At 67.6% G+C, this 54,601-nt stretch carries 60 protein-coding genes and 1 tRNA gene (1 of these 61 cut by a window edge); 30 read left to right on the top strand and 31 right to left on the bottom strand.

Annotated features, from left to right (window positions below):
- The first annotated feature begins 13 nt into the window (after positions 1–13).
- The 3 genes from GLS40_RS07045 to arsC are packed head-to-tail and all read left to right on the top strand — an operon-like array spanning position 14 to position 1,748.
- On the top strand, positions 14–352 hold the full coding sequence (locus GLS40_RS07045; protein WP_160382037.1) for a DUF952 domain-containing protein: 339 nt from the start codon (positions 14–16) through the stop codon (positions 350–352).
- Positions 352–1,410, top strand: coding sequence for a quinone-dependent dihydroorotate dehydrogenase (locus tag GLS40_RS07040; RefSeq protein WP_160382255.1), 1,059 nt, complete (start codon positions 352–354; stop codon positions 1,408–1,410). The genes GLS40_RS07045 and GLS40_RS07040 overlap by 1 nt, the downstream gene beginning before the upstream one ends.
- Positions 1,401–1,748, top strand: a complete 348-nt coding sequence (arsC, locus tag GLS40_RS07035; protein ID WP_160382036.1) for an arsenate reductase (glutaredoxin) — start codon at positions 1,401–1,403, stop codon at positions 1,746–1,748. Before GLS40_RS07040 ends, arsC begins: the two co-directional genes overlap by 10 nt.
- Positions 1,749–1,826: 78 nt before the next feature.
- On the opposite strand, the gene GLS40_RS07030 is transcribed toward arsC, so the two are convergent.
- The 5 genes from GLS40_RS07030 to GLS40_RS07010 form a co-directional block, all read right to left on the bottom strand.
- Complete coding sequence (locus tag GLS40_RS07030) at positions 1,827–2,336, bottom strand: CarD family transcriptional regulator (RefSeq protein WP_160382035.1); 510 nt, start codon at positions 2,334–2,336, stop codon at positions 1,827–1,829.
- Positions 2,337–2,643: 307 nt separating this feature from the next.
- Entirely contained in the window at positions 2,644–2,982 is a 339-nt protein-coding gene (gene fdxA, locus GLS40_RS07025) for a ferredoxin FdxA (protein ID WP_160382034.1), read from the bottom strand.
- Between the two features lie 52 nt (positions 2,983–3,034).
- On the bottom strand, positions 3,035–3,427 hold the full coding sequence (locus GLS40_RS07020) for an RNA-binding S4 domain-containing protein (protein WP_328598884.1): 393 nt from the start codon (positions 3,425–3,427) through the stop codon (positions 3,035–3,037).
- Between the two features lie 16 nt (positions 3,428–3,443).
- Positions 3,444–6,404 carry a helicase-related protein gene (locus tag GLS40_RS07015; RefSeq protein WP_160382033.1) on the bottom strand — a complete coding sequence of 987 codons (2,961 nt, stop codon included), beginning with the start codon at positions 6,402–6,404 and terminating at the stop codon, positions 3,444–3,446.
- Between the two features lie 7 nt (positions 6,405–6,411).
- Positions 6,412–6,966 (bottom strand): tetratricopeptide repeat protein, encoded by a 555-nt coding sequence (locus GLS40_RS07010; protein ID WP_235905808.1) that lies wholly within the window; start codon positions 6,964–6,966, stop codon positions 6,412–6,414.
- A gap of 85 nt (positions 6,967–7,051) precedes the next feature.
- Here GLS40_RS07010 and GLS40_RS07005 point away from each other — a divergent pair, with 85 nt between their 5' ends.
- Positions 7,052–7,336 (top strand): SCP2 sterol-binding domain-containing protein, encoded by a 285-nt coding sequence (locus GLS40_RS07005; protein ID WP_160382031.1) that lies wholly within the window; start codon positions 7,052–7,054, stop codon positions 7,334–7,336.
- A gap of 3 nt (positions 7,337–7,339) precedes the next feature.
- Complete coding sequence (locus GLS40_RS07000; protein ID WP_160382030.1) at positions 7,340–8,305, top strand: alpha/beta hydrolase; 966 nt, start codon at positions 7,340–7,342, stop codon at positions 8,303–8,305.
- Positions 8,306–8,342: 37 nt separating this feature from the next.
- Here GLS40_RS07000 and GLS40_RS06995 read toward each other — a convergent pair whose 3' ends face one another.
- Complete coding sequence (locus tag GLS40_RS06995; protein WP_160382029.1) at positions 8,343–9,170, bottom strand: fumarylacetoacetate hydrolase family protein; 828 nt, start codon at positions 9,168–9,170, stop codon at positions 8,343–8,345.
- A gap of 372 nt (positions 9,171–9,542) precedes the next feature.
- Here GLS40_RS06995 and GLS40_RS06990 point away from each other — a divergent pair, with 372 nt between their 5' ends.
- From GLS40_RS06990 to GLS40_RS06980, 3 genes are all read left to right on the top strand, one after another.
- A complete protein-coding gene (locus GLS40_RS06990; protein ID WP_160382028.1) occupies positions 9,543–11,363 on the top strand; it encodes a M3 family oligoendopeptidase in 1,821 nt (606 codons plus the stop codon).
- Position 11,364: 1 nt separating this feature from the next.
- On the top strand, positions 11,365–11,610 hold the full coding sequence (locus GLS40_RS06985) for a hypothetical protein (RefSeq protein ID WP_160382027.1): 246 nt from the start codon (positions 11,365–11,367) through the stop codon (positions 11,608–11,610).
- Positions 11,611–11,707: 97 nt separating this feature from the next.
- Entirely contained in the window at positions 11,708–12,565 is an 858-nt protein-coding gene (locus GLS40_RS06980; RefSeq protein WP_160382026.1) for an SHOCT domain-containing protein, read from the top strand.
- Between the two features lie 57 nt (positions 12,566–12,622).
- Here GLS40_RS06980 and GLS40_RS06975 read toward each other — a convergent pair whose 3' ends face one another.
- The 3 genes from GLS40_RS06975 to GLS40_RS06965 form a co-directional block, all read right to left on the bottom strand.
- On the bottom strand, positions 12,623–12,889 hold the full coding sequence (locus tag GLS40_RS06975; protein WP_160382025.1) for a DksA/TraR family C4-type zinc finger protein: 267 nt from the start codon (positions 12,887–12,889) through the stop codon (positions 12,623–12,625).
- A 235-nt stretch (positions 12,890–13,124) separates the two neighbouring features.
- Positions 13,125–14,021 (bottom strand): RNA polymerase sigma factor RpoH, encoded by an 897-nt coding sequence (gene rpoH, locus GLS40_RS06970; RefSeq protein ID WP_160382024.1) that lies wholly within the window; start codon positions 14,019–14,021, stop codon positions 13,125–13,127.
- Between the two features lie 184 nt (positions 14,022–14,205).
- Positions 14,206–15,222, bottom strand: coding sequence for an RluA family pseudouridine synthase (locus GLS40_RS06965; RefSeq protein ID WP_160382023.1), 1,017 nt, complete (start codon positions 15,220–15,222; stop codon positions 14,206–14,208).
- On the opposite strand from GLS40_RS06965, the gene GLS40_RS06960 reads away from it, so the two are divergent.
- A complete protein-coding gene (locus GLS40_RS06960; protein WP_160382022.1) occupies positions 15,221–15,517 on the top strand; it encodes a DUF6476 family protein in 297 nt (98 codons plus the stop codon). The genes GLS40_RS06965 and GLS40_RS06960 overlap by 2 nt on opposite strands.
- Positions 15,518–15,588: 71 nt before the next feature.
- On the opposite strand, the gene GLS40_RS06955 is transcribed toward GLS40_RS06960, so the two are convergent.
- From GLS40_RS06955 to GLS40_RS06925, 7 genes are all read right to left on the bottom strand, one after another.
- A tRNA-His gene (locus tag GLS40_RS06955) sits at positions 15,589–15,665 on the bottom strand.
- A 74-nt stretch (positions 15,666–15,739) separates the two neighbouring features.
- The gene (locus GLS40_RS06950) at positions 15,740–16,786 is read right to left on the bottom strand and encodes a sulfotransferase (RefSeq protein ID WP_160382021.1); all 1,047 of its coding nucleotides are present in this window, start codon (positions 16,784–16,786) and stop codon (positions 15,740–15,742) included.
- Entirely contained in the window at positions 16,779–17,165 is a 387-nt protein-coding gene (locus tag GLS40_RS06945; RefSeq protein ID WP_160382020.1) for a hypothetical protein, read from the bottom strand. Before GLS40_RS06945 ends, GLS40_RS06950 begins: the two co-directional genes overlap by 8 nt.
- Positions 17,162–17,386, bottom strand: coding sequence for a hypothetical protein (locus GLS40_RS06940; protein ID WP_160382019.1), 225 nt, complete (start codon positions 17,384–17,386; stop codon positions 17,162–17,164). Before GLS40_RS06940 ends, GLS40_RS06945 begins: the two co-directional genes overlap by 4 nt.
- A 379-nt stretch (positions 17,387–17,765) precedes the next feature.
- Positions 17,766–19,169, bottom strand: a complete 1,404-nt coding sequence (locus GLS40_RS06935; RefSeq protein ID WP_160382018.1) for a Tad domain-containing protein — start codon at positions 19,167–19,169, stop codon at positions 17,766–17,768.
- 4 nt (positions 19,170–19,173) lie between these two features.
- A complete protein-coding gene (locus GLS40_RS06930) occupies positions 19,174–19,587 on the bottom strand; it encodes a TadE/TadG family type IV pilus assembly protein (protein WP_160382017.1) in 414 nt (137 codons plus the stop codon).
- A 144-nt stretch (positions 19,588–19,731) separates the two neighbouring features.
- A complete protein-coding gene (locus GLS40_RS06925; protein WP_160382016.1) occupies positions 19,732–20,211 on the bottom strand; it encodes a GNAT family N-acetyltransferase in 480 nt (159 codons plus the stop codon).
- A 99-nt stretch (positions 20,212–20,310) separates the two neighbouring features.
- Between GLS40_RS06925 and GLS40_RS06920 the strand changes: the two genes are divergently transcribed.
- Positions 20,311–20,514 (top strand): DUF6324 family protein, encoded by a 204-nt coding sequence (locus GLS40_RS06920; RefSeq protein ID WP_160382015.1) that lies wholly within the window; start codon positions 20,311–20,313, stop codon positions 20,512–20,514.
- A 6-nt stretch (positions 20,515–20,520) separates the two neighbouring features.
- Here GLS40_RS06920 and GLS40_RS06915 read toward each other — a convergent pair whose 3' ends face one another.
- Entirely contained in the window at positions 20,521–20,976 is a 456-nt protein-coding gene (locus GLS40_RS06915; RefSeq protein ID WP_160382014.1) for an MmcB family DNA repair protein, read from the bottom strand.
- 110 nt (positions 20,977–21,086) lie between these two features.
- Between GLS40_RS06915 and GLS40_RS06910 the strand changes: the two genes are divergently transcribed.
- The 3 genes from GLS40_RS06910 (at position 21,087) to GLS40_RS06900 (ending at position 24,362) form a co-directional block, all read left to right on the top strand.
- Positions 21,087–22,394, top strand: coding sequence for an AAA family ATPase (locus GLS40_RS06910; RefSeq protein ID WP_235905807.1), 1,308 nt, complete (start codon positions 21,087–21,089; stop codon positions 22,392–22,394).
- Positions 22,395–22,402: 8 nt separating this feature from the next.
- Complete coding sequence (locus GLS40_RS06905) at positions 22,403–23,209, top strand: COG3904 family protein (protein WP_408003724.1); 807 nt, start codon at positions 22,403–22,405, stop codon at positions 23,207–23,209.
- A 334-nt stretch (positions 23,210–23,543) separates the two neighbouring features.
- Positions 23,544–24,362, top strand: a complete 819-nt coding sequence (locus GLS40_RS06900; protein WP_160382013.1) for a delta-class carbonic anhydrase — start codon at positions 23,544–23,546, stop codon at positions 24,360–24,362.
- A gap of 349 nt (positions 24,363–24,711) precedes the next feature.
- Here GLS40_RS06900 and nusB read toward each other — a convergent pair whose 3' ends face one another.
- The 6 genes from nusB to GLS40_RS06870 all read right to left on the bottom strand — a co-directional run bounded on the left by nusB (position 24,712) and on the right by GLS40_RS06870 (position 29,341).
- On the bottom strand, positions 24,712–25,194 hold the full coding sequence (gene nusB / locus GLS40_RS06895; RefSeq protein ID WP_160382012.1) for a transcription antitermination factor NusB: 483 nt from the start codon (positions 25,192–25,194) through the stop codon (positions 24,712–24,714).
- Entirely contained in the window at positions 25,194–25,751 is a 558-nt protein-coding gene (locus GLS40_RS06890) for a 6,7-dimethyl-8-ribityllumazine synthase (RefSeq protein ID WP_160382011.1), read from the bottom strand. The genes nusB and GLS40_RS06890 overlap by 1 nt, the downstream gene beginning before the upstream one ends.
- On the bottom strand, positions 25,751–26,887 hold the full coding sequence (ribB, locus tag GLS40_RS06885) for a 3,4-dihydroxy-2-butanone-4-phosphate synthase (protein ID WP_160382010.1): 1,137 nt from the start codon (positions 26,885–26,887) through the stop codon (positions 25,751–25,753). Before ribB ends, GLS40_RS06890 begins: the two co-directional genes overlap by 1 nt.
- Before the next feature lie 196 nt (positions 26,888–27,083).
- Positions 27,084–28,067 (bottom strand): MBL fold metallo-hydrolase, encoded by a 984-nt coding sequence (locus tag GLS40_RS06880; protein WP_160382009.1) that lies wholly within the window; start codon positions 28,065–28,067, stop codon positions 27,084–27,086.
- 68 nt (positions 28,068–28,135) lie between these two features.
- Positions 28,136–28,747, bottom strand: a complete 612-nt coding sequence (locus GLS40_RS06875) for a hypothetical protein (protein ID WP_235905806.1) — start codon at positions 28,745–28,747, stop codon at positions 28,136–28,138.
- A 3-nt stretch (positions 28,748–28,750) separates the two neighbouring features.
- The gene (locus GLS40_RS06870; RefSeq protein WP_160382008.1) at positions 28,751–29,341 is read right to left on the bottom strand and encodes a riboflavin synthase; all 591 of its coding nucleotides are present in this window, start codon (positions 29,339–29,341) and stop codon (positions 28,751–28,753) included.
- Between the two features lie 157 nt (positions 29,342–29,498).
- On the opposite strand from GLS40_RS06870, the gene GLS40_RS06865 reads away from it, so the two are divergent.
- From GLS40_RS06865 to GLS40_RS06855, 3 genes are all read left to right on the top strand, one after another.
- Entirely contained in the window at positions 29,499–30,791 is a 1,293-nt protein-coding gene (locus GLS40_RS06865; protein ID WP_160382007.1) for a capsule biosynthesis protein, read from the top strand.
- A gap of 97 nt (positions 30,792–30,888) precedes the next feature.
- Positions 30,889–32,022, top strand: a complete 1,134-nt coding sequence (locus GLS40_RS06860; protein ID WP_328598883.1) for a polysaccharide biosynthesis/export family protein — start codon at positions 30,889–30,891, stop codon at positions 32,020–32,022.
- Between the two features lies 1 nt (position 32,023).
- Entirely contained in the window at positions 32,024–34,060 is a 2,037-nt protein-coding gene (locus GLS40_RS06855) for a capsular polysaccharide biosynthesis protein (RefSeq protein ID WP_328598882.1), read from the top strand.
- A 127-nt stretch (positions 34,061–34,187) separates the two neighbouring features.
- Here the strand turns inward: GLS40_RS06855 and GLS40_RS06850 are convergent, their stop codons facing one another.
- The 3 genes from GLS40_RS06850 to GLS40_RS06840 form a co-directional block, all read right to left on the bottom strand.
- Positions 34,188–34,385, bottom strand: coding sequence for a CsbD family protein (locus GLS40_RS06850; protein ID WP_160382006.1), 198 nt, complete (start codon positions 34,383–34,385; stop codon positions 34,188–34,190).
- 83 nt (positions 34,386–34,468) lie between these two features.
- Positions 34,469–35,404 carry a bifunctional helix-turn-helix transcriptional regulator/GNAT family N-acetyltransferase gene (locus GLS40_RS06845; protein WP_160382005.1) on the bottom strand — a complete coding sequence of 312 codons (936 nt, stop codon included), beginning with the start codon at positions 35,402–35,404 and terminating at the stop codon, positions 34,469–34,471.
- Positions 35,405–35,463: 59 nt separating this feature from the next.
- Complete coding sequence (locus tag GLS40_RS06840) at positions 35,464–36,225, bottom strand: NAD kinase (RefSeq protein ID WP_160382004.1); 762 nt, start codon at positions 36,223–36,225, stop codon at positions 35,464–35,466.
- 215 nt (positions 36,226–36,440) lie between these two features.
- Between GLS40_RS06840 and glyA the strand changes: the two genes are divergently transcribed.
- Positions 36,441–37,736, top strand: coding sequence for a serine hydroxymethyltransferase (gene glyA / locus GLS40_RS06835; RefSeq protein WP_160382003.1), 1,296 nt, complete (start codon positions 36,441–36,443; stop codon positions 37,734–37,736).
- A gap of 109 nt (positions 37,737–37,845) precedes the next feature.
- Here the strand turns inward: glyA and GLS40_RS06830 are convergent, their stop codons facing one another.
- Positions 37,846–38,220, bottom strand: a complete 375-nt coding sequence (locus tag GLS40_RS06830; RefSeq protein WP_160382002.1) for a hypothetical protein — start codon at positions 38,218–38,220, stop codon at positions 37,846–37,848.
- 141 nt (positions 38,221–38,361) lie between these two features.
- Here GLS40_RS06830 and GLS40_RS06825 point away from each other — a divergent pair, with 141 nt between their 5' ends.
- Complete coding sequence (locus tag GLS40_RS06825; RefSeq protein WP_160382001.1) at positions 38,362–39,117, top strand: alpha/beta fold hydrolase; 756 nt, start codon at positions 38,362–38,364, stop codon at positions 39,115–39,117.
- 27 nt (positions 39,118–39,144) lie between these two features.
- Here the strand turns inward: GLS40_RS06825 and GLS40_RS06820 are convergent, their stop codons facing one another.
- Positions 39,145–40,269 (bottom strand): DUF1353 domain-containing protein, encoded by a 1,125-nt coding sequence (locus GLS40_RS06820; protein WP_160382000.1) that lies wholly within the window; start codon positions 40,267–40,269, stop codon positions 39,145–39,147.
- Positions 40,270–40,498: 229 nt separating this feature from the next.
- Here GLS40_RS06820 and GLS40_RS06815 point away from each other — a divergent pair, with 229 nt between their 5' ends.
- Complete coding sequence (locus tag GLS40_RS06815) at positions 40,499–40,636, top strand: entericidin A/B family lipoprotein (RefSeq protein WP_160381999.1); 138 nt, start codon at positions 40,499–40,501, stop codon at positions 40,634–40,636.
- Here the strand turns inward: GLS40_RS06815 and GLS40_RS06810 are convergent, their stop codons facing one another.
- On the bottom strand, positions 40,637–41,119 hold the full coding sequence (locus tag GLS40_RS06810; RefSeq protein WP_160381998.1) for a cytochrome b: 483 nt from the start codon (positions 41,117–41,119) through the stop codon (positions 40,637–40,639).
- An 846-nt stretch (positions 41,120–41,965) separates the two neighbouring features.
- A complete protein-coding gene (gene lepA / locus GLS40_RS06805) occupies positions 41,966–43,768 on the bottom strand; it encodes a translation elongation factor 4 (protein WP_160381997.1) in 1,803 nt (600 codons plus the stop codon).
- A gap of 168 nt (positions 43,769–43,936) precedes the next feature.
- Here lepA and GLS40_RS06800 point away from each other — a divergent pair, with 168 nt between their 5' ends.
- On the top strand, positions 43,937–44,701 hold the full coding sequence (locus tag GLS40_RS06800; protein ID WP_160381996.1) for an MBL fold metallo-hydrolase: 765 nt from the start codon (positions 43,937–43,939) through the stop codon (positions 44,699–44,701).
- A gap of 313 nt (positions 44,702–45,014) precedes the next feature.
- Entirely contained in the window at positions 45,015–45,323 is a 309-nt protein-coding gene (locus GLS40_RS06795) for a hypothetical protein (RefSeq protein WP_160381995.1), read from the top strand.
- On the opposite strand, the gene GLS40_RS06790 is transcribed toward GLS40_RS06795, so the two are convergent.
- Complete coding sequence (locus GLS40_RS06790; RefSeq protein WP_160381994.1) at positions 45,281–45,787, bottom strand: low molecular weight protein-tyrosine-phosphatase; 507 nt, start codon at positions 45,785–45,787, stop codon at positions 45,281–45,283. The two genes, GLS40_RS06795 and GLS40_RS06790, sit on opposite strands and share 43 nt — an antisense overlap.
- Before the next feature lie 38 nt (positions 45,788–45,825).
- Between GLS40_RS06790 and GLS40_RS06785 the strand changes: the two genes are divergently transcribed.
- The 9 genes from GLS40_RS06785 to GLS40_RS06745 all read left to right on the top strand — a co-directional run.
- Positions 45,826–46,533 carry an NAD-dependent deacylase gene (locus GLS40_RS06785; RefSeq protein ID WP_160381993.1) on the top strand — a complete coding sequence of 236 codons (708 nt, stop codon included), beginning with the start codon at positions 45,826–45,828 and terminating at the stop codon, positions 46,531–46,533.
- A gap of 316 nt (positions 46,534–46,849) precedes the next feature.
- A complete protein-coding gene (locus GLS40_RS06780) occupies positions 46,850–47,896 on the top strand; it encodes a rod shape-determining protein (RefSeq protein WP_160381992.1) in 1,047 nt (348 codons plus the stop codon).
- Between the two features lie 82 nt (positions 47,897–47,978).
- On the top strand, positions 47,979–48,896 hold the full coding sequence (mreC, locus tag GLS40_RS06775) for a rod shape-determining protein MreC (protein ID WP_160381991.1): 918 nt from the start codon (positions 47,979–47,981) through the stop codon (positions 48,894–48,896).
- Positions 48,889–49,437 (top strand): rod shape-determining protein MreD, encoded by a 549-nt coding sequence (locus tag GLS40_RS06770; protein ID WP_160381990.1) that lies wholly within the window; start codon positions 48,889–48,891, stop codon positions 49,435–49,437. Before mreC ends, GLS40_RS06770 begins: the two co-directional genes overlap by 8 nt.
- Entirely contained in the window at positions 49,434–51,377 is a 1,944-nt protein-coding gene (gene mrdA, locus GLS40_RS06765) for a penicillin-binding protein 2 (protein WP_160381989.1), read from the top strand. Before GLS40_RS06770 ends, mrdA begins: the two co-directional genes overlap by 4 nt.
- Positions 51,374–52,522, top strand: a complete 1,149-nt coding sequence (rodA, locus tag GLS40_RS06760) for a rod shape-determining protein RodA (protein WP_160381988.1) — start codon at positions 51,374–51,376, stop codon at positions 52,520–52,522. The genes mrdA and rodA overlap by 4 nt, the downstream gene beginning before the upstream one ends.
- Positions 52,519–53,457: a 2-hydroxyacid dehydrogenase gene (locus GLS40_RS06755; protein ID WP_160381987.1), complete on the top strand. Its 939-nt coding sequence runs from the start codon at positions 52,519–52,521 to the stop codon at positions 53,455–53,457. Before rodA ends, GLS40_RS06755 begins: the two co-directional genes overlap by 4 nt.
- 594 nt (positions 53,458–54,051) lie before the next feature.
- Positions 54,052–54,342 (top strand): 50S ribosomal protein L28, encoded by a 291-nt coding sequence (gene rpmB, locus GLS40_RS06750; RefSeq protein ID WP_160381986.1) that lies wholly within the window; start codon positions 54,052–54,054, stop codon positions 54,340–54,342.
- 247 nt (positions 54,343–54,589) lie between these two features.
- Positions 54,590–54,601, top strand: the 5' end (the start) of a protein-coding gene (locus GLS40_RS06745; RefSeq protein WP_160381985.1) for a copper chaperone PCu(A)C. The gene runs 432 nt beyond the window's last position; only the first 12 of its 444 coding nucleotides appear in the window; its start codon is at positions 54,590–54,592; the stop codon falls past the right edge of the window.

The raw sequence follows: 54,601 nt of genomic DNA, 5'->3' as shown, positions 1-54,601 counted from the left end.
GGCAAGTGAGGCCATGCTGATCTACAAGATTTTTCGTGCCGAAGAATGGGCCGCCTTGCAGGCCGACGGAAGCACCTTCGGGGCTCCGGTGGACCTGGCCGACGGCTATGTTCATTTCTCGACCGCCGCCCAGGCCGCCGAGACCGCAGCCAAGCATTTCGCCGGGGCCGAGGGGCTGGTTCTGCTGGCCGTCGAGGCCGACAGCTTGGGCGAGGCGCTGCAATGGGAGCCCTCGCGCGGCGGGGCGCTGTTCCCGCATCTCTACCGCGCGCTGAGCCTGTCCGACGTGCTGTGGTGCCGCGACCTGCCGCTGGTGGACGGGGCGCATGTCTTTCCCGGGGGCATGCTGTGATCCCGTCGCTGGAACAGGCCGGCCTGTCGCTGCTGCGCCGGCTGGATCCCGAAACCGCCCACGGGCTGGCGCTCAAGGGGCTGAAGATGGGGCTGGTGCCCCTGCCCGGCCTCGTCACCTCGCCCCGGTTGCGCTGCACGCTGGCCGGTCTGCATCTGGCCAACCCCGTGGGGGTCGCCGCCGGGTTCGACAAGAATGCCGAGGTGCTGGCCCCGCTCTCCCGCGCCGGGCTGGGCTTCATCGAGGCCGGCGCCGTCACCCCCCGCCCGCAGGAGGGCAATCCCCGGCCGCGCCTCTTCCGCCTGACCGAGGACCGCGCGGTGATCAACCGCTTCGGCTTCAACAACGAGGGCATGGAGGCGGTGCGCGACCGGCTGGCGGAACGGCCCCGGCAGGCCGTCATCGGGCTGAACCTGGGCGCCAACAAGGACAGCGAGGACCGGGGCGCGGATTTCGCAAAGGTGCTGACCTATTGCGCGACCTATATCGACTTTGCCACCGTCAACGTTTCGTCCCCCAACACCGAACGTCTGCGCGACCTGCAGGGCAAGGAGGCGCTGGCGGCGCTGCTGGAACTGGTGACTGCCGCGCGCGACGCGCTGCACAAGCCCCTGCCGCTGTTCCTGAAGATCGCGCCCGACCTGACCGACGGCGAGCTGGCCGATATCGCCGGGCTGGCGGTCGAGATGGGGATCGACGCGATCATCGCGACCAACACCACCCTTTCGCGCGAGGGGCTGACCTCGCCCGACCGTGACCGGCAGGGCGGGCTGTCGGGCGCGCCGCTGTTTGACCGCTCGACCCGCGTGCTGGCGCGGCTGTCGCTGGAAACCGGGGGCAAGGTGCCGTTGATCGGCGTGGGGGGCATCTTCTCGGCCGCGGATGCCTATGCCAAGATCTGCGCCGGGGCCTCGGCGGTGCAGCTCTATTCCGCGATGGTCTACCACGGGCTGTCGCTGGGCGCGCAGATCGCACGCGGGCTGGACCGGCGGCTGGAACGGGACGGGTTCGAGAATGTCTCGCAGGCCGTGGGCTGCCAGCGCGAGGAATGGCTGTGAGCGTCACCATCTGGCACAACCCGCGCTGCACCAAGTCGCGCCAGACGCTGGCCCTGCTGACCGAGCGGGGGATCGCGCCGGTGGTGCGGCTCTACCTGCAGGACCCGCCGACCCGGGCCGAGCTGGAGGCCACGGCCAGGGCGCTGGACCTGCCGCCCTCGGGCTTCATCCGGCGGGGCGAGGCCGAATATCGCGACCTGGGCCTGGCCGGCGCATCGGACGCCGCGCTGCTGGACGCGATGGCCGCCCACCCCAGGCTGATCGAACGGCCCGTGGTGCTGACGGCCAAGGGCGCCCGGCTGGGCCGCCCGCCCGAGGCGGTGCTGGACATCCTCTGACCCGGCCCCGCCCGGACGCACAGAAAAAACCGCGCCCCCAAGGGGACGCGGCCAGAAACGGGGTCGTTCGCCTGTCGCTTATGCGGCGCGCGAGACCAGAACCTCATCCACCTTCTTTGCGGCAAGGATCTCGTCCCCGCCCGAGACGGCGGCGACTTCGCGGGTCAGACGTTCCAGAGCGGCTTCGTAAAGCTGACGCTCGGAATAGCTCTGCTCGCGCTGGTCGTCGCTGCGGTGCAGGTCACGCACCACCTCGGCAATCGCGATCAGGTCGCCCGAGTTGATCTTTTGCTCGTATTCCTGGGCGCGGCGCGACCACATCGCGCGCTTGACCTTGGCCTTGCCTTTCAGCGTGGTCATGGCCTTCGACACCACGTCGGGGGTCGACAGCGAACGCATTCCGATCTCGGTCGCCTTGTGCGTCGGCACGCGCAGGGTCATCTTGTCCTTCTCGAAGGAGATCACGAAGAGTTCCAGCGGGATGCCGGCGATCTCCTGGCTTTCGATGGACACGATCTGACCCACGCCATGCGCGGGATAGACGACGTAATCGTTCGGACGGAATTCGTTCTTTTTCATTTTGGTCATGCAGTCCTTCCTCGTGCGTCCCTACCCATTCCGGACACAAATACCGAGCGCTGACGCATTTTGCGACTTCGCCGGATGAGTGACTGGTTCGGATGTCCGTTTCGCGGTCAGCAGCGTCCGCATACGGGGGAGCAGGCAGTCTTGATCATTTGTACACACCCTTATAGCACAATTCCGGCCTTCGCGGAAGTGCGTCGCGCGTGCTGCGGCTGCAAAGCCTGTAAAACCTGACGCGAACTTACAGCAGCAGTGTCGCGTTTGTATGGTGTTCGGCAATTTCCAGCCGATGGCCGGTGCGAATCGGGCCTCAGCCCCCCTCGCCCGGCGATTCGGAGAAATATTTCTCCAGTTTCCCCGACTCGCCGTCGCGTTCCTCGGCTTCGGGCAGCGGGTCCTTGCGGGTGATGATCACCGGCCAGAGTTCCGAGTACTTGCGGTTGAACTCGACCCACTTTTCCATGTCCGGTTCGGTGTCCGGGCGGATGGCGTCGGCGGGGCATTCGGGCTCGCAGACGCCGCAGTCGATGCATTCGTCCGGGTGGATCACCAGCATGTTCTCGCCCTCGTAGAAGCAGTCCACCGGACAGACTTCCACGCAGTCGGTGTATTTGCAGGCGATGCAATTGTCGTTGACGATATAGGTCATGTACCGGCCCCGGTCGTGTCGTGCTTCGGGCTAGCTAACGCGGGGGTCGCGATCATTCAAGCGCCCGAAGGCGATCAAGGTCGAGTTTCCTGCGGTCTTTCTTCGTGGGACGAGAATTGCCCTCGATCCGGGCAATACCGGGGAGATCCTCCGCCGGCTTTTCGCCCTGGTCGAGGTCGGCGTAAAGCGCCTGTGCCTCGGGCGCGGGGCCCCGGCGGATGCCGACGGCAAGGATGCGCACCACCCGGATGCGGTCGCCCTGGGGAAAGGTCAGCACGTCGCCTGGCACCACCGTATGGGCGGGCTTGGCCGCGCGGGTGCCGTTGATCCTGAGATGCCCCCCGGCCACCAGCGCGGTGGCCAGGCTGCGGGATTTCAGGAAACGGGCGTGCCAGAGCCATTTGTCGACGCGGATTTTTGCCTTGTCGCCAACTGGTTCCGGCACGAAGTTCAGGCCCCCGTCAGGTCTTGTCTCGCAGCCCCATCAGGGCGGCGGCAAAGGGATTGTCGGGGTCGATCCGGTCCTTGTCCTTGCGCGGGGGGCGCGACTCGAAGGATTTGGCACCGCTGTCGCGCTTGCCACCCTCGCCGCGCGGCTTGCCGCCGGGCTTGCCCTTGCCGCCCTGGCGGCCACGCGGGGCCTGACCGCCTTCGGGGCGCTTGCGTCCGCCCTGCTGGGGGCGGCCCGCCGGGCGCTGGCGGGCCCAGGTGAAGGTGTAGAAAACCTCCATCTCGGCCGCCTCGTCGGCGGATGCCTCTTGCGCCGGTGCCCCGGGCGCAGCCTCGGCTTCGGGCACCACCTCGGCCACCGGGGTCTCGGCCGCGGCCACAACCACGGGTTCGGGCGATGCCTCGGGTTCGGGCGTTGCCTCGGGCGCGGGCTGGGCATCGGCCACCGGGGCGGCCTCGGCCTCCGGGGGCGCCATATCAGCGTCGCCCGTCACGGCCGCGGGCTGGGCATCTGCCGCAGCCGCACCATCAGCTTCGCCCGCTTCGGTGTTGGACTCCTTGGCGGTTTCCGCCTCGGGTGCGGGTTTCACCTTGGCCCGTTCGTCCTTTTCGGCGCGGTAGCCCAGGCCCTGCATCAGGTCGGCGAACTGGTCCAGAGTCATGCCGGTGATCGACAGCATGTCGGCCTTGGCCTCGAATCCCTTGCGGCTGTCCTCGACCCGCAGCATGTCGGCCAGGCGTTCCAGCATGTCGATGCGGATCGCCCGCTCGCCCGCCGCGCGGTAGCCAGCCATCGCGTGATAGCCGTCGACCGACCCGGCGGCGACCGGCACGGTCACCAGCCCCGGGGGCGGCGCCTCGGGGAATTCCTGCAGGCCCTTGGACAGCGACCACAGCACCAGCCGCAGGCGCGTCGGCGCGGGTTTCAGGATCAGCGGCATGAAGATGGTGAACTGGCCGAACCGCAGCCCGTGCTTGCGCAGGGCGCCACGGGCCTCCTGGTCCAGCGACTTGACCTCGTCGGCGACCTCGGCCCGGGGCAGGATGCCGAAGGATTCGATCATCCGGAAGGCAAAGCCGCGCGCCATGCCCGACAGCGTCTCGTCGCGCTGCAGGTTCAGCAGCGGCTCGAACAGGGCCGCGATCTTGCGGTCGATGAAATGCTGCAGGCGCCGCTCGACCTTCTGGGCGACCTCGGGTCCGGCCTCGTCATCGACGAAGGCCACGACCTGCGGTTTCAGCGGATCGGATCCGGGGGCCAGGCGGCCCACGGCGTCCGAGCCCCACATCAGCCCGCCCTGTTCGGTAAAGTCGATCTCGGTATCCGGGGCATTGTAGAACCGGTCCGCCCGCAGGTGGAAATGCGGCACCAGTGCCTGGACGCTGGCCTGGTGGATGGTCTTCGCCTCCTGCCCCTGCGCGTCCTTGTCCCGGCGGAATCGGAAGCCTTCGAGACGGCCGACAAATTCGCCCTCGACCGTCACTTCACCCTTGTCGTTCACTTCGGCCAAGAGGGCCTCCTTCTGCTTGAGCCGGCGCAGCAACACGCTGGTGCGCCGGTCCACAAATCTCTGCGTCAGGCGCGCGTGGAGCGCATCCGACAGGCGGTCTTCTACAGCGCGGGTCTCGCCGCGCCAATGGGATTCGTCCTGCGTCCATCCGGAACGCTGAGCGACGTAGGTCCATGTGCGAATATAGGCGAGACGCTTGGAAAGCGCATCAATATCTCCATCGTCCCGGTCGATCCGCCGGATCTGGCGGGCGATCCAGTCATCCGGGATGGCCCCGCCCTCGTGCAGGAAGCCGAAAATCCGCTCCAGCAGGCCCGCGTGCTCGGCATGGCTGATGCCGCGGAAATCGGGCACGCGGCAGACATCCCAGAGCAGTTTGACCGCCGTGGCGGTGCCGGTGCGGGCCTGGACCTCGGCGCTTTCCGACAGCGATTTCAGGGCCATGAGGTCATCCGCCTCGCGCGCCCTGATCAGCAGTTCGTCCTGCGGGCCCTGTTCCAGAGACCCGATCAGCCCGGCAACAGAGCCGAAGTTCAGCGCCGCGTTGCGCCACTGCAACTTGCGGATCGGGGTAAAGCGGTGATCCATGATCGCCTGCGCGACCTCGTCATCCAGCGGCGGAGCTTCGCCGGTCACGCCAAAGCTGCCGTCGGACATGCCGCGCCCGGCCCGGCCGGCGATCTGGGCCAGTTCGTTCGGCGCCAGATTGCGCATGCGCCGCCCGTCGAACTTGGACAGCGAGGAAAACGCCACGTGGTTGATGTCGAGGTTCAGCCCCATGCCGATGGCATCGGTCGCCACCAGGTAATCCACATCGCCGTTCTGGTAGAGCGCCACCTGCGCGTTGCGAGTCCGCGGCGACAACGCCCCCATCACCACCGCCGCGCCGCCCTTCTGGCGGCGGATCAGCTCGGCCACGGCATATACATTCTCGACAGAAAAGCCCACGATGGCGCTGCGTGCGGGCATCCGGCTTATCTTTTTCGAACCTGCGTAGCTGAGATGCGACATCCGCTCGCGCCGCATGAACTGCACCCCGGGCACCAGCGCCGCGATCGTCTGGCGCATGGTGTCCGAACCCAGGAACAGGGTTTCGTGGGTGCCGCGCGCGCGCAGCAGACGGTCGGTAAAGACATGGCCCCGCTCGGGATCGGCGCAGAGCTGGATCTCGTCTATGGCCAGGAAATCCGGCCCCATCCCCTCGGGCATCGCCTCGACGGTGCAGACCCAGTACTGGGTGCGCGGCGGAACGATGCGTTCCTCGCCGGTGACCAGCGCCACCACCGAGGGGCCGCGGATCGCGACGATCCGGTCATAGACCTCGCGCGCCAGCAGCCGCAGCGGCAGCCCGATCACGCCGGTCCGATAGCCGAGCATCCGCTCGATCGCGTAGTGGGTCTTGCCGGTATTTGTGGGGCCAAGGACCGCGGTGATCCCTGCCCGCGAGGCCAGCGAGGTCATGCCGCTTTCAGATTTCCGTTCCGTTCACGCGGATTTCCAGACGCTCCAGCCCTTCGCGCGCTTCGGCGTGGTTGGGATAGATATCGAGGATCCGCTGGTAGAGCGCATAGGCCTGCTGCGGCTTGTCCAGCGTTTCAAAGACGACGGCCAGGCCGTACATGGCGGCAAAATGCTCAGGGTTCAGGGCAAGCGTCTGTTCCAGGTCGTGCAGCGCCAGGCCGTATTCCTCGGCCCGGAAGAACGCCTGCGCGCGGCTGTGCCAGCCCTCGGCGAAATCCGGCGCATGATCGGTCAGCGCCGAAAGGTGGCCGATGGCGATGTCGATATTGCCTGCCTCCATCGCGTCGCGGCCCCGTTTGAGCAGCAGATCCATCGTCGGAGAGCCCGAGCGCGACCATTCCATGCGGATTTGCCGGTCGAGGCGTTTTGCATCGACTGGATCGGCCGTACGAAGCTGTTCTAATAGGGAGGGTTCCGATTCGGCCACATCCTGCGCAGGCAGGGGTCCGCTCAGCGCCAGACTGGCGGCCAGTGCCGCAACGACATATTTGAGATTGATCATAGACGCGCCCATAACATTTCGAGTGTAGCGTGCAGCGAGACACATGTAAGCCCCGCAAGGGGCAATTTCAGGAAGGATGGCGTGAATGAGCGAAGATTTGAACGCGGCGGCTGCGGCCCTGAACGAGAAACTGGACGGATTCGACGGAATCGCCAAGTTCGTGGTCGAAGGCGAAGGCGCGATCATGGTCGATTCCGACGGCGCCCGCGTCGCCGACGAAGAGGCCGACGTGACCCTGACCGCCGACCGCGACACCTTCATGGCGCTGCTGTCGGGCGATCTGGACCCGACATCGGCCTTCATGACCGGCAAGCTGTCGGTGGACGGCGACATGGGCAAGGCCATGGCGCTCGGCTCGGCGCTGGCCTGACCCATGGACCAGGCGCCCTTCTTTTCGGATGTCGATGACGGCCCGGCCGGGGGCCATGCCGTCTGGACGACCTGCGACGACGGGGTGCGCATCCGCGTGGGCGCCTGGCCGCTGGACGGGGCGAAGGGCACGGTGCTGCTGTTTCCCGGCCGCACCGAATATGTCGAGAAATACGGCCGCGCCGCCGCCGATCTCGCGGCACGCGGCTATGCCACCCTGGCGGTCGACTGGCGCGGCCAGGGTCTGGCCGACCGGCTGATGGACGACCCGATGCCGGGCCATGTGGGCGAATTCGCGGATTACCAGCGCGATGTGCGCGCCGTGCTCGCCGTGGCGCGGGACATGGGCCTGCCCGAACCCTGGCACCTGCTGGCGCATTCCATGGGCGGCTGCATCGGCCTGCGCGCCCTGCACGAGGGGCTGCCGGTGCGTTCGGCCTGCTTCACCGGCCCGATGTGGGGGATCGAACTGCCCCGCGCCCTGCGCCCCGTCGCCTGGGCGCTGGCCTTCGGCACCTCCTCTACGGGCCTGGGGCATCTGCTCTCGCCCGGGACGGCGCGCGAAAGCTACGTTCTGGCCGAGGCCTTTGAGGACAACAAGCTGACCACCGACGCGGAGATGTACGACTACATGCGCCGCCAGACGCTGGCGCATCCGGAGCTGGGCCTTGGCGGCCCCTCCATGCGCTGGCTCTACAAGAGCCTGGGGGAGATGCTGACCCTGTCGCGCATGCCCTCCCCGGCCGTGCCCTGCGTCACATTTGTCGGCACGCAGGAGCGTATCGTCGATGTCCTGCGCATCCGCGCCCGCATCGCCGCCTGGCCCGGCGCCCGCCTGGTCGAGGTCGAGGGCGGCGAACACGAGGTGATGATGGAGGGGCCGCAGACCCGCGCCCATGTCTTCGACACCGCCACGGCCTTCTACGACGCCAACGCCGCCGGGACCCGGGCCGACAGGGTTTCGGCCTGATCCCGCGGCGGGGGCCGCCCGGGCCCCCGGTCTGCGATCAGCCCGAAACGATCTCCTGCCGCTGGCGGCCCAGCCGTTCCACCCCCAGCTCCATCACGTCGCCGACCTTCAGGAAGCTCGGCGGTTTCATCCCCATGCCCACCCCCGGCGGCGTGCCCGTGGCGATGATGTCGCCCGGCTGGAGGCTCATCATCTGGCTCAGGTAGCTGACGATATGCGCCACAGTGAAGATCATCGAGGAGGTCGCCCCGTTCTGGCGCACCTCGCCGTTCACGTTGCACCACAGGTTCAGGTCCTGCGGATCGCCCACCTCGTCCGGGGTGACCAGCCAGGGCCCGACCGGCCCGTAGGTGTCGCAGCTCTTGCCCTTGGTCCACTGGCCGCCGCGCTCGGTCTGGAAATGCCGCTCGCTCAGATCGTTCACGATGCAATAGCCCGCCACATGTTTCAGGGCATCGGCCTCGCTCACGTATTTCGCGTGCCGCCCGATCACCACGCCCAACTCGACCTCGTAATCTGTCTTTTCCGATCCGCGCAGCAACTCCACCGGATCGTTCGGCCCGCTCAGGCAGCTCGTGGCCTTCATGAAGACGATGGGCTCGGACGGTTCGGCCATACCGGCCTCGGCCGCATGGTCGGAATAGTTCAGCCCGATCGCGATCAGCTTGCCCACGCCCGCCACCGGCACGCCCAGCCGGGGCGATCCCTCCACCAGCGGCAGGCCTGCCGGATCGACATCGGGCAGCGCGCCCAGCACGTCGCCCGCAAGGTCCGCCACCTGGCCCGACAGGTCGCGGATGTTCCCGTCCCCGTCCAGCACCCCGGGCTTTTCCGCCCCGATCTCGCCGTATCGCACGAACCGCATTGCGCGTCCTCCCTGTCAAAACCGTTCCAAGCGACCCTACATCGCCCACCGGCAGGGGCAATCCCGGCCCGGCCTTCCTCTGGCCGGAAATATCCTCGGGGGGAGTCGGCCCGGCAGGGCCGGCGGGGGGCAGACAGCCCCCCTCCGCCCCCGCAGCCCGCGCGACATGGCCCCGGACAGGCCCGGCCCGCAGATATCGCCGATGCCCTGCGACCGGAAACCCGCGCACCGCCGGCATCGCGCAGCAACCGGATTTGCCCCCCGCCAACCGGCGCAACGGACCGCACCCCGCGCAACACAGCCGCTGGCCCTTGAACCCCCGCCCCCCCGCGGCCTATCTCTGAGCAAAGCAACGAGCGAAAGGCCCTCCGCATGTTCACCCTTCCCTTCCCCGTCCGCGACGCCAATGCCAGCGAGGGGGGCAAGGGCCTCGGCAAGCTGCCCGAATGGGACCTGACGGATCTCTACGCTTCCGAGGAGGCGCCGCAGCTCAAGGACGACCTCGCCTGGCTGGAAACCGAATGCGCGGCCTTCGCCGCGGATTACGAGGGCAAGCTGGGCACGCTCGACGCCGCCGGCTTCCTGGCCTGCGTGCACCGGAACGAGAAGATCCAGTCGATCGCCGGGCGCATCATGTCCTTCGCGGGCCTGCGCTATTACCAGATGACCACCGATGGCGGGCGGGCCAAGTTCATGTCCGACATGCAGGACAGGATCACCACCTTCACCACGCCGCTGGTCTTCTTCACGCTCGAACTGAACCGCCTGCCCGACGATTTCCTTGACGGTCTCTTCGCCGCCAATGCCGATCTCGCCCGCTACAGGCCCGTCTTCGACCGCATCCGCGCGATGAAGCCCTATCAGCTCTCTGACGAGCTGGAGAAATTCCTGCACGACCTCGGCGTGGTGGGCGACGCCTGGGAAAAGCTGTTCGACGAGACCATCGCGGGCCTGACCTTCACCGTGAACGACGAAGAGCTGAACATCGAGGGCACGCTGAACCTGCTGACCGAACAGGACCGCAGCCAGCGCGAGGCGGCGGCGCATGAGCTCGCCCGCGTCTTCGAAGCCAATATCCGCACCTTTGCCCGGGTCCACAATACCCAGGCCAAGGAGAAAGAGATCGTCGACCGCTGGCGCAAGATGCCCACGGCCCAGACCGGGCGGCACCTGTCCAACGATGTCGAACCCGAGGTGGTCGAGGCGCTGCGCGACGCCGTGGTGGCCGCCTATCCCAAGCTCTCGCACCGCTATTACGAGCTGAAGCGCAAGTGGCTTGGCCTCGACCGGATGCAGGTCTGGGACCGCAACGCACCCCTGCCCGCGCAGGAAACCCGCATCATCGACTGGACCCAGGCCCGCGAGACGGTGATGAACGCCTATTCCGCCTTCGATCCCCGCATGGCCGAGATCGCACAGCCCTTCTTTGACAAGGGCTGGATCGACGCGGGCGTCAAGCCGGGCAAGGCCCCCGGCGCCTTTGCCCATCCCACGGTGACGGATGTGCATCCCTATGTGATGCTCAACTACCTGGGCAAGCCGCGCGACGTGATGACCCTGGCGCATGAGCTGGGGCATGGCGTGCACCAGGTGCTGGCCGCCGGCCAGGGCGAAATGCTTTCCTCCACCCCGCTGACCCTGGCCGAAACCGCAAGCGTCTTCGGCGAGATGCTGACCTTCCGCCGGCTGCTCGACAACGCCAGGGACCAGACCGAACGCAAGACCCTGCTGGCCGGCAAGGTCGAGGACATGATCAACACGGTTGTCCGGCAGATCGCCTTTTACGATTTCGAATGCAAGCTGCACGCGGCGCGCCGCAATGGCGAGCTGACGCCCGAGGACATCAACGCGATCTGGATGTCGATCCAGGCCGAAAGCCTCGGCCCGGCCTTCGATTTCATGGAGGGATACGAGACCTTCTGGGCCTATATCCCGCATTTCATCCACTCGCCCTTCTACGTCTATGCCTATGCCTTTGGCGACGGGCTGGTGAACGCGCTTTACGCCGTCTACACCGAACAGCCCGAAGGCTTTCAGGAGAAATACTTCGACATGCTCAGGGCGGGCGGCTCCAAGCACCACAAGGCGCTGCTCGAACCCTTCGGGCTGGATGCCTCGGACCCCGCCTTCTGGGACAAGGGCCTGTCGATGATCTCGGGCATGATCGACGAGCTTGAGGCGATGGAGGACTGACATGGCCACCGCGCACGGGCTGCGGACCCGGCTGCGCCGGTTCCAGGTCCGGGCGCGGCGGTCGCTGCCGCCCGGGGTCCGCTCGGTCCTGGGTCTGCTGCTGATCTGCGGCGGGATCCTCGGCTTCCTGCCGATCCTCGGTTTCTGGATGCTGCCCCTGGGCGTGGCGCTGCTGGCGCTGGACCTCGGGCCGGGGTGGAAACGCCTCACCACCCGCATCGCCCGCCCGCGCGAGCGGCACCGCTGAGGCCCGCCCGGGGTTATTTCACGACCCGAGGTTGTGCCCGGCCCCCATGCGCTCTATCCGGGCCATGACACAGGGCCCCGCGAGAAGGAGTGCCAGCATGACCCGACTGACCGACGCAGGCCGCGCGGCCCTGACCGACATTGCCGCCCGCCACGGCGTCTCGGCCGAGGCGGCGGAACAGATGCTGCTGGCGGTCGCCGCCGGGCATGGCACGCAGGCGCAGTTCAACATCCAGGAGCTTGGCGGCATGGGGCAATGGTCGCGGGGCGGCATGACGATGGTCGGCGACATGTTCAACACTGCGCTCAAGGCCCGGGTGGATGCGCTCTGCACCGACCTGGCCGAACTGGTGCGCGGCGACAGCACCTTTCAGGTCCCCGCCTCCTCTCAATCGCAATCGCAATCGCCGGGGCCCGGGGGCATCAGCCTCTTCGTGCCCGCGCCGGGCGACTGGCCGGCAGAACTCGGCGCGCCGGCCACGGCGGGCAGCCAGAACGACATGCGCTATGCCTGGTTCCCGCAGACCCGCCGCCTGGGTATCGTCACGGGCGGGCGGATGACGATCTACGACACCGGAGAGCACCAGATCGGCGGCGTCTCGCAGGCGCAGAGCGGCGGGCAGAGCCTGACCTTCACCAGCCAGCTGGGCACTGTCTACCTGTCCGACCTGCGCGTGGTCGATGGCGCCGGCAACGCCCCCGCCGGCGCGGAACCGGTTCCCGCCCCGAACCGGGCGGCCCCGGCGCCAGAAGTGCCGCAGGCACCGGCGGAGACAACCGCGTCCCCGGCCCCGGCCACCGCCCCGGCCCGGACCGCCGAGGCCCAGACCGCCGATGCCATGTCCGACGACCAGATCTTCAGCCGCATCGAACGGCTGGCCGGTCTTTTCGACAAGGGCATCCTGACCCAGGCGGAATACGAAACCAAAAAGGCCGAGCTCCTCGCCCGCCTCTGAGGCGCTGCGGGACGGCGGGCGGGGCGATGGCGCAGCCGAGCGCCGGACCGCCGCACCTCACTTGAGCTGCGAATCCTTCGATCCGCGCCGGTTGATCCCGCCCCGGGCCACAAACCGTGCATCGCGGTCCTGCTGGCAGTCGATGCAGAGCTTGACCCCGGGGATCGCCACGCGCCGCGCCTCGGGGATCTCTTCCTCGCATTCGGCGCAATGGGTCAGGCTTTCGCCGACCTTGGGCCGCGCCTTCAGCCGCGCCAGTTCGTCCTGGATCGAGGCTTCGATCTGTTCGTTCACGGCCCCGTCGCGGGCCCAGCCTCCGGCCATGTCTCACCTCCGATCTCCGGGGTCCACCGGCCCCGCGATCCCGTCACTCTAGCCCCGGATGCCGCAGATTGCAGCCCCCGGCGCAAGGCCGGGGGACCACCCCCGGCGCAGGGATGCCCCGGACTGCGCAGTGACCAATCGGTATCGCGGGCCCGGGGCGCGGCCCACCCGGACATGAAAACGGCGCCGCGAACCCTCGCGACGCCGTTGCGTGCCTCTTGCGCGTCCGGCCGGGTCAGGCCGTGGCCATCATGCCTTTTTCCGAGGCCAGTTCGCGCATCCGTTTCTGCAGCTTCTCGAAGGCGCGGACCTCGATCTGGCGGATGCGTTCGCGGCTGACATCGTACTGGGCCGAAAGGTCCTCCAGCGTGATCGTCTCGTCGCTGAGGCGCCGCTGGGTCAGGATGTCCCGCTCGCGCTCGTTCAGCACGCTCATCGCCTCCACCAACATCTCGCGGCGCGCGTCCATCTCGTCGCGCTCCTCGTAATCGGCGGCCTGGTTGGCGTCTTCGTCCTCCAGCCAGTCCTGCCACTGCATGGTGCTGTCGGCATCCGAACCTACCGTCGCATTCAGCGAGGCGTCGCCCCCGGACATCCGGCGGTTCATCGAAATCACCTCGGCCTCGGTCACGCCCAGATCATGGGCGATCTGCTTGACGTTGTCGGGGTGCAGGTCGCCCTCTTCCAGCGCGCCGATCCGGGCCTTGGCCTTGCGCAGGTTGAAGAACAGCTTCTTCTGCGCCGAGGTGGTGCCGAGCTTCACCAGCGACCAGGAGCGCAGGATATATTCCTGGATCGAGGCGCGGATCCACCACATGGCATAGGTCGCCAGGCGAAAGCCCTTTTCGGGATCGAAGCGCTTGACCGCCTGCATCAGGCCGACATTCGCCTCCGAGATCACCTCGGCCTGGGGCAGGCCGTATCCGCGATAGCCCATGGCGATCTTGGCCGCCAGGCGCAGGTGCGAGGTGACCATCTTGTGCGCGGCCGCCGTGTCCTGCTCTTCCACCCACCGCTTGGCGAGCATGTATTCCTCTTCAGGTTCCAGAAGCGGAAACTTCCGGATTTCCTGCATGTAGCGGTTCAAACCGCCTTCTGGCGTCGGTGCCGGGAGATTTGCGTAGTTGCTCACAGTCCTGTCCTTCCCCGTTCTTTGACCTTGTTTCAGCGCAAGATGTTTAGGGTCTTAACATTCAGATAGGCGGCCCGGTTCAGGCGTTCAAGCCTGATGGACTTGAATTCCTAACGCAGGATGAACGGGGATCCGTCGAAAATCGCCGGTTGTTTCGGCTGCCTCACGCGGTTGTGTCGGCGCGTTAGCGCGAAAAGCTGTCCAGTAACAAGGACATATCCTGCGGCATCGGCGCCTCGAAGCGGAGGAATTCCCCGCTGACAGGGTGTTCAAAGCCCAGGATCGCGGCATGCAGCGCCTGCCGGGGAAAGCGTTTCGCGGCCTCCACGGCCCCTGCCCCAACGGCCTTTTCCGACAGTTTCCGCTGCCCGCCATAGGTCTGATCCCCGATCAGCCCGTGCCCGGCATGAGCCATGTGCACGCGAATCTGATGCGTGCGCCCGGTTTCCAGACGGCATTCGACCAGCGCGGCGGCCCCGGCAAAGCCCTCCAGCAGCCGCACCCGGGTCACCGCGTGGCGGCCGCCGGTGAAACAGACCGCCTGTTTCTGCCGGTCGGTGCGGTGGCGGGCCAGCTGTGTGGTGATCTTCATCACATTGCCCGGCTCGAACGAGACGCCGGGCACGCCGCGCAGGCGCGGATCGCCCGCATCCGGCACCCCGTGGCAGAGCGCGAGATAGGCGCGTTCGGCGGTATGCGCCTCGAACTGCGCCGCAAGGCCGTGATGGGCGCGGTCGCTCTTGGCCACGACCAGCAGACCCGTGGTGTCCTTGTCGATCCGGTGCACGATGCCGGGCCGCCGCTCGCCGCCGACGCCCGACAGATCGTCGCCGCAATGGGCCAGCAGGGCGTTCACCAGCGTGCCATAGGGCGTGCCGGGGGCCGGGTGCACCACCATGCCGGCGGGCTTGTTCACGACGATCAGGTCGTCGTCCTCATAGGTGATGTCCAGCGGGATGGTTTCCGGCGCGATATGCGTGGGCGCCGGGTCGTCGAGGCGAATCTCGATCTCGTCGCCCTCCTTTACCTTGAGCTTCGGATCGGTCAGCGCCTCTCCACCGCGCAGCACGGCGCCTCCGGCGATCAGCCGGGCCAGGCGCGAGCGCGACAGCGACGCCGCGTCTGGCACATCGCGCGCAAGCGCCTTATCAAGGCGCCCAGGGGGATCGGCTGAGATCCTCACCATCAGGGTGGTGGTCATGACGGACTCCGAAGACGGGCCGGAAGAACCGGCCAACCTGCGCTTTCTGCGACGACTGGTGACGGGGCTCACGGCTGTGATGATGGCAGGCGTCTTACTCATCATCGTGCTGATTGTCATCCGCTTCCGGGACGCCGGGCCGGTGCTGCCCGACAGCATCGACCTGCCGGATGGCGCGCAGGCCGTGGCGGTCACGGCGGCCGAGGGCTGGTACGCCGTGGTGACCGATGACAACCGCATCCTGATCTTCGACCGGGTGACAGGGCAATTGCGCCAGACGGTGGTGGTGGACTAGCCGCCGTCCGGCAGGGCACAGGGCGGCGGAATGGCCCGGACCCGGGGTATCGGATGTGCGGCGGGGGAAGATGGTACCGCCTCCCTGGCTTGAACAGGGGACCTCTGGATCCACAATCCAGCGCTCTAACCAACTGAGCTAAGGCGGCACTGACGGGCGATTTATCCGGCTCGCCTGACGATTGCAAGTACCGAGACGGCCCCGGCGGGCGGGAATTTCCGCTCAGGCCGCCGCGCGCAGCGGTGCGCGGGCGCGTTGGCGCAGGGTGGCATAGATCTCCTCGGCCCGGGCCAGCTGCGCGGCGGGCAGCGGATCGCCCGGCGGGCGGGCAGCGGCGCGCACGAAGGGCGCGTCGGACCCGGCCCCGGCGTCGATCCCCAGCCGCGCGGCCAGGGCGGGCCAGAGGGCCGCATCGTCGCACAGATCCTCGTAACAGACGAATTGCGCGGCCTCGGGGGCCGAACGCAGCAGATGTGTGTGCACGCCGATCCACTGGTCCAGCCAATAGGCCAGCGTGTCGGGCGCGTGTTCGGACAGGTCATGGGTGGCAAAGGGGCGGTGATCGCCGCCGAATTCGTGATGCACCAGCCAGCGCATGTAATCGGCGGAAAAGGCATCGCTTGCGTGGCGTTCGCCAAAGCGGCGGTGCTGCGACAGCAGCGATCCGGCGTGATCCAGCGGCGCGCGGAACGGCACCAGGATCACCGCATTGGGAAAGGTCCGGGCCAGCGCGGGCAGGCGCAGCACGTTGTTGTTGTTCTTGCTCAGGTAACGCCTGTCGCCCGACGAGGCGAGGATCGCGCCGACATAGGCCGTGAACCGATCGGTCAGGGCCGTATCGGGATCATGCGGCAGCAGGCGGTCGGGGCGGATGTAGCTTTCACCGTCGAAGATGCGCCAGAAGACCTCGTCCAGGCTTTCGGGGCTTTCGGCATCGACGATGACCCCGTCGCCATGAGCGCGTTCGCCCGCCTCGATCCGCTTGACCCTGCCGCCCCGGATCATCGACCACAGGTTCGGGGCCAGCACGAAGGGCATGTCGGCATAGGTCAGCGAGCGGAAGGCGCCGCCCGCGTGGATGCGCCGCATCAGCGCGGTGGTTCCCGCACGGGCCAGGCCCGAGACGAAGACGTGGCGCCCCTGCCCCACATCCGCCGGCTGGCGCGCCTTGCTCAGCGCCTGGTCGATGGAAAAGCCGGTTTCGGCAACGGCGGTCGAGCCCAGCATCATGCGATGCAGGGCCCGGCCAAGGATGCCGTAGTCAGACATGGGCCAGCTGACGGCGCAGGGCCAGATGCATCAGGGCGATCAGCGTGATCGCCACCAGACCAAAGCCGCTGAGGAGAGCCGTCTGGAAACCCGGCATCAGCACGCCCAGGATCATGATGCCGAAGGCAGCAAGCCCGCCCAGCACGACCACGCAGGCCAGCAGGGCAATCGACACCCGCACCATGCGCAGCGAGCACAGCAGCAGTGCCCGTTGTTTCCAGTGGTCCGAGGCATGGCGGCGCGGGATCGTGACCGAGCGGCGCGACAGCTGCGCCATCATCCGCAGCATGGTCGGGAAGGGCATCGACAGCGCCACCTCGACCAGCAGGATGCTCAGCACGGCGGCGCCCAGAAGCACCGACATGAGCGAGCCGATCATTGTCCCTGCTCCGCCCTGGCCACCGGGGCCGAGCGCTTGCGCAGCAGTTTCTTGACCGGGTACCAGACCAGCGCCACCACGGCCATGGCGATGGCGGCAAAGACGCCCAGCACGGCGGCCAGCACTCCGGCGCCCAGGCCGGGGCCGACATAGGCCGCGGCCAGATTGGGTTGCAGGATCAGGAACGCCGCCATCAGCGGCAGGATGTAGAGCCGGGTCATATCGCCTCCGTCGGGTTGCAAGCGTCCGGTCGTGCCAGGCGGGGCATGGCCGGGGATGTTTCGGGACCGGGACGCCCGGATGTCACCAAGGCGGCGATCCGTGCAGGGCTTGCGGGGCGGGACGGCGGGGTGAATTTGCCCTGCGGTGCAGACAGGGGTGCCCCCGATTGCAGCACGCATTGGCCAATTCCGCCCGACATTTGGTTCTACCCTGAAAGCTTTTATCCCTTTTCGTGAACAATGCTGGCCAAAGAAGGTGTCCAAAATTGGGCGGGGAAACAATAATACCGGGGCATTTGCCCCGATTTCCCCGTTCAATTGGACTCTACCGGCGGCGAGCGGGCACTGCCCGCCGCCGGTTTGACGGTTCAGCCGTGCGTCACTGCAGCTGCACCGTTTCCGAAGTGAGCATCATGTCGGCGCCCAGGCAGACCTTGGCCAGCCCCAGCACATCCGTGGTGGTCGAGATCGTCTCGGTCAGGGTCGACAGCACCGGGCCCAGCGTGTTCAGCACGGTGGCCAGGGTCTCTCCGCCCAGGTCGACGACATCCTGAAGGAAGCCGCCCAGGGGCGAGGCCGGATCGACAATCGCGGGAATGCCGAGCGAGGCGTTCAGGTCCAGGAAGACGAAGATCTTGACCCCGTCGCCCGGCTGGCAGTTGCCGCCGCGGGTGATCGACAGGTTCGGCTCGATCGCCAGTTCCGGGTCGCCCAGCAGGCTGATCAGGTTGGACACGATGACCGAGAGTTCCAGGCTCACGTCGCCGTCGATCCGCACCGGGCAGTCCGAGAAGATCGCGATACCCGTCAGGGTCACCGGGCCTTCGATGTTCAGCACCTCGTTCTCGTCGCATTCGACATGGTAGCTCTGCCCCACTTCCAGCGTCGCGGTGTCAAAGACGGCCGCGTTGAGGATATTGGGGACCGAGGCGACGACATTGCGCAGGTCTGAGCCCAGGTCGCGCACCTCCCAGGTGTGATCCGCGGGATCGCTGCCGCCCAGTACGCCGCCCAGCGTGTCGAGGGTGCCCCCGACAACGCCGCCCAGCGTATCGCCCAGGATGCCCCCGGTCAGCGAGGTCAGGCCAAGCGCCTGCGCCAGCAGCCCGTCGATCAGCGTCTTGAGCTGCGCGGTCAGCCAGACCGGCTCGGCCCCGTAGGCGACCGAGGCCTGGGCCTTGAGGCAGACGCCGGCAAAAAGGTCGGTTGCCCCGATGTCGACGCGGGTCTTCAGCGACAGCAGCGGATTGATGCAGGGCAGGCTGTCCTGCGGGATGATCCGCGCCACGGATTCGGCCTCGATGTCCCAATGGTCGATGCCGATGATGCGCAGCAGCATGGTCGGTTCGGGATTGCCGTTGCCGGTGGTGCGCCGCAGCGTGACGCGCACCGCGTCGGGTTGGTCGCCCGAGGTCTTGAAGGCACCGTTCTCGTCGATGGTGCCCAGGTCGAAGCTCTGCGAGGTCCAGGCGCCGTCCAGATGTGTCGAGTCGAGGCTGGAATGCGCGGTCCACCGCGCCACGCTGCGCGGGCTCGATCCCCAACGCGGCTCGGACAGGCGGGTCGCGCCGCTGGCGGCGGCCATATCGGCGGTCGTCTGCAGGATGGTGTGGACGCGGTTGCGATTGGAGATGTCGGCCAGCACGCCGCCCATGATGAGCATGCAGGCGATGAAATACAGCATCATGATGCTGACGGAGCCTTCGTCACGCAGGCCGAAACGTTTCAGGAAACGCAGGGCGGTCGAGGGCAGGAATGCGGGTGGTGTGATACGGAGGGTCATCGTATCACACCGGTTCGCGCAGCATTGTGACACGCGATTCCCAGTCACCGCTCATCATGCGAAGCGCGGTGTTGGTGATGCCAGCCTTTTCATACGGTGTCTTGATGCTGACCGACACGGTCCGCTTGGTCTCGCTGATATTGACGTCGAAGTTCTTGCCAGACCAGCTCAACCCGTCCCGGATGAACTGCTCGGCTTCGACCTTCGACAACTCATGCATCGACATGGCCCGGGCGGCGACGCGGGTCTGTTGCCACATGCTTGCGTTCAGGGTGAACGCATAGGCAAAGTCCAGGATCGCCAGGAACAGGAAGACGACAAGAGGAAACCAGAGAAGGAATTCAAGCGTTACCGAACCCTCTTCGTTGCGAATGAACGCACGGGTTCTGTCGCCGGTCTTTTGACGCAGGAAAGACATGGCATTTCTCACTCATTACAAACAGGCCTTTTTCGTTGGACGCTTGGCCTGCACTCTTTACACACATCTAGGATTACGCTTTGAAATGTGGCGGAAACAAGGCAGGCAAACGGCGATATTGGTGATGGTGTTTCCGGTCCGGGATCAAAGACTCCGGATCCAGGTCAATTCCACCAGATCCTGCCCGTAATTCCTGACCGATCTGCTGTCTTCCGGTATCCAGCCACACCGCCGATAGAGCCTGCAGGCGGCTTCGTGGCTCTCGTGAGTCCACAGTTTCATGCGGCTGCAGCCGGTCTGGCGGGCAAAATCGGTGACTGATTCCAGCATCCGCCCGGCCAGCCCGGTGCCGCGCAGATGCGGCGCCAGCAGGAACAGACGCACCTGGCCGGTCTGGGCGTCCAGCCGGGTGCAGAAGATGCTGCCCCTGCCCTGGCCGGCCTCCTCGACCACCAGTGCCATCTCGCGGGGCGAGGCGCGGCCGGCATAGCCCTCCTGCACCGCGTCGACGGCGGTGGCGAAACTGTCGTCAAATCCCGCCTCCTCGCGGTAGAGGCGGGCGTGCAATCCGGTCAGCCATTGCCGGTCGGCCGGGGTCCAGGGGCGCAGGATCGGGTCACTCATGGGGGCGAGCCTGTGACGCCCGGACTTGCAAATCAAGCGGCTTCGGAGTAGCCCCCTGCCACCCCGGCACGCGGCCGCGGGTATCAGGCGGGAACGAGCATGGGCATCGACACCGAACGCGACATCGAGGCGAACCTGCAGATCGGGCCGACCGACCTGGGCATGGTGCGCCTGTTCATCGAGGCCGGATCCATCGAGATCCCGATGGATTTCGAACCCGACGAGGCGATCGAGATCGCCGAGGAAATCCGCGCCGCCGCCGAAGCCGCCCGAAAGGCCGGGTCGCGCAAGAAACGCCGCTGATCCCGCCTAGACCCTCGGGTCACGCCATCCCTGCAGCCGCCGCGCCGCGTCGCGCGCGAATTTGCGCGTGATCGCCTTGCGCCGGGCGGCGGGCAAAGCGTCCTCGGGCGCGTCGCGCAGCAGTTCGCCGCCATAGGCATCGGCGACGATCAGCCCGGTTTCCAGCGGCAGCAGTTCGGTCGGGAAATCCAGGTCGACGGCCCAGAAGAACCGGTCGCACCATTGCAGGTAACCGTCCCATTTGGCATCGGACAGGTAATCGGCCCGGCTGGACTTGCATTCGATCACCCAGATCTCGCCCTTCGGCCCCAGGGCCATCACGTCGACCCGCTTGCCCCGTTCGGGCACGAATTCCTCCAGACAGGCGAAATCCAGGCTGTCGGTCAGAAAGCGGCAGACGCCCCGGGCCAGAAGCTGGCCGGGCTGGGGCGCGGGCGGGGGCGGTGTCAGAAGATCGGGCATGGGCAAAGTCATGAACATTTCGTGAACAAATGCAAGAGCGAGGTCGCGGGCATGACTCCGGTGACGAAGGCACCTATCTTGATGACGACAACCGGAGGAACGGGACGGCCATGACGCAGACGCGACGCGACAGCCGCGGGGCCGAGGAAGCCCGCGAACTCGAAGGGCATCTGAGTGTTCTCGACAGCTTCACCGGTGCCGCGCTTGGCGTGCTGGCGGTGGCCTCGGGGATTTACACCTATCTCGGCGTCTCGTCCCTGCTGGACGGCGACGGGGCGATGACCGCCTTTGCCGCCATCGCCTATTCGGTGGCCGTCTCGGTCGGCATCTTCGTGTTCTGGAGCTACATGCTCCGCCTCCTGCCCGCGATGCGCACCGCGCGCTCGCGCACCGGGCTGCTGGGGGCCATGGGGCTGGGCTCGCTCGCCATCGTCGCCATGTCCTCGTGGCTGAACGCGGCGGCCCTGGCCGGCGCGGCAGCGGTCGAGCAGCACCTGGCCGAGACGGTGCAGGACTACCAGGCCTCGCTGGAGCGCGCGCATGAGATCGCCCTGTCGGCCCAGGGGCTGGAGCGCGACATCGCCCGCACCCGGCAGGGGTTCGAGGATCTTTCGGAACAGGAGGCCGCCGGCACCCTCTCGGGCCTTGCGGGCCGTGGCGCCGTATTCCGCGTGCTGCGTCAGAAATCGGCCGAACTGTCGGCGCTGGAGGCCCAAATCGGCGCGCAGGAACCGCTGATCGCCGAGGCCTTTGCCCAGGGCAACGCGCTGCTGTCGCGCATGCGCGCCCTGACGGTCGAGCCGGGGCCGGTCGAGGCGCGTTCGGTCGAATTCTCGGAACAGGCGGTCGAGCTTGCGGGGCTGATCACCCGGCTGCGGCAGCTTTCGGTCGCCACGCTGGTGCAACGCGCGGCGCAGGATCTGTCGGCCTCGGTCGTGCTGCCGGAACTGGACGGATCGACCAGCGAGGGGCGCCTGGCGCAGGGGGCGACCATCGACTCCGTCCTCAAGGTGCTGGCCCAGCGGGCCGAGACGCTGCGCCAGGCGGCCGAAGAGGTCATCGCCATGCCGCCCCCCGCCGACACCACCTACACGCCGATTTCCGCTGCCGATGCCGTGATCCTCTATGCGCGGAACTTCGTGCCCTCCTGGGCCGGGGCCATCGCCATCGACCTGCTGCCCGCCGTGCTGGTCCTGATCCTCGCCGTCACCCAGAGCGCGATCCGCGCCGGGCGCGACGGCGTGCCGATCGAGGACCGGATGACCGTGGCCGAACTGCGCGCCGCCCTGGCCGCCGCGCGCGAGGTCGACCTCAGGCCCGATCCCCCCGCCCCGCAGCCGCCCGAGCCCGAGGAGAGGCCGCAGGAAGAGGGCGAAAGCCGCCCGACCCTGCACGAAATGCCCATCCGCAAGCCGTGAGGCCCGCCGTGTTCCGCCGCACCGCCACCGCCCGGGCCAGCGCGCCCGCCCCGGCCCCTTCCGCCAGGCCGCGCCGTGGCCATCCGGTGAAACGGGCGCTGACCGGCATCCTGATCTTCCAGCTGGGGCTGGCTCTGCTGCTGTTCCTGGGCGACATCGGGCGGGATTTCTCGCTGCCCCGTCCCGGCACCTCTGTCCCGCGGTTCGACACGCCGGCCCGGCCCGGCGACCAGACCCGCCGCTACGATCCCGGCGCGCTGCCCGCCACGCGCCCCGGCGGGCCGGATGTCGCGCCCTCGGGCCCGATGCCCGACCGGCTGACGCTGGAGGTGACGGGCGATGCCATCGTGCTGACCGGCACGATCGCCCCGGGCGACGCGGAACGCATCGCCGGGCGCATCGCGGGGCTGGAGGACCGGCCCGACCGCGTTGTGCTGAACTCCTCGGGCGGGTCGGTCGCCGATGCGCTGGCCCTGGGCCGTGGCATCCGCGCGGCGGGCATGGACACCGCGATGCGCGCCAGCGACATCTGCCTTTCGGCCTGCCCCTACATCCTGGCCGGCGGCGTGACGCGCGATGTGGCCGAGGGCGCCCGCGTCGGCGTGCACCAGCATTACTTTGGCGAAAACACCCTGCTGCCCGCCTTCACCGCCGTCTCCAGCATCCAGCGCGGCCAGGGCGAGGTGATGCGCTACCTGGACGAGATGGGCGTCGACCCGATGGTCATGTCCCATGCCCTCGTCACCCCGCCCGACGAGATCTACCTGCTGCTGCCCGAGGAACTGGAACGCTACCGGCTGACATTCGCGCCCTGAGCGGCTGCCGGGCCACCCGGTCGCGGAAATTTGCAGCCCGCGGGCGCATCCCCCTTGCCCGATGCCCGGCGCGGGCCTAAGTCGGAGAGTGGCGGGTGCTGCCCTTCCCGTGAACGGTTACATTCCGGTGGCCTTAAGCAAATCCGAGGGAGCTGGCTCTGTCCGGGCCCTGGTCCGGTTACCTGGCGCCCACCTGTATGAACAGGTCCTCGGGAATGCGTCAACCAAACGGTCGCGTGCGGGCCCGCCACATTTCCCGCTCCGGTTTACCGGGGGGCAAGGATTTCCTGCCAGACAGGGGCTGATCACAGCCTGCTGGAAAGGACCCTCTGTCATGCATCTGCCCCTTGCCGCCGCCGCTCTGGCGGTGCTCTCGCTGGCCGTTCCGGCCGGTGCGACCACCTCGGCCGCAACCCACGCACCTTCGGGCGAGCTCTGCACCGGGTTCGGGCCGCAGGCCCCGCGCGACATCCGGAATGTGTCGGGGTCCAACCCCGTGACCTTCGCCAAGGCCCCGCCGGCGACGCAGATGAACCTGTGCAACATCCACACCCACACCAATGCCGAACATGCGGGACCGGGTTTTGCCATCAGCCACTGGCCCGGCGACACCAGCGGCTATCGCTGCAACGAGACGCTGGACCTGACGGAGGCCGAGGCCGAGATGCCCCACGGCGGGCACGATGCCTATCACGGGGTGGTCCCCGGCGACACGATCGAGGTGCATTGGGTCTATTCCTCCTGCCCCGTCGCCCCGGGCGAAGGGCTGGGCGCCTGCCTGTCGGAAACCTGCGCCAATCCCGAATTGCGGGTCGAATCGCAGGTCTTCCTGGTCGTGAACAATCCGCAGGCGCTGGATTTCCGGGATTTCGACTATGCGGGGGCGGCAGCCTCGGGGCGGCATCAGCCCAGGACCCTGCCCTCGGGCACCGGCACGCCGGTGGAATTCCTCGGCTCGACCACGGGCACCAGCTACAACGCCAGCAGCTGCTCTCCCATGCAGGTGACGTGGAGCGTGCGGCCCAACTGCGCCAAGCTCGACATCGCGTCGCTGCACGCCTGGGCGGCTGAGGGCAACGTGTTCAACGAAACCCATTCCCACGGCGTGCGGGATCTGGTCACGGCAGAGGCGCTGCTGTCCCCGATCCGCTAGGCGCGGGACCTCCGGGCGTGGGCGGCAGTAGCTGTCGCCGAGCCGCCGGGTGCAGGGCGTCCAGGCGCGGGAGGGAGTGGCTGTCCCCGATCCGCCAGGTGCAGGGCGTCCAGGCGCGGGCGGCAGTGGCTTTCGCCGACCCGCCAGGTGCAGGGCGTCCAGGCGTGGGCAGCAGTGGCTGTCACCGACCCGCCAGGTGCAGGGCCTCCGGGCGTGGGCGGGAGCGGCTGTCGCCGCTCCGCCAGGTGCGGGACCTCCGGGCGTGGGCGGCAGCGGTGGCGGGTCTTGTCCTCACAGCCACTGGCCCGGGGCTGGCAACTTCGGCGCGACGGCCCGGCGTCGCGACCGCTCAGAACGCCTCGGGGCGTGCCTCGCGGGCCATGTGGTCAAGCACGGCGTTGACGAATTTCGATTCCTTGCCCTCAGGGTAGAAGGCCTTGGCCACATCGACATATTCGACGATCACCACCTTGGGCGGGGCGTCACCCTCGACCATCTCGGCCCCGGCGGCGCGGAACAGCGCGCGCAGGGTCGGGTCGATCCGGGCGATCGGCCATTTCGCCACCAGCGCCCGGTCGGTCATCTGGTCGATCTTGGCCTGCCAGTTCACCGCGTCCCGCATGATCTTGCGGAACAGGGTCACGTCGCCCTCGGCCATCTCGTCGCCATCGTATACGGCACCGAAACGGTGATCCTCGAACTCGTTGCACACGCGCTCGACAGTCTGGCCGGCGGCCTCCATCTGGAACAGCGCCTGCACGGCATAAAGACGCGCGGCGCTGCGCATCTTGCGTTTCTGGTTGCCGGAAAGGGGCGCGGGGGCAGAGGTCATCAGGTCCAGGGATCCATATCAGCCGCCGCGATCACGGTATCCTCTCCCAGAGAGGCGGGCGAGCGGAATCCCACCCCCTTGCGCGGCGCGCCCCATTTGCGCGAGAGCGCGAGAAGATGCAAGGCCGCAGCGGCGGCACCGCCGCCCTTGTTCTGCTCGGCCACCCGGGCCCGGGCCAGGGCCTGGTCGCGGTTCTCGACGGTGAGGATGCCGTTGCCGATACAGAAGCCCTGCAGCCCCAGCAGGGTGATGCCCCGGCTCGAATCGTTGCAGACGGTCTCGTAATGCGTGGTCTCGCCCCGGATGACGCAGCCAAGCGCGACATAGGCGTCGAAATTCGACATGCGCCCGGCCATGGCGATGGCGGTCGGCACCTCCAGCGCGCCGGGCACCTCGACCAGGTCGTGGCTTGCGCCCCAGGCCTCGATCTCGGCCCGGGCACCGGCGATCAGCTCATCCGCGATATCGCGGTAATAGGGCGCGACGACGATCAGCGCCTTGGCGGGCGTGTCGAACCCCCCGCGCGGCATGGTGTAATGCAGCTCGTTCCCGGCCATCAGTCTGCCCTTTCGATCCGGCGGGTGCCGACAATTTCCAGCCCGTAGGCATCGAGCCCCACAACCGAGGGGCGGGGCGAATTGGTCAGCAGTTCCAGCTTGTGCAGGCCCAGCGACGACAGGATCTGCGCCCCCAGCCCATATTGCTTGAGCACCTGGGGCGAGACCTCGGCCCCGGTCGCCAGCCGCATCTGCGTGTCGCGCAGCAGGACCAGCACGCCGCGCCCTTCGGCCGCGATGGCATGCATCGCATCGGCGAACTCATGGGCGCGCCCCTCGGGCCCGAGGCCCGCGATATCCTTGAGCGGGTCGAGCGCGTGCATCCGCACCAGCACCGGATCGTCCCCGGCCACGTCGCCCTTGATCAGCACGATATGCTCGGCGCCCTGGGTCTCGTCGGCATAGACCCGCATGGTCCACTCGCCGCCGAACTCGGACTGCACGACCTCTTCGGCGCGCACGCGCACCAGGTTGTCGTGCCGCCGGCGATAGGAGATCAGGTCGGAGATCGTGCCGATCTTCAACCCGTGTTTCTGGGCAAAGGCCACCAGTTCCGGCAGCCGCGACATGGTGCCGTCCTCGTTCATGATCTCGCAGATCACGCCCGAGGGGTTCAGCCCCGCGAGGCGCGCGATATCCACCGCCGCCTCGGTATGGCCGGCGCGCACCAGCACGCCGCCGTCGCGGGCGCGCAGCGGAAAGACATGGCCCGGGGTCGCGATATCCGCCGCGCCCTTGGACGCGTCGATGGCAACCGAGACGGTGCGCGCGCGGTCATGGGCGGAAATGCCGGTCGACACGCCGTCGCGCGCCTCGATCGAGACGGTGAATGCGGTCTCGTGGCGGCTGGAATTCTGCGAGGCCATCAGCGGCAGGCCCAGCTGGTCGACCCGCGTGCCGGTCATCGACAGGCAGATCAGGCCGCGGCCGTGCATGGCCATGAAGTTGATCGCATCGGGGGTCGCCATCTGGGCGGGGATGACAAGATCGCCCTCGTTCTCGCGGTCCTCGTGGTCGACGAGGATGAACATCCGGCCGTTGCGCGCGTCGTTGATGATCTCCTCGACCGAGGAGATCGCGTCGCTCCAGTCCTGTTCGACGGGTCCGGGGGTTTCGTAGGTTGCGGTGTCCGGCATGGCGGGGTCCCTTGTCCTTTGTCTGGCAGATAGACCATGGCCGGACGTTTTGCCAGAGCCGGCGGGCAGGTCGTGACGTATGTGGGGGCGAAACGGGGCACAGCCGCTGTGCGCGGCTGCGGGCATCGGGGCGCGCGCCGGGGCGGGGCTGCGACTGGCCGGTGCGCTGACAGCGGGCTGGTCCCGCCGCGCCCTGTCAGTCGAACTGCCAGAGCGCGGGGACGAAGCGGTAGGCCGCGCCCTCGGCCATCACATGACCGACGCCGGGGAACGGGAAGTGGTAGCCCACCACCGCCGCGCGTTCGGCCGCGGCGGTTTCCAGCAGGCGGCGGCGGGTGGCGACCGTCTGCGGCCCGTCGGTATCGACGCCGTTGTACCAGTCGGGCCGGGCGAAGTTCAGCCAGGCATGGGTCATCGCATCGCCCAGGGCATAGAGCACCTGCCCGCCGCTTTCGATCCGCAGGCTCATATGGCCCGGCGTATGGCCCGGCGTGTCGATCAGCGTCACGCCCGGGGCAAGCTGGTGCCCCTCGGCCGCAAGCTGCCAGTCCACCCCCTCGATCGCCATCGAGTTGACGGCCCCGGCCACGAACTGCTGCGCCTCGGGCGGGACCCTGTCGACCAGGCCGGGCTGCTCCCAATAGTCCTTTTCCCGGCCGCCGATGGTATAGCGCGCCTCGGGGAACAGGGGTTCGTCGAAATCGTCGCGAATGCCCCAGAGGTGATCTGGATGGGCATGGGTGATCACCACATGGGTGATGTCACCGGCCGCATATCCGGCGGTTTCAAGGTTGGCGAGCAGCCGCCCGGCGGTGTCGAAGAAGCGCGCGCCAGAGCCGACGTCGACCAGGATCACCGCCTCGCCGGTGTCTATCAGCACGTGGTTGGTGTGGTTGTAGCTCTGATCCGCCGGCAGGAAATGCCGGGTGAGAAAGGCCTGCACCTCGGCCGGGTCGGCATTCACGCCCAGGCCCGCGGCGGGCACGGTGAAATAGCCGTCTGAGACGATTGTCACCCGCGCCTCCCCCAGCGTGAAGCGGAAATGCGCGGGATTGGCCGCGGCGGGCGGGCCCAGTTCGGCCCGCGCCGGGCGGGTCAGCGCCGGCAGGGCAAAGGCGGGCGCGGCGGCAGCAAGGCGCAGGATGTCGCGGCGCGTCGGGGCGAGGGTCGGTCTGGGCATTGGCTCCTCCGTGGTCGGACCAAGACTAGGGGCCGCGACAGGCGAACGCAAAACGAAAATTGAATGTGTTACGCGCCGGAGAGCAGGCCGGGATGCGCGCCGAAATAGCGCGCCGCGTCCAGGTAGCCGCCCAACCGCCCCGCCCCGGCCCAGTCCCGTTCCAGCGGCGCGGCGCCGATCAGCACCAGCGCGGCGGCGGGCAGCCCGTCCTGCACCCGGGCCATGGCGTCGCGCATGGCGGGCCAGCTGCCCAGCAGGCGCGGCGCGCGGTAGAGACGGTCCAGCGACTCCAGCCGGTCCGCCAGGGCGACGGGGTCGAGCGGCGGATGCAGCAGGGCGATGCGGCGGCACTGGTGCAGGGCGCGCAGCCGGTCGGCCACCGCATCGGGCAGGCGCTGGTGCGTGGCAAAGAGGCCAAGCGCGTTGGACGAGAACAGCAGGCCCGAGATATCGCGCCCCGAATAGCTGCGGACCGAGGCATAGGTGCGGTAATCCAGCCCCAGCTCGGCCGCCCGGCGTTTGCGCATGCGCACGATCTCCACCGGCAGGCGGGCCTCGGGGCGGGCGGCTCTGGCCTTGCTCCAGGCGTGCACGCGCCAGGCGCGGCCATCGTCCATCGAGGGCCCGAGGTTGTGGCCCGGCCCCGGCAGAGGCGGCGCGTCACCCCGGTCGGCGCTCATGGCTCAGCCCTGGTAATCCTGCAGGCGGGCGACGTAGCGCGCCATGGTGTCGACCTCGAGGTTGATCATGTCGCCGACCTTGACCCCGCCCCAGGTCGTCACCGACTTGGTATGCGGGATCATGTTCACGCCAAAGACCGCGCCCTGCACCTCGTTCACCGTCAGCGAGGTGCCGTTCAGCGCGATGGAGCCCTTGGGCGCGATGAACCGCGCCAGATCCTCGGGCGCGCGGAACAGGGCGCGGGTGCTGTCGCCCTCGTCGCTGAGCGAGATCAGCTCGGCCATGCCGTCGACATGGCCCGACACGATATGCCCGCCCAGTTCGTCCCCGACCCTGAGCGCGCGTTCCAGGTTCACCCGCCGGCCCTGCGCCCAGCTGTCGAGGTTGGTCTTGCTCAGCGTCTCGGCCGAGATCTCGACATCGAACCAGTCGGGGCCGGTCTCGATCACCGTCAGGCAGACACCGTCGCAGCAGATCGAGGCGCCAAGGTCGATACCGTCGGTGTCATAGGCCGTGCCGATCCGGGCGCGCAGGTCGCCGCGCTGCTCGGTCTCGCGGATGGTGCCGACATCGGTGATGATTCCGGTGAACATGGGCAGGTCTCCTTCAGCTTTCGACCTAGCCGCTGCCCCAGGGCATGACAAGGCCCGGACGCAGGGGGCAGACGTCGACAATGACCCGGAAATGGACACATTTTTGCCCCCGCGCGAGGCTATTCCAGAGCCAAGCCCAATGGAATAAAGTATTGTCATGTCAGCAGTTGCAGGAAAAAAACGGGTCTTTCTGTTCCTCCAGGGACCGCATGGCCCGTTCTTCCACCGCCTGGGCCGCATGCTGCGGCTGGCTGGGGCGGATATCTGGCGCGTCGGCTTCAATGCGGGCGACCAGGCCTTCTGGTTCGACCGCGACAGCTACATTCCCTATCGTGGCCGGTCCGAGGACTGGCCCGAGGCGTTTTCCGCCATCCTGCGCGACAAGAAGGTCACCGACCTTGTCCTCTATGGCGACACCCGGTTCATCCATGCCATCGCCGTGGCCATCGCCAAGGGGCGCGGCATCACCGTGCATGTCTTCGAGGAAGGCTATATGCGCCCCTACTGGGTGACATACGAACGCGGCGGATCGAACGGCAATTCGCGCCTGATGACCATGTCGGTGGACGAGATGCGCGCGGCGCTGGAACATTCGGACATGGACACGCCCCTGCCCCCGGCCCGCTGGGGCGACATGCGGCACCATATCTTCTACGGCGCGCTCTATCACTGGTTCGTGCTGCTCAGGAACGGCAAGTACCGCAACTTCCGCCCGCACCGGGCGCTGACGGTGACCAAGGAATTCCAGCTCTACATCAAGCGCCTGCTGCTGATGCCCCTGACCGCCATCGACCGCTACCTGTCGACCTGGCGCATTCGTTATGGCGGCTTTCCCTATCATCTGGCGCTGCTGCAGCTGGAACACGACAGCTCGTTCCAGATGCATTCGCCCTTCGACACCATGCCGGAATTCCTGGAACTGGTGATCCGCGGCTTTGTCGAGGGCGCGCCGCAGCATCACCACCTGGTGTTCAAGGCCCATCCGCTGGAGGACGGCCGCGTCCCGCTGCGCCGCGAAATTCGGCGCCTCGCACGCGAATACAATGTGACGGGCCGGGTGCATTACGTGCGCGGCGGCAAGCTGGCACAGCTGCTTTCCGATGCCCGCAGCGCGGTGACGGTCAATTCCACCGCCGCCCAGCAGGTGCTGTTCCGGGGCATTCCGCTCAAGGTGTTCGGCAATGCGGTCTATGCCAAACCGGAATTCGTCTCCTCTCAGCCGCTGCCCGAATTCTTCTCGGGCGCGGCGCGGCCCGACCGCAAGGCCTATCAGGATTACCGGCGCTTCCTGCTGGAAACCAGCCAGATCGCGGGGGGGTTCTATTCGGCCCGCGCGCGGCGTCAGCTGCTGCGGCTGGTGGTGGACATGATGCTCGCCCCCGAGGATCCCTATGACGCCTTGAAATCGGGAACCGCGGCACCAAGGCAACAGTTGCGGCTTGTGAACTGACCCGGACAGACGGCGGGACTGGCCAATAAAGCATGTTTCCGCTACGTTTTCAGAAAAGTTCCGAGGCAGAACAATAACAGGTCGAGGAGACCGAGCAGTGAAAATCAAGGCAACCGGGTGGGCGAGATCCGTCGCCCTATTGGCAATCGTGGCCGTGGTTTCCTCTTGCGGATTGCCGCGCGTGGGCCCCAACAAGCGTGAAATCTTTGCCGGATCGGTGCAGCGCGAAGGCGATGCATTCATCGTGTCCGTGAACGACCGTGTGACGCGGGCCACCGCCGTGGTGCCCGCTCTCGGCTTTTCCAGCAGCTTCATCAATGCCGGGCAGCTTGGCTCCGACACGATCTCGCCGGGCGACACGCTGGGCCTGACGATCTGGGAAAACGTCGATGACGGCCTGCTGGTCGCCGAGGGCACCAATGCCACCGTGCTGGACGAGGTTCAGGTCGACGGGTCGGGCTACATCTTCGTGCCCTATGCCGGCCGCATCAAGGCGGCGGGCAATTCGCCCGAGGCCATCCGCCGGATCATCTCGAACAAGCTGGAAGAGCAGACCCCGGACCCGCAGGTCCAGGTGCGCCGTCTGGCGGGTGACGGGTCGACCGTTTCGCTGATCGGGTCGGTCAGCGGCCAGGGTGTCTATGCCATCGAGCGCCCGACGCGCACGCTCTCGGCCATGATCGCCCGCGCCGGCGGCATCACCATCGAACCGGAAATCGCCCAGATCACCGTGATCCGCGGCGGCCACCGGTCCAAGATCTGGTTCCAGGACCTCTACGAGAACCCCAAGATGGACATCGCCCTGCGCGGCGGCGACCGGATCCTGATCGAAGAGGACACCCGCTCCTTCACCGCGCTTGGCGCCACCGGGGCCCAGTCCCGCGTGAAGTTCGAATCCCAGACGATCAGCGGGCTTGAGGCGATTGCCACCGTTGGCGGCCTGCAGTCGAATTCGGCCGATCCGACCGGCGTCTTCGTCTTCCGCAACGAACCGGCCGAGATCGCCAATTCCGTGCTGGGCCGCACCGATCTGGTGGGCGATCAGCGCCTGGTCTACGTGCTGAACCTGACCGAGCCGAACGGCATGTTCATGGCCCGCGATTTCGTCATCCGCGACGGCGATACGCTCTACGTGACCGAAGCGCCGTTCACCCAGTGGAGCAAGACGATTTCCGCCCTGACCGGTTCGCTTGGCACCGTGAATGCCGTGAACCAGCTGGCCGGCAACTGATGTGACACGTCCGGACGACGCACTGCCGGACGACAAATGGGCCGCCGGGGGGTACTCTCCCCGGCGGCTTTACTATGTGACGGCGGGGTTTCTGCGGCAGCGGCGCATCCGGCGCATCCTCAAGCTGGCGGGCTATGACCTGGTGATCGGCCGCCCGGGCAAGGGCGACGAGATCGCGGTCTGGGGCCGCTCGCCCTATGCCAGCCGGGGCGAGGCGGTCGCGCGGGCCACCGGCGCCGGGCTGATCCGGATCGAGGACGCATTCCTGCGGTCCCTGCATCCCGGCCGCAAGGGCGAGCCGCCGATCGGGCTGGCCATCGACCGCACCGGCGTGCATTTCGACGCCAGCCAGCCCTCGGACCTAGAGACCCTGCTGGCGCGGCACCCGCTGGATGACTCGGCGCTGCTGAACCGCGCCCGGGGCGGCATCGCCCGCCTGAAAGAGGCGCATCTGAGCAAATATTCCGATTTCGACCCCGAAACCCCGCTGCCCGATCCCGGCTATGTGCTGGTGATCGACCAGACGCGCGGCGATGCCTCGGTCAAATGGGGCGGGGCCGATGCGAATACCTTTCGTGAGATGCTGTACTGGGCGCAGGAGGATCACCCCGGCGCGCGCATCCTCATCAAGACCCATCCCGAAACGCGCCAGAGCCTGCGCCCGGGCTATTTCGGCCCCGACGACGCCCAGGGCCGGATCACGCTCTGCGATGACGCGGTGTCGCCCTGGGCGCTGATGGAGGGGGCGGTGGCCGTCTATGCGGTGACCTCGCAACTGGGGTTCGAGGCGATCCTCGCCGGGCACCGTCCGCGCATCTTCGGCCAGCCGTTCTATGCCGGCTGGGGCCTGACCGACGACCGCAGCCCCCTGCCCCTGCCCCGCCGCGGCCGCAGCCTGACCCCGGTGCAGATGTTTGCCGCCGCGATGATCCTGTACCCCACCTGGTACGATCCAACGCGGGACCGGCTGTGCGAATTCGAAGAGGCCGCCGAGCTGCTGGCCGCCCGCGCCCGCGCCTGGCGCGAGGACCGGCACGGCTGGACGGCCCAGGGCATGCGCCTGTGGAAACGGCCCGTCCTGCAGAAATTCTTTGGCAGCGAGCGGCGCATGATCTTTCGCGAGGGCCCGCCGCGCGACGATGGCCGCCGGGTGATGTGCTGGGCCGGCAAGGCGCCGGAGGAGGCCGAGCTGGTGCGGGTCGAGGACGGGTTCCTGCGCTCGCGCGGGCTGGGCGCCGAACTGGTGCCGCCGCTGTCGCTGGTGCTGGACGACCTTGGCATCTATTACGATCCGTCCCGCGAAAGCCGGCTGGAGCGGCTCATCGCGGCCCGCGACAGGCTGCGCCCCGACCAGCAGCTGCGGGCCGACCGGCTGATGCGGCGCCTGCTGGGTGACGGGCTGACGAAGTACAACCTGGGCGGGGCAGTGCTCGACCTGCCGCCGGGGCGGCGCATCCTGGTTCCCGGTCAGGTCGAGGACGACGCCTCGATCCGGCTGGGCGCGGGGGCGATCCGCACCAACCTGGACCTGCTGCGCGCGGCGCGCGAGGCCAATCCCGACGCGGTGATCCTTTACAAGCCGCATCCCGACGTGGAATCCGGCCTGCGCACCGGCGCGGTGCCGGGGGACGAACTGGCCGCGCTGGCCGACATGGTGCTGCCGCGCGCGGATGGCGCGGCCCTGCTGAGCCATGTCGAAGAGGTCTGGACGATGACCTCTCTCATGGGGTTCGAGGCGCTGCTGCGGGGCTGCAAGGTGACGGTGACCGGCGCGCCCTTCTATGCCGGATGGGGCCTGACGCGGGACCTGGGCGAGGTGCCGCCCCGCCGCAGGACCCGGGTGACGCTGGCCGGGCTGGTGCATGCCACGCTGATCGACTACCCGCGTTACCGCGATCCGGTGAGCGGCCTGCCCTGCCCGGTGGAAACCGTGGTCTCGCGCCTGTCGCGCGGCGAGGTGGCCCATCCCGGCGCGCTGAACCGCCTGCTGAGCAAGGCGCAGGGTCTGCTGGCCAGCCGCGCGCATCTGTGGCGATAGCCGCGTGACGCGGGCCGCGCCGGACGGGACAAGGGGGCGGCGTCAAAGCGGAGCGGGGTCAAAGCGGCGGGCACAAAAAAGGCGGCGGAAAGATCCGCCGCCCGTTCAACGCCCGAAACGCGTTGACTTACATACGCGAGGTGAATTCGTCGACCTGGCGTTCCGCTTCTTCACGCGCGATGCCATAGCGCTCCTGGATGCGGCCGACCAGCTTTTCGCGGCCGCCTGCGGCGACGTCGACGTCATCGTTGGTCAGCTTGCCCCATTGCTTCAGGGCCTCGCCTTTCATCTGCTTCCAGTTGCCTTCGATACGATCCCAGTTCATCGCTGATCTCCTTTCGATCTGCATCCGGGCGTTTGTGCCCGGCTTCGAAAAGGTAACGCCGGCAAACGCCGGAGAGTTCCGTCCTAAAGATCGCGCGCCCAGACCTGACCGACCAGATTGTGACCAAAGCTGACGTGCGGCTCTTCGGAGACCTTGGTGAACCCCGCGTGGATGTAGATGCGCCGGGCCGAGACCAGATTATCGTTTGTCCACAACTCGATACGGGAATATCCCGCCTGCCGGGACCAGTCGATGCAGGCGTCGACCAGCTGGCGTCCGACACCGTGCCCGCGGGCCGCGCGCTCGACATGCAGCAGGCGGAGTTTTGCCGTTTCGTCGTCCTTGCGCACCACGAAGACGGCGCCGATCCGCTCGCCCTCCAGCTCGGCGATCCAGCCCCGTTCGCGTGCCGGGTCGCGGGTGGCGGCGAAATCGGCCAGGATGCCCAGCACCAGCACCTCGAACTCGTGGTTCCAGCCATATTCCCCGGCATAGAGCGCCGCCTCGCGCTCGACCACCCAGCCCAGATCGCCGGGCTGCGGCTCGCGCAGCGTCACGGTCGCGGCGGGGTGGGGTTTGCGTCCCAGAAGATCCGCGATCAGCGCCATCGCACGCACCAGCCGGGTGCGGTCATGATCGCTCAGCGGGGCCAGTTCGCGGCACATCTCGTCCTGCGCGGCGCGATCGAACTGGGCAAAGGCGGCCTGCCCTTCCTCGGTCAGTTCGATCTTCAGCCGCTTGGCGTTGGTCTCGGTCGGTTCGCGCCGGACCAGCCCGTCCCGTTCCAGCCGCGACAGGATGCGGCTGAGTTGCCCGGCGTCCATCTTCAGCGCGCGGGCCATGTCGGCGGCCGGGGTGTCCGCCGGGCCGGTCGCGATCTCGTGGATCACGCGCACTTGCGGCAGGGCATAGCGGCTCTTGTAGAGCCGGTTGGACAGGGTGCCCGCGAACCCGGTGTAGAACCGGGTGAAGGCGCGGGTCGCCGCCACGGTCTTTGCGAGGGGTGTTGACTCGGTCATTATTGAATGAATCAACACAATGGCCGTCGTGTCAATCCAGCGGAAACAATGCAGTGTTTCTAGACGAACTGTTCCGAGATCAGCCGCTCTTCCAGACCGTGGCCCGGATCGAACATGATGCGGTGCGAAATCGACGGTTCCGAACGGATTTCCACCCGCACCACGTCGCGCACCGAGCGGCTGTCGGCATCGGCCATGACCGGGCGTTTGGAGGCTTCCAGCACATCGAAACAGACCTCGGCGGTTTTTGGCAGCAGCGCCCCGCGCCAGCGCCGGGGGCGAAAGGCCGCCATCGCCGTCAGGGCCAGAACGTCCGACCCGATGGGCAGGATCGGCCCGTGGGCCGAGTAGTTATAGGCGGTGGACCCGGCGGGCGTGGCCACCAGCGCCCCGTCGCAGACCAGTTCGGGCAGGCGTTCCTTGCCGTCGACGCTGATCCTGAGCTTGGCCGCCTGCGGCCCGGCCCGCAGCAGCGAGACCTCGTTGATCGCCAGCGCCTCGTGCACCTTGCCGTCGGACCGCGTGGCCCGCATGAACAGCGGGTTGATCACCTCTTCCTCGGCCAGGGCCAGGCGCTCGGGCAGGCCGTCCTCGGAATATTCGTTCATCAGGAAGCCGACGGTGCCGCGGTTCATGCCATAGACCGGCGCGGGCAGATCCTGCGTGCGGTGCAGCGTGTGCAGCATGAACCCGTCCCCGCCCAGGGCCACGATCACGTCGGCCTGCCGTTCGGGCGTGTCGCCGTAGCGCTGGCTCAGCACCCTCCGGGCCGCCTGCGCCGAAGGCCCCCGGCTGGCCGCGAAGGCGATCTTGAGTTCCATCCTGGGCTGTCCTGTCCGGCTGACAATCGGGTATGGGGCCGACAGAACCACAGCTGCGGGGCAAGTGCCAGCCCCCGGCGGGCCGCCCGCTGCGCCGGGGGCCGGGGGCGCTGCTGACCGCTTTCATGATCATTATGTCGCAAACGCCCCTTTTGCCGCTGACCGAATGCCGCTAGAACCCGCCCCATCCGATCACCCGCAGGGGAGGGCCCGCGATGAACACCCATTTCCGCGACAGCACGTTCTTTACCGAGGACCTGGCAGACCGCGATCCCGAGATTTTCAGCTCGATCACGGACGAGCTTGGCCGCCAGCGTGAAGAGATCGAGCTGATCGCCTCCGAGAACATCGTCAGCCGTGCCGTGCTTCAGGCGCAGGGCTCGGTCATGACCAACAAATATGCCGAAGGCTACCCGGGCAAGCGCTACTATGGCGGCTGCCAGTATGTCGACGTGGCCGAAACCCTGGCCATCGAGCGCGCCAAACAGCTTTTCGGCGCGGGTTTCGCCAATGTGCAGCCGAATTCGGGCTCGCAGATGAACCAGGCGGTGTTCCTGGCCCTGCTGCAGCCGGGCGACACCTTCATGGGGCTCGACCTGAACTCGGGCGGGCACCTGACGCATGGCTCGCCGGTCAACATGTCGGGCAAGTGGTTCAACGTGGTCTCCTACGGCGTGCGCGCCCAGGACCAGCTGCTGGACATGGAGTCGGTCCGTGAAAAGGCGCTGGAGCAGAAGCCCAAGCTGATCCTGGCGGGCGGCACCGCCTACAGCCGGGTCTGGGACTGGGCCGCCTTCCGCGAGATCGCGGACGAGGTCGGCGCCTATCTGATGGTCGACATGGCCCATATCGCGGGCCTGGTGGCCGGTGGCGCGCATCCCTCGCCCCTGCCCCATGCCCATGTGGTCACCACCACCACGCACAAATCCCTGCGCGGCCCGCGCGGCGGCATGATCCTGACCAATGACGCCGAGATCGCCAAGAAGGTGAATTCGGCCGTCTTCCCCGGCCTGCAGGGCGGCCCGCTGATGCATGTCATCGCCGCCAAGGCCGTCGCATTCGGCGAGGCGCTGAAGCCGGAATTCCAGGACTATGCCTGCCAGGTCGTGGCCAACGCCCGCGCGATGGCCGACCAGCTGATGAAGGGCGGGATCGACGTCGTTTCCGGCGGCACCGACAACCACCTGATGCTGGCCGACCTGCGGCCCAAGAAGGTGACCGGCAAGGCCGCCGAGGCCGCACTGGGCCGGGCGCATATCACCTGCAACAAGAACGGCGTGCCGTTCGACCCGGAAAAGCCCTTTGTCACCTCGGGCATCCGTCTGGGCACCCCTGCGGGCACCACGCGCGGCTTTGCCGAGGCCGAGTTCCGCCAGATCGCCGACTGGATTGTCGAGGTCGTGGACGGGCTGGCCGCCAATGGCGATGACGGCAATGCCGAGGTCGAGGCCGCCGTCCGCGCCAAGGTGTCGGATCTCTGCGCCCGCTTCCCGCTCTACGAAGGCATGTAAGTCAAGGTCGGGCCCGGTTCACGAAACCGGGCCTGCGCCGCCCGCCCCCGGCCGGGGCATCGGGCCCGTATGGGCCGCTCCGGCCCGGGGGCACAGCGTCAGACGGCGCTCAGAGCCAGCCGCGCCAGGCGGCAAAGGCCATGATCAGCCCCCCCAGCAGCAGCAGGTTGAAGGCCAGCCCGGCCAGAACCGATAGGGCCAGCCCCTTGCGGCGGTCGGCCACGTCGATGCCCGACAGGTGCGAGGACAGGCGTTCATAGGCGCGTTCGAATCGCGTGGCGTCGATCTGGCGCGCCAGTTTCGGATGCTGCGACAGGCGGGCCGCCTCGGCCACCACGCGGCCATCGCGCCGCAGCCCGCGCGGCAGGCGGGGCGCCGCCTTGCGCAGGCCCCTGTCCAGCCCGGTGCCCCTGATACCCAGTTTGGCGGCCAGCAGGCCCTCCAGCCGCATCAGTTGCTGCGACATGTCACCCTTGTCTGTCATCTGCCCCCCGACAGCTGGATCGTCCGGCAGGCAGGTTAGCGCCATTCCGCCCGCCGCTCAATTGCCTCGACCCGGCCGCGCGCTGCGCCATTGCGCGCAGGCCCGCTTGCACCCGGGCCGGGGCCGCAGTACCGATTTGGCATGTTGAACATGATCCTGCACGGCACGCCCACCGACCTGCCCCCGTTGCTTATCGCGCATGGCCTCTTCGGCTCGGGCCGGAACTGGGGCGCCATCGCCAAACGCCTGTCCGCCGACCGCCAGGTGATCGCGGTCGACATGCGCAACCATGCCGACAGCCCCTGGTTCGACAGCCACGGCTATCCGGACATGGCCGCCGATCTGGCCGAGGTGCTGGACAGCATCGGCCCGGCGGATGTGATGGGCCATTCGATGGGCGGCAAGGCGGCGATGGTGCTGGCGCTGACCCGGCCCGAGCTGGTGAACCGGCTGATCGTGGTCGATGTGGCGCCCGTCGCCTATGACCACACCCAGATGCACAATCTTGAGGCGATGCGCGCCGTGGACCTGGACAAGGTCACCCGCCGGTCCGAGGCCGAGGCCCAGCTGGCCGAGCGGCTGGACGACCCGACGGTGCGCAGTTTCCTGACCCAGTCGCTGGACCTGAAGGACAAGCGCTGGCGGCTGAACCTCGACGTGCTGGCCGCCGAAATGCCCGCGATCCTCGATTTCCCCGACCTGCCGGGCGTCTACGAGGGGCCGTGCCTGTTCCTGTCGGGCGGAGACTCCGACTATGTGCTGCCCGAGCACCGCACCCGCATCAAGGCGCTGTTCCCGGCGGCGGTCTTTGCCAAGATCCCCGGCACGGGCCACTGGGTCCATGCCGAGAAACCGCGCGACTTCATCGCCGCCGTCGCCGCCTGGCTGGCGCGCTGAGGCCGGGCGCGCCGCGCGCCGCCGGGCCTACTCGCTTATTCCGGGCACCGCGCCCTCGGGGGATCCGGGGGCATTTGTTTCCGCCGCTGCCTGGGTTTCCTCCCCGGCAGGTGTTTCCGCAGGGGTTTCCGCAGGGGTTTCGCCCGATCCGGGCGTCTCTTGGGGCGTTTCGGCTGGCGTCTCGGCCGGAGTCTCGGCGGGGGTCTCCGCCGGGGTTTCGGCGGGTGTCTCCGCCGGTGTCTCGGCAGGCGTCTCCGCGGGCGTCTCGGCAGGCGCCGGCGCCGGGGCCTCTGCGGGGGCCGGGGCGGGCGCTTCGGCGGCCGGGGGATCCGCCTGCGGCGTCTCGGTCTCGCCATAGCCGGGATCGCCGGGCGCGGCGCCGCGCAGGTTGTCGGTGCTGACCGCCCGGACCAGCGCGGACTCGCGCTCGGTCAGGTAAAGCTCGATCTGGGCAATCGTGGGGTTCGTCCGTTCGATCCAGCCCTTGGCCTGGCGCATCAGGTTGCGCATCCGCGCCGTCCCGGCCACCACCAGCGCCCGGTTGTCCAGCCCCCGGCTGGCGGTGCCGCCGCCCTGCCCCTGGGTCGACAGGGTCATCAGCGCGGCATCTTCCCCGCTGTCCGAAGCACGATCCCCGGGCACCCAGCGGGGCCCGCCCAGATAGACGGCGGCAAACATCACCTTGGCGCGGATCTCTTCGGTCCCGCCGACGCGCAGCGCCTCGTAGAACATCCGGTGGGTCTGTTCCCAGCTCCGCAGGTGAAAGGTGGGCAGCGCCTCGTTGCCGACCCCGCAGAAGGCATCATGCATCACGGCGGCATTGATGAACTCGCGCGATGTCGGGTTGCCGACAATCGAGGTAAAGATCGGCGGCACCGAGGCGCCATCGGTCAGGGTGCCCGCCGGGGCGGTCCAGGCCCGGTCCGTCGCGTCGATGAACTGCAGCGCGCGCCGCGTGGGATAGAAGGGATAGGGCCGCCGGGGCAGCTCTACCCTGCGGTCTTCGAGGTTCACCGGGGTGTTCAGGAAGCGGCAGATCGGATCCGAGCTGCCGGCGCAGAAGCTGCGCCCCCCGGTGGGGTCGGTCTGGGTCGTCTGGACCGCGCAGCCTGACAGGGCGGCGAGGCAGAGGAAGGCAAATGAATATCGCATACCGGAAATCGAACAGAGTGAAGGTGACGATCTTGAATGCCCCGGACTTTGCGCATGCCCTGCCCCATGCGCAAGCCCGCCGTATCGTCAATTGCCGCGCGCGATCAAAAAAACCGTCTGCCCGCCCCGCAGTTCAGCCCGTGCGAAGGAACCCGGCCCGGGGATCGGGCGTTGACGGACGGGCAGTGAACGGATTGCCCGGGGCATTGGCAGCTTGGAGGCAAGCAATATGATACGAGTTCTGGCGATCACCGGACTGCTCGTCGCACTGGCAGGATGCGAAACCGTGCGCGGCGCAGGCCAGGACCTGCAGAACGCGGGCACCGCGATCGAGCGGACGGCACGGCAGGCCGGCGCTTCGGGCTGATCAGCCCGGCCGCCACATCCGCGCCAGCAAGCCGTCCCGCTTGACGAACTGGTGGTAGAGCGCGGCGGCCACATGCAGCGCGGTCACCACCAGGATCAGGCTTGTCAGCACCTCATGCGCCTCGCCCGCGGGCTCTGCCCCCAGGAACCAGGCCGCCGCCCCGCTGAGCGGGATGAGGAGGATCAGCGCGTAGAGCACCCAATGCGTGACCGCCGCGGCGAGTCTCTGCGCGGCCCCGTCGCCCTCGGGCGGCGGCGGCGCACCGCGCGTGGCCCGCAGCCCCAGCCGCCAGAGCGCCAGCGCCAGCACCCCCAGCCCCGCCACGATGTGCAGCAGCGCGCCCGGGGTCGTGGCGGCGGTGCCGGTGTCCTCCAGGGCGTCCCAGGCGTGTTCCATCCCGTCATGAGCCAGGAACTGGACAAGGATCAGCAGGACAACCGCCCAATGCAGGACGATCTGGGTGCGGGAATAGGTGGTGGGCATCGGGTCTGGCTCGCATGCGGTTGAACGGGGTCGCGGCAGGATGGCGGGGAGAGGTGCGGGTTGGCAAGAGGGTCCGGATGGCGCGCCGTCGGATATCGGGCATTTTGCCAAGGGGCGCCTTGTGCCGAGCGCTGCGCCTGCCGGGGTGAGACGGCACCGTCGCGCCAGTGGCGCGGCGCAAGCCCGTCGAACGGCAGGGGCATCTGACGCGCCCCATCCGTCGGGTTCCAGGCCACCCAGCCTGTCGGTTGTGCATCAGAGGTGAGGGCTGCGCCTGCCTGGGCGGGCGCGAATGCGCCTGCCGGGGGGCAGGCAGGCGCAGCCCGGCGTTGCCGGGCGGGTAGAGTAAGGCAATGAAGCGAATCAATGTTATCTGCGTTATTTGCGAATTTTTCTGATGAAAGTTCATCGATAACACTGACGCTAATGATCAACTTCGCCCGTTAACACCGACTTAGCGTAGCCAGACCAAGAGCATTCCGCACATTAACACTATAACGGCAATTTCGCCCAGTTTGTGCATGGACGAGCAGAAACCGCACTTCGACAGACCTTGTACCGTCTCCAAAACAAGGGTGAGCTGGAGTGCTATTCTGGAAAATGGTCAAAAGGGCAACACCTCAAAACGGCCCGAGACTGACCACGAGTAACGTTTTTGCAATTGCATCTTGCCTAATTGGTCTACTGAATATTCTCGGAGGCCCGATGAAAATGACTGTGAAACAAAAAGATTTTCAAATCGATATTGAATACAAACGGTGACCCCAACCGGGTGCCGCACGCGATTTGCCTATCGGCAATTCGCTTTCGCGCACTGACCTTCCTCAACGCGCAAGACGGACAGCCTCAGCTGTCCATCTTGAGGGCGCTGATGAAGGCTTCCTGCGGGATATCCACCTTGCCGAACTGGCGCATCTTCTTCTTCCCGGCCTTCTGCTTCTCCAGCAGCTTCTTCTTCCGGGTCGCGTCGCCGCCGTAGCATTTCGCCGTCACGTCCTTGCGCAGGGCGGCCAGGGTCTCGCGGGCGATGACCTTGCCGCCGATGGCCGCCTGGATCGGGATCTTGAACATGTGGCGGGGGATCAGCTCTTTCAGCTTCTCGCACATCGCCCGGCCGCGCATCTCGGCGCGGTCGCGGTGGACCATGATCGACAGGGCGTCGACAGGCTCGTCATTCACCAGGATCTGCATCTTGACCAGCGAATCCTCGCGATACCCCAGAAGCTGGTAATCGAACGAGGCATAGCCCTTGGTCACAGACTTCAGCCGGTCGTAGAAATCGAAGACGACCTCGTTCAGCGGCAGGTCGTAGACCACCATCGCGCGGGCGCCGGCATAGGTCAGGTCCATCTGAATGCCGCGCCGGTCCTGGCAGAGCTTGAGCACATCGCCCAGGAATTCGTCGGGCACCAGGATCGTCGCCTTGATCCGCGGTTCCTCGATATGGTCGACATGGGTCAGGTCGGGCATGTCCGCGGGGTTGTGCAGGTCGATCTCGGACCCGTCGCGCATATGCACGTGGTAGATCACCGAGGGCGCGGTGGTGATCAGCTCGATATCGTATTCCCGCTCGATCCGGTCGCGGATCACCTCAAGGTGCAGCAGCCCCAGGAAACCGCAGCGGAAGCCGAAGCCGAGCGCGGCCGAGGTCTCCATCTCGAAGGAGAAGGAGGCGTCGTTCAGCGCCAGTTTCTCGATCGCGTCGCGCAGATCCTCGAATTCCGAGCTGTCGACCGGGAAGAGACCGCAGAACACCACCGGGATCGACGGCTTGAAGCCCGGCAGGGCCTTGTCGCAGCCCTTCTTCTCGGTCGTGATCGTGTCGCCGACGCGGGTGTCGCGCACCTGCTTGATCTGCGCGGTGATGAAGCCGATCTCGCCGGGGCCGAGGCTGGCGACATTCTGCATCGCCGGGCGGTAGACGCCGACGCGGTCGATCTCGTAGACGCCGCCGGTCTTCATCATCTTGATCCGCTGGCCCTTTTTCAGGACCCCGTCGATGACGCGGACGATGACCACGACGCCCAGATAGGGGTCATAGATCGAATCGACCAGCATCGCCTTGAGCGGCGCGTCGGCATCGCCCACGGGCGGGGCCGGCAGGCGGGTGACGATGGCCTCCAGCACATCGGGGATGCCGATGCCCGTCTTGGCCGAGATCAGCACCGCCTCGGAGGCGTCGATGCCGATCACATCCTCGATCTGCTCCTTCACCCGTTCGGGTTCCGAGGCCGGCAGGTCGATCTTGTTCAGCACCGGCACGATCTCGTGGTCCGCGTCGATGGCCTGGTAGACGTTCGCCAGCGTCTGCGCCTCGACCCCCTGCGTGGCGTCGACGACAAGCAGCGAGCCCTCGACCGCCTGCATCGAGCGCGACACCTCATAGGCAAAGTCGACATGGCCGGGGGTGTCGATCAGGTTCAGGACATAGGTCTTGCCGTCCTTGGCCGGATATTCGATGCGGACGGTGTTCGCCTTGATGGTGATCCCCCGCTCGCGTTCGATATCCATCGCGTCGAGCAACTGCTCCTTCATGTCACGTTCGGCAACCGTGCCGGTGAGCTGGATCAGCCGGTCGGCCAGGGTGGATTTCCCGTGGTCGATATGGGCGACGATGGAGAAGTTGCGGATCAGGGATCTGTCAGTCATGGCACGCTCAGATAGCAGAGGTCCGCGGGGCGCGGAAGATGCCATATGGCTGCGGCGCCGGTATTCCGGACGATGCGCTGTAACGGAACCAAACGTCATTGTGATCGGGCGGATCCCGGGCGCGCTCTATCTATGTGGCGGATAGAACCGCGAACAGGGAGCGCGACAATGATGAACCGCAGAACAGTCCTGCTGACCGCAGCCGCCGCCGGCGGTGCAACGCTGATCCGGCCCTATGCCGGGATGGCCGCCGCCCATATGGCGGACACCTACAAGACCAACGGCGGAGAGGTCACGATTCACCCGGTCAGCCATGCCTCCTTTGTCATGGAGACACCGGTGGGCACGATCTACAACGACCCGGTGGGCGAGGCCTCGGCCTATGGCGATTATCCCGCGCCCGACCTGATCCTGATCACGCATGAGCATGGCGACCATTACAACGCCGACACCCTGGCCGCGCTGGTCGGGCCCAGCACGCAGCTGCTGACCAACCCGGCGGTGTTCGACAAGCTGCCCGACGGGCTCAAGGCGCGGGCGACCGCGATCGGCAATGGCGACAGCACCGAGATCCTGGGGCTGAGCGTCGACGCGATTCCGGCCTACAACCTGACCGAGGATCGGCTGAAGTATCATCCCCAGGGGCGCGACAACGGCTATGTGCTGAAATTCGACGGGCTGACCGTCTATATCGCCGGGGATACCGAAGACATCCCCGAGATGCGCGCGCTGGAGGGGATCGACGTCGCCTTCGTGCCGTTCAACCTGCCCTACACGATGGACGAATCGCAGGCGGCCTCGGCCGTGGCGGAATTCCAGCCCGGCGTGGTCTACCCCTACCACTACCGCGACTCGGATCCCGAGAAATTTACCGCGATGCTCAAGGACGCAGGCGCCGCGACCGAGGTGAAGATGGGCCCCTGGTACGGCTGAACGCCAGGATGACGGCCAGGGCCCGGGGCGGGATCACCGCCTCGGGCCTTTTGCTGCCCGCAACATCTGGTGGGGCGCGTGGGGCTGATCTGCAACCTGATGTGGTGGCGCTTCGATGGCTCTTGCGGCGCCCGGCCTTCGAAAGCCCTCGGACGGGGTGACAGTGCACAAAGGGAACATTTTCAGCAATTTGCGCCATGTTCTTCATGTGTTTCATTGAAAATTGACCGGAAATCCGGCATAAACCTGCCCAGGCAAACCGACCGGCACCAGGGGAAAATCCCGGGCCGGATACAGATACGGGACCGAGGCAGTGAACACCAAACGCATCGCAGTTGCGGCCATTGTGGCCGTTGTTTCCATTTCCACCGTTGCTCAGGCGGGGCCGATCAGCCGCGCCTGCATGTCGTCGGACCGCTCGGCACGTTCGCCGTCGCTCTGCGGCTGCATCCAGCGCGCCGCCGACCGCACCCTCGACGGGCGCGACCAGCGCCTGGCCGCGCAGTTCTTCCGCAACCCGCAGAAGGCGCAGGATGTGCGGATGTCGAAATCCGGCTTCCACAACTCGTTCTGGACGCGCTACCGCCAGTTCGGCGAAACGGCCGAGGCCAGCTGCTCCTGATCCAGCGCCCTCAGCAACCCGCGTGAAGCGGCCTCGACCAGGTCGAGCGCGCCGTCGAAGTCGCGGGTGTAATACGGGTCCGGCACGGACTCCGCGCCGGTGTCCGGGGCAAAGCGCATGAACGGGGCCACCGGGGTCTGATTGCCCCGGGGCCGCAACCCTTCGATTGCGCGCAGATTCTCGCCATCCATGCCCAGGATCAGGTCGAACCGCAGGAAATCCCCCGCCACGAACTGCCGCGCCCTGAGGCCGGACAGATCGTAGCCCCGCGCCCGGGCGGCCTGCTGCATCGGGGCATAGGGCGCTTCGCCCACATGCCAGCCGCCGGTGCCGGCGCTGTCGATCTCGACCGCCCTGCCCGTCGCCATCGCGCGGAACACGCCTTCGGCTGCCGGGGATCGGCAGATATTGCCCAGGCAGACGAAGAGGATGCGCGGCGGGGTGGTCTCGGGGCTCTGGTTCATGTTTCAGTGATAGGCGAGCCAGCAGCCCGGGGAAAGCCATGCCACGCAGCGAAAAGATCGTCATCCTGACCGGCGCCGGAATCTCGGCCGAAAGCGGGCTGGGCACCTTTCGAGGCGCGGGCGGGTTGTGGGAAAACCGCCGGGTCCAGGATGTCGCCACGCCCGAGGGCTTTGCCCGCGACCCGCAGATGGTCAACGACTTCTACAACATGCGCCGCCACCGCCATCTGGAGGTGCAGCCCAACGCCGCCCACCAGGCGCTGGCCCGGCTGCAGGCGGACCATCCCGGCGAGGTGGTGCTGATCACCCAGAATGTCGACCGCCTGCACGAGCGCGGCGGCTCGACCGAGGTGCTGCACATGCACGGGGTGATCGACGCCCTGCTCTGCAACCACTGCGGCCACCGCTGGCCCAAGCCGTTCGCAGAGGCCTGGCGGCTGGAAGACCCCTGCCCCGCCTGCGATGGCGGCCCGACCCGCCCGGATGTCGTATGGTTCGGCGAGATGCCCTATCACCTGGACGAGATCGAGGGGCATCTGCTGTCCTGCACCCTCTTCGCCGCCATCGGCACCAGCGGCCAGGTCTACCCCGCGGCCGGGTTCGTCCGGGCCGCGATGATGGCCGGGGCGCATACGGTCGAGATCAATCTGGAGGCCTCGGCCGTGGCATCGGATTTCGCCGAACACATCGCGGGACCGGCCACGCAAACGGTGCCCGAATGGGTCGACGGCCTGCTGGCAGAGTGATCCCGGCGCGCGGGGCTGCCGCCGTTCCGCCCGGCGCCGGCGCGAAATGACGCAGCCCCCGCCAAACCCGCCGGCAAGCGGCAGTTGGGGCGGAAAGGTTCGAAAAATGACATCTCGTCGCGCATTTCAGATTGCCAGACCGGCAAAAATTTGCGAATAGTGACATTCTTGGGCCTTCGCCCCCACCCGGCAGGATCGCGCTGATCCGCGCGGGCCTTCCCCCTTTCGCCCCGCCTGACGCAGGCCTATAAGGGCAATCTGTCCGGGGCCGCGAGTCGCGGGCTCTTGGGGACACGCACGGGGCGGTAAAACACTCATGGGAATTTTCGACAAGATGCCGGGGCTCTTTTCGTCCGATATGGCGATCGACCTCGGAACTGCTAACACGCTGGTCTATGTGAAAGGCCGGGGTGTCATATTGTCGGAACCCTCGGTGGTCGCCTACCACGTCAAGGACGGCGTCAAGAAGGTGCTGGCCGTGGGCGAGGACGCCAAGCTGATGCTGGGCCGTACCCCCGGCAGCATCGAGGCCATCCGCCCGATGCGCGAAGGCGTGATCGCCGACTTCGACGTCGCCGAGGAAATGATCAAGCATTTCATCCGCAAGGTGCACAAGCGCTCGACCTTCTCGAAGCCCAAGATCATCGTCTGCGTCCCGCATGGCGCCACCCCGGTCGAGAAACGCGCGATCCGCCAGTCGGTCCTGTCCGCCGGCGCCCGCCGCGCCGGGCTGATCGCGGAACCCATTGCCGCCGCCATCGGCGCGGGGATGCCGATCACCGACCCGACCGGCAACATGGTTGTCGACATCGGCGGCGGCACAACCGAGGTGGCCGTCCTGTCGCTGGGCGACATCGTCTATGCCCGTTCCGTCCGCGTCGGCGGTGACCGCATGGACGAGGCGATCATTTCCTACCTGCGCCGCCAGCAGAACCTTCTGGTGGGCGAATCCACCGCCGAGCGGATCAAGACCTCCATCGGCACGGCGCGCATGCCCGACGACGGGCGCGGCCAGTCGATGATGATCCGGGGCCGCGACCTGCTGAACGGCGTGCCCAAGGAAACCGAGATCACCCAGGCCCAGGTGGCCGAGGCGCTGGCCGAGCCGGTGCAGCAGATCTGCGAAGCGGTGATGACCGCGCTCGAGGCGACGCCCCCCGACCTCGCCGCCGACATCGTCGACCGCGGCGTCATGCTCACCGGCGGCGGCGCCCTGCTGGGCGACCTGGACCTGGCGCTGCGCGAACAGACCGGCCTGGCGGTTTCCATCGCTGACGAAAGTTTGAATTGCGTCGCCCTCGGAACCGGCAAGGCTCTGGAGTACGAGAAGCAGCTGCGCCACGCGATTGACTACGACAGCTGATTTCCCCAGATTCGGGGAATTCCACCGGAGGCGCCCGGCATCGGAACGGCGCACTGCCCGCCCTTGAGGCAAAGGGGGTCCATTGGCTCGCAACCGCGGTCAGGAAGAGGATTTTGTCACCCCGCTGCGGCGTCTGCTGGTGGGGGTGCTGGTCCTGTGCCTGATGGGTGTCTTTCTGCTCTGGCGGATCGACAGCCCCCGGGTGGAACGCTTCCGCGCGCAGGTGGTCGACGATCTGATGCCCAGTTTCGACTGGGCGATGGCGCCGGTGACGGCCACCGTGAACATCCTGCGGGATTTCCAGTCATACCGCCGCATCCACGAACAGAACCAGGAGCTGCGCCGCGAACTGCAGCAGATGAAGGCCTGGAAAGAGGCCGCCCTGCAGCTTGAGCAGGAAAACGCCCGCCTGCTGGATCTGAACAACGTGCGGCTGGACCCGCGGCTGACCTATGTCACCGGCGTGGTGATGGCCGACAGCGGATCGCCCTTCCGGCAGTCCGTGCTGCTGAACATCGGCGCCCGCGACGGCATCGTGGACGGCTGGGCGGCGATGGACGGGATCGGGCTGGTCGGGCGCATCAGCGGCGTGGGCAAGAGCACCAGCCGGGTGATCCTGCTGACCGACACCTCCAGCCGCATCCCGGTGACGATCCAGCCCTCGGGCCAGCGCGCGATGCTGGCGGGGGACAATTCCGCGGTGCCGCCGATCGAATTCCTGGAAAACCCCGATCTGGTGCGCCCGGGCGACCGGGTGGTGTCCTCGGGCGACGGGGGCGTCTTTCCGGCGGGCCTGCTGGTCGGCCAGGTGGCACAGGACCCGGGCGGGCGCCTGCGCGTGCGGCTGGCGGCGGATTACGAACGGCTGGAGTTCCTGCGCGTCCTGCGCCATCTGGGCACCGAAGAGATCAACGACCCCGGCGGGCTGATCGCCCCCCGCGTGCTGCCCGGCGGCGCCGCAGTGGACGAGGTCGCCAAGGAGGACAAGCCCGATGGCTGAAGCCACCTCCTCCTCTCCGGCGCGGCGCTGGACCATGCGGCTGGCCTTTGTCCTGATCGCGCTGGCGCTGATCCTGTTCAACCTGATGCCGCTGGAAACCGTGCCGCGCCGGTGGGCCGGACCGGATGTGCTGCTGGCGCTCTGCTGTGCCTGGACGCTGCGCCGCCCGGAATTCGCCCCGGCCCTGATGATCGGAATGGTGATCCTGCTGGCCGACCTGCTGTTCCAGCGCCCGCCCGGCCTGATGGCCGCGCTGGTGGTGCTGGCCTGCGAATGGCTCAAGGCGCGGGCCCGGGTGATGCGCGAACTGCCCTTCCCCGCCGAATGGCTGGCCGCCGCGCTGGCGATGGCCGCGGTGCTCGCGGGCTATCGCGTGGTGCTGGCGCTGTTCATGGTGGAACAGGCGCCGCTGATGCTCAGCGTCATGCAGCTGGTGGCCACGGTGGTGATCTACCCGCTGGTGGTGCTGCTGTCGCTGGGCTTCTTCGGGCTGCGCAAGACCGCGCCGGGCGAGGTCGACACCCTGGGGCACCGGCTGTGAAGCGCTCGCCCCGCGATAGCGCCGACAGCCAGCGCCGGATCACCCGGCGCGGCCTGATCCTGGGCGGCGCGCAGGCCGGCATCATGGGTCTGCTGGCGCTGCGCATGCGCTATATGCAGGTCGACCAGGCCGACAAGTTCCGCCTGCTGGCCGAGGAGAACCGGGTGAACATCCGCCTGATCCCCCCGGCACGCGGCGAGATTTTCGACCGCAACGGCGCGGTGATCGCCCGCAACGAACCGGCCTATCGGATCGTCATCGTGCGCGAGGATGCCGGAAACGTGGACGACACGATCCGGCGCCTGTCCTCGCTGGTCGAACTGGACGAGGACGAGCTGAACCGCGCCCTGACCGAGATGAACCGCTCGGCGCCCTTCCTGCCGATCACCCTGGCCGACCGGGTGACCTGGGAAGACATCAGCCGCGTCGCCGTGAACGCCCCCGCCCTGCCCGGCATCACGCCCGAGGTGGGGCTGAGCCGCGTCTATCCCCTGAACGCCGATTTCGCCCATGTCGTGGGCTATGTCGGTCCGATCAGCGATTACGACCTGGAACGGATGGAAGACCCGGACCAGCTGCTGCGCATCCCCCGGTTCCAGATCGGCAAGGTCGGGCTGGAGGCCAAGCTGGAGGACCAGCTGCGCGGCAAGGCCGGTGCGCGCCGGGTCGAGGTGAACGCCGTCGGCCGCGTGATGCGCGAGCTCGACCGGCGCGAGGGCGTGGCCGGGTCGAACCTGCAGCTGACCGTCGATCACATGCTGCAGAACTACGTCCAGGCCCGCCTGGGCGAGGAAAGCGCCAGCGCCGTGGTGGTGGATTGCGAAAGCGGCGACCTGCTGGCCATCGCCTCCTCCCCCTCTTTCGATCCCAACCTCTTCGTGCGCGGGATCTCGGTGGCCGACTACAAGGACCTGACGAACAACACCTACCGCCCGCTTGCCTCGAAAAGCGTGCAGGGCATCTATCCGCCCGGCTCGACCTTCAAGATGGTCGTGGCACTGGCAGGGCTCGAAGCCGGGATCATCACGCCGGAAGACACCTACTGGTGCCCCGGCCACCTGGAGGTCAGCGGCCGCCGCTTCCACTGCTGGAAAGGCTCGGGCCACGGGCATATGAACCTCGAAGGCTCGCTGCGCGAAAGCTGCGACGTCTATTACTACGAGCTCAGCCTGGAAGTCGGGATCGAACGCATCGCGGCGATGGCCGAAAAGCTGGGCATCGGCGTGCGCCACGATATCCCGATGTCCGCCGTGGCGCAGGGCCTGGCCCCGACCAAGGCCTGGAAACGCGAGGTCCGGGGCGAGGACTGGCTGATCGGCGACACCGTGAACTCGGCCATTGGCCAGGGCTTCGTGCTGGCCTCGCCGATGCAGCTGGCGGTGATGACGGCCCGGATCGCCACCGGGCGCTCGGTCACGCCGCGCCTGATCAAGAGCGTGGATTCGGTGGAACAGCCCTCTGGCGCGGGCGAGAGCCTGGGCCTGAACGAAAACCACCTGCGCCAGGTCCGCCGCGCCATGTTTTCGGTCAGCAACAACCGGCGCGGCACGGCCTATTCCAACCGGATCATCGACGACGCCTATCGCATGGCCGGCAAGACCGGCACCAGCCAGGTGCGCAACATCACCACCAGCGAACGCGCGCGCGGCGTGACCCGCAACGACCAGCTGCCGTGGAACCGGCGCGACCATGCGCTGTTTGTCGACTTCGCGCCCTACGACAATCCCAAGATCGCGGTGTCGGTCGTGGTCGAACATGGCGGCGGCGGCTCGGCTGTCGCGGCGCCGATCGCGCGGGACATCACGCTGCAGGCGCTCTTCAAGGGTGACCCGCCGCTGGAAACCTACCCGGAAAAGGACCGCGGCCGGATCAAGTCGCAGCAGGAGAAACTGCGCCAGCTGCGCCCGATAGCCGAGTCCCAGGGCAAGAGCCGCGCATGAGTTATCTTGAATATACCGTCAAGACGACGCCCACCGGCGTCCGCAAGATCCTGCACCTGAACTGGCCGCTGGCCCTGCTGCTGATCGCGGTGGCCAGCGTTGGTTTCCTGATGCTCTATTCGGTTGCGGGCGGGTCGTTCACCCCCTGGGCCGAGCCGCAGATGAAACGCTTTGCCCTCGGCTTTGCCCTGATGCTGGCGGTGGCCATGGTGCCCGCCTGGTTCTGGCGCAACATGTCGGGCGTGGCCTATGGCATCTCGATCCTGCTGCTGCTGGCGGTGGAATTCTTCGGCGCCATCGGCATGGGCGCGCAGCGCTGGATCGACCTCGGCGTGTTTCGCCTGCAACCCTCCGAGCTGACCAAGATCACCATGGTGATGATGCTGGCCGCCTATTACGACTGGCTGCCGGTGCGCAAGGTCTCGCACCCCGTCTTCGTGCTGATCCCGGTCATCCTGATCCTGCTGCCCACCTGGCTGGTGCTGGCGCAGCCCGACCTGGGCACCGCGCTGCTTCTGGTGATCGGCGGCGGGGCGATGATGTTCGTGGCGGGCGTGCACTGGGGCTATTTCGCCGCGGTGATCGCCGCCGGGGTCGGGCTGGTCACGGCGGTGTTCAAGTCGCGCGGTACCGACTGGCAGCTGCTCAAGGACTACCAGTTCCGCCGGATCGACACCTTCCTCGACCCGTCGAACGATCCGCTGGGGGCGGGCTATCACATCACCCAGTCCAAGATCGCCCTCGGCTCGGGCGGATGGGCCGGGCGCGGCTTCATGCAGGGCACCCAGTCGCGGCTGAACTTCCTGCCCGAAAAGCACACCGACTTCATCTTCACCACGCTGGCCGAGGAATTCGGCTTCATCGGCGCGGTGTCGCTGCTGACGCTCTATGCGCTGATCATCGTCTTCTGCGTGCATTCGGCCCTGACCAACCAGAGCCGCTATGCCTCGCTGCTGACGCTGGGCATCGCCACGACCTTCTTCCTGTTCTTCGCGGTGAACATGTCGATGGTGATGGGCCTGGCGCCGGTGGTCGGCGTGCCGCTGCCGCTGGTCTCTTACGGCGGCTCGGCGATGCTGGTGCTGATGGTCGCCTTCGGCCTGGTGCAGAGCGCCCATATCCACCGCCCGAGAGGACGTTCATGACCGGACCCGGCATTCTGTTCGCCGCCACCGAACCCCGCTGGTCGGACTACGAGGCGCCCCTGAGGGCCGCGCTGGAGGCCGCCGGCGTCACCGGCTACCGCCTGTCGCCCGACCTCCCGGCGGCGGAGGTCGATTACATCGTCTATGCGCCCAACAGCAGCGTGCAGGACTTTTCGGTCTTTCCGCGGCTCAAGGCGGTGCTGAACCTCTGGGCAGGGGTCGAGAACGTGGCCCCGAACCCGACCCTGACCGTGCCGCTCGCCCGCATGGTCGACGAGGGGCTGACCCGCGGCATGATCGAATGGGTCACCGGCATGGTCCTGCGCCACCACCTCGGGCTCGACGCCGTTCTGGCCCGCCAGTCGGGCGACTGGCTGCCGGTGGTGCCGCCCCTCGCCCGCAACCGGCCCGTGGGCGTCCTGGGCCTCGGCGCTCTGGGAAAGGCCTGTGCCGGGGCGCTCGCCACGCTCGGCTTCCCCGTCACGGGCTGGAGCCGCAGCCCCAAGACGATCCCCGGCATCGCGACCCGCCACGGCGAGGCGGGCCTGGCCGAGACGCTGTCCGGGGCGCGGATCCTCGTCCTGCTCCTGCCGCTGACCGGGGCGACGCGCGACCTGCTCGACGCCCGCACCCTGGCGCTGCTGCCGCGGGGCGCGGTGATCGTGAACCCCGGGCGCGGCCCGCTGATCGTGGACGAAGACCTGATCGGCGCGCTCGACAGCGGCCAGATCGGCCATGCCACGCTCGACGTCTTCCGCGAAGAGCCCCTGCCCCGGGACCACCCCTTCTGGGCCCATCCCGGCGTGACCGTCAGCCCGCATGTCGCCTCGGAAACCCGCGCCGACACCGCCTCCGAAGTCATCGCCGAGAATGTCCGCCGGGGCGAGGCGGGGGAGCCCTACCTGCACCTCGTCGACCGCGGCGCCGGCTACTGACCGCCCCGGGCGGCGGGCCAGGCTCACCGGCCGTGCGCAGCGCCCCCGGAACGGGACGCCGGCCCAAAGCGGCCGGCATGGCAAGCTGACCGGGGTCCGATGCCGAAATCAAATCGGCAAGGGGGCCAGCTCAAGCGGTATTTGCCGTGCCGCCGCGCGTCTAGACGGCGCCGCCCGATCCGTCGCCCCATCACGCCAAATGTCACCGAAGATCGAAACCTGGCAGGGGGGCGCTGCCCCCGCCGCGCCTGTGGCGCGACTCCCCCGGAGTATTTCGGACGAGATGAAGCCGGAACGTCCCCCCGCTTCATCTCGTTCCAAATACTCCCGCCGGAGGCGGACCCGCGGGGCGCCGCAGCAGGGGCAACGTCGCGCAATGGCCCGCCCGCGCCGGTACCGGCGCCCGTTTCCGACGGGGGCGAGGCCGGGAACGGGGCGCCCCGGGCGCGGCATGGCCAGGCGTCCGAAACCGGGCTTGACCTCCCCGCGCTTTCCCCATAGAGACGCGGGACCAGATTTCGGGGCGCCGCTGCCGCGGTGCCCGTTTGCTTTGACAAGGGCGCGACCCGCCCGAGACCAGACGAGGAAGACCCCATGTCGCGCCGCTGCGAACTGACCGGAAAAGGCCCGATGACTGGCAACAATGTCAGCCACGCCAACAACAAGACTCGTCGCCGGTTCCTCCCGAACCTGAACGACGTGACCCTGCAGTCCGAAACCCTTGGCCGCGGCATCAAGCTGCGCATCTCGGCCTCGGCCCTGCGCTCGGTGGATCACCGCGGCGGGCTGGACAAGTTCCTGGCAAAAGCCAAGGATTCCGAGCTGTCCGAGGGCGCTCTGAAGGTCAAGAAAGAGATCGCCAAGGCCCAGGCCGCAAGCGCCTGATCCTGACGGCCCTGCCCCGGTGGCAGACCTGACAGATGCCACCCGCCGCGGATCGCCCCGGCGGGTGTTTGCATTTCTGCGGCAGGACGACACGGCCAGGGGCCTTTTCCCGCCCGGCGCGGGGATGTATCCTGCGCCCATTCCGGATCCCTGCGCGCCGGACCGGCCTGCGGGGACTGCCGCCGAATCGCGGCCCCCGGACTGTGCAGCGCGTTCGCGCCCGACCGCCAAGGATGCCGAATCTCCCATGCCTCTCAGA

Source organism: Pseudooceanicola pacificus, from assembly GCF_009789075.1.
In the GTDB taxonomy this organism is placed as follows: domain Bacteria; phylum Pseudomonadota; class Alphaproteobacteria; order Rhodobacterales; family Rhodobacteraceae; genus Pseudooceanicola; species Pseudooceanicola pacificus.
Note: the sequence above shows the minus strand (reverse complement) of the source record. Positions and strands in the feature narration are given on the sequence as shown.

Bases quoted from the DNA above. Each gene is read 5' to 3' on its own strand.
- GLS40_RS07045 (WP_160382037.1), top strand. From the start codon at position 14: ATGCTGATCTACAAGATTTTTCGTGCCGAAGAATGGGCCGCCTTGCAG.
- arsC (WP_160382036.1), top strand. From the start codon at position 1,401: ATGGCTGTGAGCGTCACCATCTGGCACAACCCGCGCTGCACCAAGTCG.
- GLS40_RS07030 (WP_160382035.1), bottom strand. From the start codon at position 2,336: ATGACCAAAATGAAAAAGAACGAATTCCGTCCGAACGATTACGTCGTC.
- fdxA (WP_160382034.1), bottom strand. From the start codon at position 2,982: ATGACCTATATCGTCAACGACAATTGCATCGCCTGCAAATACACCGAC.
- GLS40_RS07015 (WP_160382033.1), bottom strand. From the start codon at position 6,404: ATGACCTCGCTGGCCTCGCGGGCAGGGATCACCGCGGTCCTTGGCCCC.
- GLS40_RS07010 (WP_235905808.1), bottom strand. From the start codon at position 6,966: ATGATCAATCTCAAATATGTCGTTGCGGCACTGGCCGCCAGTCTGGCG.
- GLS40_RS07005 (WP_160382031.1), top strand. From the start codon at position 7,052: ATGAGCGAAGATTTGAACGCGGCGGCTGCGGCCCTGAACGAGAAACTG.
- GLS40_RS07000 (WP_160382030.1), top strand. From the start codon at position 7,340: ATGGACCAGGCGCCCTTCTTTTCGGATGTCGATGACGGCCCGGCCGGG.
- GLS40_RS06995 (WP_160382029.1), bottom strand. From the start codon at position 9,170: ATGCGGTTCGTGCGATACGGCGAGATCGGGGCGGAAAAGCCCGGGGTG.
- GLS40_RS06990 (WP_160382028.1), top strand. From the start codon at position 9,543: ATGTTCACCCTTCCCTTCCCCGTCCGCGACGCCAATGCCAGCGAGGGG.
- GLS40_RS06985 (WP_160382027.1), top strand. From the start codon at position 11,365: ATGGCCACCGCGCACGGGCTGCGGACCCGGCTGCGCCGGTTCCAGGTC.
- GLS40_RS06980 (WP_160382026.1), top strand. From the start codon at position 11,708: ATGACCCGACTGACCGACGCAGGCCGCGCGGCCCTGACCGACATTGCC.
- GLS40_RS06975 (WP_160382025.1), bottom strand. From the start codon at position 12,889: ATGGCCGGAGGCTGGGCCCGCGACGGGGCCGTGAACGAACAGATCGAA.
- GLS40_RS06960 (WP_160382022.1), top strand. From the start codon at position 15,221: ATGACGGACTCCGAAGACGGGCCGGAAGAACCGGCCAACCTGCGCTTT.
- GLS40_RS06965 (WP_160382023.1), bottom strand. From the start codon at position 15,222: ATGACCACCACCCTGATGGTGAGGATCTCAGCCGATCCCCCTGGGCGC.
- GLS40_RS06950 (WP_160382021.1), bottom strand. From the start codon at position 16,786: ATGTCTGACTACGGCATCCTTGGCCGGGCCCTGCATCGCATGATGCTG.
- GLS40_RS06945 (WP_160382020.1), bottom strand. From the start codon at position 17,165: ATGATCGGCTCGCTCATGTCGGTGCTTCTGGGCGCCGCCGTGCTGAGC.
- GLS40_RS06940 (WP_160382019.1), bottom strand. From the start codon at position 17,386: ATGACCCGGCTCTACATCCTGCCGCTGATGGCGGCGTTCCTGATCCTG.
- GLS40_RS06935 (WP_160382018.1), bottom strand. From the start codon at position 19,169: ATGACCCTCCGTATCACACCACCCGCATTCCTGCCCTCGACCGCCCTG.
- GLS40_RS06930 (WP_160382017.1), bottom strand. From the start codon at position 19,587: ATGTCTTTCCTGCGTCAAAAGACCGGCGACAGAACCCGTGCGTTCATT.
- GLS40_RS06925 (WP_160382016.1), bottom strand. From the start codon at position 20,211: ATGAGTGACCCGATCCTGCGCCCCTGGACCCCGGCCGACCGGCAATGG.
- GLS40_RS06920 (WP_160382015.1), top strand. From the start codon at position 20,311: ATGGGCATCGACACCGAACGCGACATCGAGGCGAACCTGCAGATCGGG.
- GLS40_RS06915 (WP_160382014.1), bottom strand. From the start codon at position 20,976: ATGCCCGATCTTCTGACACCGCCCCCGCCCGCGCCCCAGCCCGGCCAG.
- GLS40_RS06910 (WP_235905807.1), top strand. From the start codon at position 21,087: ATGACGCAGACGCGACGCGACAGCCGCGGGGCCGAGGAAGCCCGCGAA.
- GLS40_RS06900 (WP_160382013.1), top strand. From the start codon at position 23,544: ATGCATCTGCCCCTTGCCGCCGCCGCTCTGGCGGTGCTCTCGCTGGCC.
- nusB (WP_160382012.1), bottom strand. From the start codon at position 25,194: ATGACCTCTGCCCCCGCGCCCCTTTCCGGCAACCAGAAACGCAAGATG.
- GLS40_RS06890 (WP_160382011.1), bottom strand. From the start codon at position 25,751: ATGGCCGGGAACGAGCTGCATTACACCATGCCGCGCGGGGGGTTCGAC.
- ribB (WP_160382010.1), bottom strand. From the start codon at position 26,887: ATGCCGGACACCGCAACCTACGAAACCCCCGGACCCGTCGAACAGGAC.
- GLS40_RS06880 (WP_160382009.1), bottom strand. From the start codon at position 28,067: ATGCCCAGACCGACCCTCGCCCCGACGCGCCGCGACATCCTGCGCCTT.
- GLS40_RS06875 (WP_235905806.1), bottom strand. From the start codon at position 28,747: ATGAGCGCCGACCGGGGTGACGCGCCGCCTCTGCCGGGGCCGGGCCAC.
- GLS40_RS06870 (WP_160382008.1), bottom strand. From the start codon at position 29,341: ATGTTCACCGGAATCATCACCGATGTCGGCACCATCCGCGAGACCGAG.
- GLS40_RS06865 (WP_160382007.1), top strand. From the start codon at position 29,499: ATGTCAGCAGTTGCAGGAAAAAAACGGGTCTTTCTGTTCCTCCAGGGA.
- GLS40_RS06850 (WP_160382006.1), bottom strand. From the start codon at position 34,385: ATGAACTGGGATCGTATCGAAGGCAACTGGAAGCAGATGAAAGGCGAG.
- GLS40_RS06845 (WP_160382005.1), bottom strand. From the start codon at position 35,404: ATGACCGAGTCAACACCCCTCGCAAAGACCGTGGCGGCGACCCGCGCC.
- GLS40_RS06840 (WP_160382004.1), bottom strand. From the start codon at position 36,225: ATGGAACTCAAGATCGCCTTCGCGGCCAGCCGGGGGCCTTCGGCGCAG.
- glyA (WP_160382003.1), top strand. From the start codon at position 36,441: ATGAACACCCATTTCCGCGACAGCACGTTCTTTACCGAGGACCTGGCA.
- GLS40_RS06830 (WP_160382002.1), bottom strand. From the start codon at position 38,220: ATGACAGACAAGGGTGACATGTCGCAGCAACTGATGCGGCTGGAGGGC.
- GLS40_RS06825 (WP_160382001.1), top strand. From the start codon at position 38,362: ATGTTGAACATGATCCTGCACGGCACGCCCACCGACCTGCCCCCGTTG.
- GLS40_RS06820 (WP_160382000.1), bottom strand. From the start codon at position 40,269: ATGCGATATTCATTTGCCTTCCTCTGCCTCGCCGCCCTGTCAGGCTGC.
- GLS40_RS06815 (WP_160381999.1), top strand. From the start codon at position 40,499: ATGATACGAGTTCTGGCGATCACCGGACTGCTCGTCGCACTGGCAGGA.
- GLS40_RS06810 (WP_160381998.1), bottom strand. From the start codon at position 41,119: ATGCCCACCACCTATTCCCGCACCCAGATCGTCCTGCATTGGGCGGTT.
- lepA (WP_160381997.1), bottom strand. From the start codon at position 43,768: ATGACTGACAGATCCCTGATCCGCAACTTCTCCATCGTCGCCCATATC.
- GLS40_RS06800 (WP_160381996.1), top strand. From the start codon at position 43,937: ATGATGAACCGCAGAACAGTCCTGCTGACCGCAGCCGCCGCCGGCGGT.
- GLS40_RS06790 (WP_160381994.1), bottom strand. From the start codon at position 45,787: ATGAACCAGAGCCCCGAGACCACCCCGCCGCGCATCCTCTTCGTCTGC.
- GLS40_RS06785 (WP_160381993.1), top strand. From the start codon at position 45,826: ATGCCACGCAGCGAAAAGATCGTCATCCTGACCGGCGCCGGAATCTCG.
- GLS40_RS06780 (WP_160381992.1), top strand. From the start codon at position 46,850: ATGGGAATTTTCGACAAGATGCCGGGGCTCTTTTCGTCCGATATGGCG.
- GLS40_RS06770 (WP_160381990.1), top strand. From the start codon at position 48,889: ATGGCTGAAGCCACCTCCTCCTCTCCGGCGCGGCGCTGGACCATGCGG.
- rodA (WP_160381988.1), top strand. From the start codon at position 51,374: ATGAGTTATCTTGAATATACCGTCAAGACGACGCCCACCGGCGTCCGC.
- GLS40_RS06755 (WP_160381987.1), top strand. From the start codon at position 52,519: ATGACCGGACCCGGCATTCTGTTCGCCGCCACCGAACCCCGCTGGTCG.
- rpmB (WP_160381986.1), top strand. From the start codon at position 54,052: ATGTCGCGCCGCTGCGAACTGACCGGAAAAGGCCCGATGACTGGCAAC.